The organism is Erwinia aphidicola (assembly GCF_024169515.1).
Taxonomy (GTDB): domain Bacteria; phylum Pseudomonadota; class Gammaproteobacteria; order Enterobacterales; family Enterobacteriaceae; genus Erwinia; species Erwinia aphidicola.
On sequence record NZ_JAMKCQ010000001.1, the window covers coordinates 4,583,279 to 4,640,949 of the forward strand.

General features: G+C 57.4%; 36 protein-coding genes, 2 tRNA genes and 7 pseudogenes (1 of these 45 cut by a window edge). 21 read left to right on the forward strand and 24 right to left on the reverse strand.

The window, feature by feature from the left end; all coding sequences use genetic code 11:
• Positions 1-82: 82 nt before the first annotated feature.
• The 18 genes from gabT to J2Y91_RS21490 all read right to left on the reverse strand — a co-directional run bounded on the left by gabT (position 83) and on the right by J2Y91_RS21490 (position 23,398).
• A complete protein-coding gene (gene gabT / locus J2Y91_RS21405; protein WP_099754917.1) occupies positions 83-1,399 on the reverse strand; it encodes a 4-aminobutyrate--2-oxoglutarate transaminase in 1,317 nt (438 codons plus the stop codon).
• A 136-nt stretch (positions 1,400-1,535) separates the two neighbouring features.
• Positions 1,536-2,663: a M20 aminoacylase family protein gene (locus tag J2Y91_RS21410; RefSeq protein ID WP_253539569.1), complete on the reverse strand. Its 1,128-nt coding sequence runs from the start codon at positions 2,661-2,663 to the stop codon at positions 1,536-1,538.
• 7 nt (positions 2,664-2,670) lie between these two features.
• Complete coding sequence (locus J2Y91_RS21415; protein WP_133623375.1) at positions 2,671-3,597, reverse strand: 2-hydroxyacid dehydrogenase; 927 nt, start codon at positions 3,595-3,597, stop codon at positions 2,671-2,673.
• Positions 3,597-4,445 carry a GNAT family N-acetyltransferase gene (locus J2Y91_RS21420; protein ID WP_048915658.1) on the reverse strand — a complete coding sequence of 283 codons (849 nt, stop codon included), beginning with the start codon at positions 4,443-4,445 and terminating at the stop codon, positions 3,597-3,599. Before J2Y91_RS21420 ends, J2Y91_RS21415 begins: the two co-directional genes overlap by 1 nt.
• 9 nt (positions 4,446-4,454) lie before the next feature.
• Complete coding sequence (locus tag J2Y91_RS21425; protein WP_133623374.1) at positions 4,455-5,786, reverse strand: NAD(P)/FAD-dependent oxidoreductase; 1,332 nt, start codon at positions 5,784-5,786, stop codon at positions 4,455-4,457.
• A gap of 98 nt (positions 5,787-5,884) precedes the next feature.
• Positions 5,885-7,549 carry an ABC transporter ATP-binding protein gene (locus tag J2Y91_RS21430; protein WP_133623373.1) on the reverse strand — a complete coding sequence of 555 codons (1,665 nt, stop codon included), beginning with the start codon at positions 7,547-7,549 and terminating at the stop codon, positions 5,885-5,887.
• Positions 7,546-8,400, reverse strand: coding sequence for an ABC transporter permease (locus J2Y91_RS21435; RefSeq protein ID WP_048915655.1), 855 nt, complete (start codon positions 8,398-8,400; stop codon positions 7,546-7,548). The genes J2Y91_RS21430 and J2Y91_RS21435 overlap by 4 nt, the downstream gene beginning before the upstream one ends.
• Positions 8,400-9,353 carry an ABC transporter permease gene (locus J2Y91_RS21440; RefSeq protein WP_048915654.1) on the reverse strand — a complete coding sequence of 318 codons (954 nt, stop codon included), beginning with the start codon at positions 9,351-9,353 and terminating at the stop codon, positions 8,400-8,402. The genes J2Y91_RS21435 and J2Y91_RS21440 overlap by 1 nt, the downstream gene beginning before the upstream one ends.
• A gap of 28 nt (positions 9,354-9,381) precedes the next feature.
• Complete coding sequence (locus tag J2Y91_RS21445; protein ID WP_133623372.1) at positions 9,382-10,986, reverse strand: ABC transporter substrate-binding protein; 1,605 nt, start codon at positions 10,984-10,986, stop codon at positions 9,382-9,384.
• A gap of 33 nt (positions 10,987-11,019) precedes the next feature.
• Entirely contained in the window at positions 11,020-12,297 is a 1,278-nt protein-coding gene (locus tag J2Y91_RS21450) for an NAD(P)/FAD-dependent oxidoreductase (RefSeq protein WP_133623371.1), read from the reverse strand.
• 19 nt (positions 12,298-12,316) lie between these two features.
• Entirely contained in the window at positions 12,317-12,985 is a 669-nt protein-coding gene (locus tag J2Y91_RS21455; RefSeq protein WP_133623370.1) for a haloacid dehalogenase type II, read from the reverse strand.
• 43 nt (positions 12,986-13,028) lie between these two features.
• A complete protein-coding gene (locus J2Y91_RS21460) occupies positions 13,029-14,498 on the reverse strand; it encodes an aldehyde dehydrogenase family protein (RefSeq protein WP_133623369.1) in 1,470 nt (489 codons plus the stop codon).
• Between the two features lie 358 nt (positions 14,499-14,856).
• Complete coding sequence (locus J2Y91_RS21465; protein WP_133623368.1) at positions 14,857-16,314, reverse strand: NAD-dependent succinate-semialdehyde dehydrogenase; 1,458 nt, start codon at positions 16,312-16,314, stop codon at positions 14,857-14,859.
• An 835-nt stretch (positions 16,315-17,149) separates the two neighbouring features.
• Positions 17,150-18,106 carry an HTH-type transcriptional regulator Cbl gene (gene cbl / locus J2Y91_RS21470; RefSeq protein ID WP_048915649.1) on the reverse strand — a complete coding sequence of 319 codons (957 nt, stop codon included), beginning with the start codon at positions 18,104-18,106 and terminating at the stop codon, positions 17,150-17,152.
• Between the two features lie 147 nt (positions 18,107-18,253).
• The gene (gene nac / locus J2Y91_RS21475) at positions 18,254-19,171 is read right to left on the reverse strand and encodes a nitrogen assimilation transcriptional regulator NAC (protein ID WP_133623367.1); all 918 of its coding nucleotides are present in this window, start codon (positions 19,169-19,171) and stop codon (positions 18,254-18,256) included.
• 736 nt (positions 19,172-19,907) lie between these two features.
• Positions 19,908-20,939, reverse strand: a complete 1,032-nt coding sequence (locus J2Y91_RS21480) for an ABC transporter permease (protein ID WP_133623366.1) — start codon at positions 20,937-20,939, stop codon at positions 19,908-19,910.
• 18 nt (positions 20,940-20,957) lie between these two features.
• Positions 20,958-22,442, reverse strand: a complete 1,485-nt coding sequence (locus J2Y91_RS21485; protein WP_253539303.1) for a sugar ABC transporter ATP-binding protein — start codon at positions 22,440-22,442, stop codon at positions 20,958-20,960.
• Between the two features lie 32 nt (positions 22,443-22,474).
• A complete protein-coding gene (locus J2Y91_RS21490; RefSeq protein ID WP_048915643.1) occupies positions 22,475-23,398 on the reverse strand; it encodes a sugar ABC transporter substrate-binding protein in 924 nt (307 codons plus the stop codon).
• A gap of 512 nt (positions 23,399-23,910) precedes the next feature.
• On the opposite strand from J2Y91_RS21490, the gene J2Y91_RS21495 reads away from it, so the two are divergent.
• The 7 genes and pseudogenes from J2Y91_RS21495 to J2Y91_RS21525 all read left to right on the forward strand — a co-directional run bounded on the left by J2Y91_RS21495 (position 23,911) and on the right by J2Y91_RS21525 (position 30,353).
• A tRNA-Asn gene (locus J2Y91_RS21495) sits at positions 23,911-23,986 on the forward strand.
• A gap of 161 nt (positions 23,987-24,147) precedes the next feature.
• On the forward strand, positions 24,148-25,416 hold the full coding sequence (locus J2Y91_RS21500; RefSeq protein ID WP_253539305.1) for a tyrosine-type recombinase/integrase: 1,269 nt from the start codon (positions 24,148-24,150) through the stop codon (positions 25,414-25,416).
• Positions 25,417-25,662: 246 nt separating this feature from the next.
• Positions 25,663-26,586, forward strand: coding sequence for an IS5 family transposase (locus J2Y91_RS21505; protein WP_133623364.1), 924 nt, complete (start codon positions 25,663-25,665; stop codon positions 26,584-26,586).
• Positions 26,587-26,637: 51 nt separating this feature from the next.
• Positions 26,638-27,573, forward strand: a pseudogene (locus J2Y91_RS21510) (type IV secretory system conjugative DNA transfer family protein); the annotation flags it as partial.
• A gap of 8 nt (positions 27,574-27,581) precedes the next feature.
• Positions 27,582-28,385, forward strand: coding sequence for a MobC family replication-relaxation protein (gene mobC, locus J2Y91_RS21515; RefSeq protein ID WP_133623363.1), 804 nt, complete (start codon positions 27,582-27,584; stop codon positions 28,383-28,385).
• Between the two features lie 181 nt (positions 28,386-28,566).
• Positions 28,567-29,223 (forward strand): DNA methyltransferase, encoded by a 657-nt coding sequence (locus J2Y91_RS21520; protein ID WP_413449804.1) that lies wholly within the window; start codon positions 28,567-28,569, stop codon positions 29,221-29,223.
• A gap of 506 nt (positions 29,224-29,729) precedes the next feature.
• On the forward strand, positions 29,730-30,353 hold the full coding sequence (locus J2Y91_RS21525) for a hypothetical protein (protein WP_133623362.1): 624 nt from the start codon (positions 29,730-29,732) through the stop codon (positions 30,351-30,353).
• 196 nt (positions 30,354-30,549) lie between these two features.
• On the opposite strand, the pseudogene J2Y91_RS21530 reads toward J2Y91_RS21525, so the two are convergent.
• Positions 30,550-31,185: pseudogene (locus tag J2Y91_RS21530) on the reverse strand (YecA family protein); the annotation flags it as partial.
• A 38-nt stretch (positions 31,186-31,223) separates the two neighbouring features.
• Here J2Y91_RS21530 and J2Y91_RS21535 point away from each other — a divergent pair.
• From J2Y91_RS21535 to J2Y91_RS21555, 5 genes and pseudogenes are all read left to right on the forward strand, one after another.
• Positions 31,224-32,371, forward strand: a protein-coding gene (locus tag J2Y91_RS21535) for an IS3 family transposase (protein WP_133623360.1) whose coding sequence is annotated in 2 segments (ribosomal slippage) — positions 31,224-31,461 and positions 31,461-32,371 — 1,149 coding nt in all. Because the reading frame shifts where the segments join, the coding sequence is not laid out codon by codon here.
• Positions 32,372-32,761: 390 nt separating this feature from the next.
• A pseudogene (locus J2Y91_RS23075) lies at positions 32,762-32,962 on the forward strand (hypothetical protein).
• 119 nt (positions 32,963-33,081) lie between these two features.
• Positions 33,082-34,812 carry a ShlB/FhaC/HecB family hemolysin secretion/activation protein gene (locus tag J2Y91_RS21545; RefSeq protein ID WP_133623353.1) on the forward strand — a complete coding sequence of 577 codons (1,731 nt, stop codon included), beginning with the start codon at positions 33,082-33,084 and terminating at the stop codon, positions 34,810-34,812.
• A 76-nt stretch (positions 34,813-34,888) separates the two neighbouring features.
• Positions 34,889-45,109 carry a hemagglutinin repeat-containing protein gene (locus tag J2Y91_RS21550; protein ID WP_253539310.1) on the forward strand — a complete coding sequence of 3,407 codons (10,221 nt, stop codon included), beginning with the start codon at positions 34,889-34,891 and terminating at the stop codon, positions 45,107-45,109.
• Entirely contained in the window at positions 45,081-45,365 is a 285-nt protein-coding gene (locus J2Y91_RS21555; RefSeq protein ID WP_133623352.1) for a hypothetical protein, read from the forward strand. Before J2Y91_RS21550 ends, J2Y91_RS21555 begins: the two co-directional genes overlap by 29 nt.
• 46 nt (positions 45,366-45,411) lie before the next feature.
• On the opposite strand, the gene J2Y91_RS21560 is transcribed toward J2Y91_RS21555, so the two are convergent.
• Complete coding sequence (locus J2Y91_RS21560; protein ID WP_133623351.1) at positions 45,412-45,741, reverse strand: SymE family type I addiction module toxin; 330 nt, start codon at positions 45,739-45,741, stop codon at positions 45,412-45,414.
• Between J2Y91_RS21560 and J2Y91_RS21565 the strand changes: the two are divergent.
• Together J2Y91_RS21565 and J2Y91_RS21570 are read left to right on the forward strand one after the other, a co-directional pair.
• Positions 45,734-48,313: pseudogene (locus J2Y91_RS21565) on the forward strand (hemagglutinin repeat-containing protein); the annotation flags it as partial. The gene J2Y91_RS21560 and the pseudogene J2Y91_RS21565 overlap by 8 nt on opposite strands.
• The gene (locus J2Y91_RS21570; RefSeq protein WP_133623350.1) at positions 48,310-48,642 is read left to right on the forward strand and encodes a hypothetical protein; all 333 of its coding nucleotides are present in this window, start codon (positions 48,310-48,312) and stop codon (positions 48,640-48,642) included. The pseudogene J2Y91_RS21565 and the gene J2Y91_RS21570, both read left to right, overlap by 4 nt.
• A gap of 45 nt (positions 48,643-48,687) precedes the next feature.
• Here J2Y91_RS21570 and J2Y91_RS23200 read toward each other — a convergent pair whose 3' ends face one another.
• On the reverse strand, positions 48,688-48,846 hold the full coding sequence (locus tag J2Y91_RS23200) for a SymE family type I addiction module toxin (RefSeq protein WP_494773785.1): 159 nt from the start codon (positions 48,844-48,846) through the stop codon (positions 48,688-48,690).
• A gap of 163 nt (positions 48,847-49,009) precedes the next feature.
• Between J2Y91_RS23200 and J2Y91_RS23135 the strand changes: the two are divergent.
• The 5 genes and pseudogenes from J2Y91_RS23135 to J2Y91_RS21590 form a co-directional block, all read left to right on the forward strand.
• Positions 49,010-50,686: pseudogene (locus tag J2Y91_RS23135) on the forward strand (hemagglutinin repeat-containing protein); the annotation flags it as partial.
• A 66-nt stretch (positions 50,687-50,752) separates the two neighbouring features.
• Positions 50,753-51,691, forward strand: a complete 939-nt coding sequence (locus tag J2Y91_RS23140) for a DUF6862 domain-containing protein (RefSeq protein WP_432759792.1) — start codon at positions 50,753-50,755, stop codon at positions 51,689-51,691.
• Positions 51,688-52,149: an immunity 42 family protein gene (locus J2Y91_RS21580; protein ID WP_133623349.1), complete on the forward strand. Its 462-nt coding sequence runs from the start codon at positions 51,688-51,690 to the stop codon at positions 52,147-52,149. The genes J2Y91_RS23140 and J2Y91_RS21580 overlap by 4 nt, the downstream gene beginning before the upstream one ends.
• 407 nt (positions 52,150-52,556) lie before the next feature.
• Positions 52,557-53,885 (forward strand): VENN motif pre-toxin domain-containing protein, encoded by a 1,329-nt coding sequence (locus tag J2Y91_RS21585; RefSeq protein WP_366521321.1) that lies wholly within the window; start codon positions 52,557-52,559, stop codon positions 53,883-53,885.
• Positions 53,878-54,231: a hypothetical protein gene (locus tag J2Y91_RS21590; RefSeq protein ID WP_133623348.1), complete on the forward strand. Its 354-nt coding sequence runs from the start codon at positions 53,878-53,880 to the stop codon at positions 54,229-54,231. The genes J2Y91_RS21585 and J2Y91_RS21590 overlap by 8 nt, the downstream gene beginning before the upstream one ends.
• Positions 54,232-54,365: 134 nt before the next feature.
• Here J2Y91_RS21590 and J2Y91_RS21595 read toward each other — a convergent pair.
• Positions 54,366-54,633, reverse strand: a pseudogene (locus J2Y91_RS21595) (SymE family type I addiction module toxin); the annotation flags it as partial.
• Between the two features lie 439 nt (positions 54,634-55,072).
• Between J2Y91_RS21595 and J2Y91_RS21605 the strand changes: the two are divergent.
• Positions 55,073-55,148: transfer RNA gene (locus J2Y91_RS21605), tRNA-Asn, on the forward strand.
• Between the two features lie 60 nt (positions 55,149-55,208).
• Here J2Y91_RS21605 and proR read toward each other — a convergent pair.
• Both proR and J2Y91_RS21615 read right to left on the reverse strand, forming a co-directional pair.
• Positions 55,209-55,301, reverse strand: a pseudogene (proR, locus tag J2Y91_RS21610) (transcriptional regulator ProR); the annotation flags it as partial.
• Positions 55,302-55,398: 97 nt separating this feature from the next.
• Positions 55,399-56,439, reverse strand: coding sequence for a LacI family DNA-binding transcriptional regulator (locus J2Y91_RS21615; RefSeq protein WP_133623347.1), 1,041 nt, complete (start codon positions 56,437-56,439; stop codon positions 55,399-55,401).
• Between the two features lie 233 nt (positions 56,440-56,672).
• Between J2Y91_RS21615 and J2Y91_RS21620 the strand changes: the two genes are divergently transcribed.
• On the forward strand, positions 56,673-57,671 hold the 5' portion of the coding sequence (locus J2Y91_RS21620; RefSeq protein ID WP_048918276.1) for an ABC transporter substrate-binding protein. The gene runs 30 nt beyond the window's last position; 999 of the gene's 1,029 nt are visible here — the first part of the coding sequence; its start codon is at positions 56,673-56,675; its stop codon lies off the right edge, out of view.

Consider the following 57,671-nt stretch of genomic DNA (forward strand, 5'->3'; position numbering starts at 1 on the left):
ACTGCTACGCCAGTGATTTAACATCGCGTGCTATCCGGGCGTAATTATCAATAAAAGCAATAATATCAATGAGGAAGAGTGGTCAACCCAGGCGTCCGGTGGCGCGTGCCAGAGCGATATCAAAGATATGCAGCGCCTCTTCCAGCTGTGAGTCGCTGGTCACCAGCGGGGCAAGGAAGCGCACGGTATTACGCTGCAGGCCACACTTGATCAGCAGCAGCCCCTCCTGGCAGGCGCAGTCGAGGATCTTCTGCGTCAGCGCCGCATCGGGCTGCTTGCTTTCGAAGTCGATAATCTCCACCGCCTGCATAAAGCCAATGCCGCGCACCTCGCCGATGCAGGCATATTTATCCGCCAGCTGCTGCAGGCGCGCACTCATCTGCTCGCCGAGCTGGTTCGCACGCTCCAGCAGGTTGTCGTGCTCAAACAGATCGAGCACCGCCAGCGCAGCCGCGCAGCCCAGCGCGTTACCGCCGTAGGTGCCGCCGAGGCCGCCAGGGGTTGGCGCATCCATAATTGCCGCTTTACCCACCACACCGGAGATCGGCAGCCCGCCGCCGAGGCTTTTCGCCACGGTCACCAGGTCCGGCACCATCCCGGTGTGCTGGAAGCCAAACATCTTGCCGGTACGACCAAAGCCGGTCTGCACTTCGTCACAGATCAGCAGAATGCCGTGGCGGGTGGTGATCTCGCGCAGCGCCTGCATAAACGCCGGGGAAGCCGGCAGGAAGCCGCCATCGCCCTGCACCGGCTCGATGATGATTGCCGCTACGCGCTCCGGCAGGATCTGCACCGCAAACAGGGTATCCAGCGCTTTTAAGCAGTCCGCTTCGGAAACGCCGTGGAACGCGTTCGGGAACGGCACGCGGTAAATATCGCCGGGGAACGGGCCGAAGTTCTGCTTATACGGCTGGCTCATGCCGGTTAAGGTCACCCCCAATAAGGTACGGCCGTGGAATGCACCGTCAAAGGCAATAATGCCGGGGCGATTGGTGTGCGCTCGGGCAATTTTCACCGCGTTCTCTACCGCTTCCGCGCCGCTGGTAAAGAACACGCTTTTGAACTCTTCACCGCCGCCAATCAGCTTATTCAGGCGTTTTGCCAGCTCGATATAGCCCGGGTACGCAGCCACCTGGAAACAGGCGTGGGAAACCAACTGCAGCTGCCGGGTGACGGCATTAATCACTGCCGGATGGCTGTGGCCGACGTTTAATACGCCGATGCCGCCAACGAAATCTAAATAGCGATTACCTTCCACATCCCACACTTCGGAACCTTTGCCTTTGGCAATCACAATCGGGTGCGCGGTGACCACGCCGCGCGGCACGTTTTCGGCACGGGCGTCCAGTAACAGGGCGTTATCAGAAAATGTCTGCTGCTCAGCCAGTAAATTATGCATTGTATGCCTCATTGACGTGAAAATGATGAATTGCCCCAGCGGGCATCTGCCAAGTATCGCAATAAGCCGGACCATTAAGCTGCCGTTCCGGGAGCGGCAGCAGCATTAACTTTCGTAATTCGGGCTAATCTTTCGGTTAAATTTCTGGCCCGAGCGTTTCCTGCACCAGCGCGCAATACCAGCGGATGCCGAACGGGATCAGCGCATCGTTAAAATCATATTCGGAGTGGTGCAGCGGGCGGCTGTCGGCACTGCCCAGCCACAGATAGGCACCGGGTTTTGCCTGCAACATAAACGAGAAATCTTCCGAGGTCAGCGCCGGTTTAGGCGCCTCGGCGTGCGCCAGCCCGGCACGCGCCGCCGCACGTAATGCGGTGGCCGCCTGTTCAGCGCCGTTAATGGTTGCCGGATAGTAACGGTCATATTGCACCGCAGCCGTCAGGCCGTGGGCGGCGGTGACGTGCTGCGCCAGCTCGCGCATGCGCTGCTCAATGCGGTCCTGCACGGCGCTGTCAAAGCTGCGCACCGTGCCGCTCAGCGTGGCCTGCGCCGGGATCATATTGTGCGAGAAGCCGCCGTTGATGCGCGTGACCGTCAGCACCGCCGGGTCGCACGGGTCGAGATCGCGGCTGACGATGGTGTGCAGGGCCACCACCAGCTCGCTGGTCGCCAGCAGCGTGTCCGGCGTCAACTGCGGCTGCGCGGCATGCCCGCCGCCGCCCTCAACGCGGATAGAAAACGCATCGCCCGCGCCCATGATAGGCCCCGGGCGCGTCTGCACCACGCCGAGCGGCAGCTGCGGCCAGTTGTGAATGGCGTAAACCTCGTCGCAGGGGAAGCGCTCGAACAGGCCGTCGTCGATCATTGCCTGCGCGCCTGCCAGCCCCTCTTCTGCCGGTTGGAAGATGAAATTCACCGTGCCGTCGAACTGCGCATCGGCGGCGAGCGCCTGCGCCGCGCCGAGCAGCATCACCGTGTGGCCGTCATGGCCGCAGGCGTGGCAGACGTTCGGCTGCTGGCTTTTCCACGGCTGGGTGCCGTTATCGGCCATCGGCAGCGCATCCATATCGGCGCGCAGGCCGACGGCACGCGGGCTGGTGCCGCGCTTCAGCACCCCGACTACACCGGTTTTACCGATGCCCTGATAGACTTCCAGCCCCAGCCGGGCCAGGAATTCCGCCACCAGCCCGCTGGTGCGGTGCTCCTGATAGCCCAGCTCCGGGTGCTGGTGCAGATCGCGCCGCAGCGCCACTAATGCCGCAATATCCATCTCAATATCCCTGTTCGCGGTCGACCACGCCGACCATGGATTCACCGCGTTCATAGCGGCGAATATTGTCCAGCAGCGCTTTTACCGCGCTCTCCGGCTGGGTCTGGCTGGCAATGTGCGGCGTCAGCCAGATGGCCGGATGCTGCCAGAAGGCGTGCCCGGCGGGCAGCGGTTCCGGGGCGGTAACATCAACCACCGCCGCGCTCAGCTGCTGACGGTCGAGGGCAGCCACTAAGTCGTCATGATTGAGCTGCGCCCCGCGCCCGACCTGCACCAGCGCCGCGCCGGGCGGCAGCTGACTGAAAAGGTCGGCGTTTAACATCCCTTCGGTGCTGGCGGTGAGCGGCAGCAGGCAGATCAGGATATCGCTGCGCGCAAGAAACTCAGCCAGCCGCTGGTTACCGGCAAAGCACTGCACGCCGGGCAGATCGCGTGGGGTGCGGCTCCAGCCTGCGCAGTCAAACCCGAGCGCCACCAGCGGTTTCAGCACCGCCTCGCCCAGCGCGCCGAGGCCCATCACGCCAACGCGCCGCTTGCCGGCGGTCTGTACCGGGTGCGTCTGCCAGATGCCCGCGCGCTGCTGTTGCAAATAGCGCGGCATATCGCGATGCAGGCCAAGCACGGCAAAGGTCACATACTCCACCATGCCGCTGGTCAGGCCCGGCTCGATCATGCGCACCACCGGCAGCTGCGGCGGCAGGCTGGCGTAATCGAACTGGTCTGCACCCGCCCCTACGGAAAACAGCACCTTCAGGTTGGGAAACTGCTGCATGATATTGTCCGGCGGCACCCACGCGACCAGGTACTCCACCTCATGCGGGTTGCCAAACTCCGGCCACAGCCGGAAGCTGGCCGCCGGGGCCATTTCCGCCACCAGCGCGGCCCACTTCTGCCCGCGCTCGGGCTCTGATTTGTAGACAATATTCATCAGGCCATCGCCTGGCTCATTAGCCCGAATGCCTGCATGCCACCGCTCTCCGGCTGCCAGGGTTGCCCTTTGACCATGGTGGTTGGCGCATCCACTTCTACCAGCCCCAGCGTATTCAGCCACGGGCCAAGCCCGGCCGAACGGTCGCTATCAATGCGCACAAACTGCCCCGCTACGCCGCTTAGCAGCTCGCTGACCAGCAGTTTAGCGTTAGCGAGATTGCGCGCCACAATCGGCCCGATGGCATAGCCGTGGCCGAAGCGGCGCAGGCTGGCGAACCCGGCAGCGGTACCGTTCTCCTCCAGCACCAGGAAGCGTTCGGCGCGCTCAAGCAGGTGAGTGATCAACAGCGGGCGCTGCTGGCCGTGCGCCTGGCGGTCGAGCGCGGTCAGCAGCGCGGCATCCTGGAGGCCCGCGCTGCGCATCCGCTGCTGCGGCCCGCAGGCGATGGCCGCTACCGGAGCCAGTTCGCGACACTGGTGCTGCTCAACGTGGCCGGTGGCGACAAATCCGAGTTTTTCATACAGCGGCTGTCCGGCAGCGGTGGCGTGCAGGCGCACGTTGCTGCCTTCAAGCCTGGCCAGCGCCGCCTGCATCAGCTGTTTGCCAATGCCGCGCCCCTGCTGTGCATCATCGACAATCACCAGGCCAAGGGTGGCGTAATCCTTGCCCCAGCGCCAGAACAGGAGGGTACCGACCAGCGTCCCGTGCTCTTCCGCCGCCAGCCCTTCCCCCAGCAGCAGAGCCTGCTGCCAGTCCGCGCGCCGGTGCGGCCACTTAAGCTGCTGAGTAAGCGCATAAGCCGCATCCAGATGGGTTTCGTTCATTGCTTTGATTTCAAGAGTCATCACTGTTCCTTACATCATGCCCGGCGCATCAAGGCCGGAACCGTCAATCAGGCGTTCATAGCGGAACGGCTTCGCATCAACAATCGGGCTATCGTGGGTGGCGAGATCGGCGGCAAGGCGCCCGGCACCGGGACCGATGCCAAAGCCGTGCGCGCTGTAACCCGCCGAAATAATCAGGCCCGGCAGCTTGCCAACGGGGGAGATCACCGGCACCGCGTCCGGCGTGCTGTCGATCATCCCGCCCCACGCCTGCTCAAGGCGCACGCCCGCCATCGACGGGAACTCGCTGCGCATCGCCGCCAGCCCCTCCTCCACCATCGCCATATCGGGATGCGGGTCGAGGATGCGGACTTTCTCGAACGGCGACACGCCATCCAGCTGCCAGCGCGCCAGCGCTTCCGGGCCGCGGATAAACGGGCTGATACCGAAGTTAATCGTCAGGTTTTTACGCCGCGCCTTAAAGGTCGGGTAGAACTGGCGGGCGTAACGCAGCCCCTGCGCGCCAGGCTCAAGGCGGCCACGGCCGGAAACAGAGACGGTATAACTGCCGTCGAGCTGCGGGCGGCAGGCAAAGCCCGGCGTATACAGCGGCAGGGCAATTTTTTGTTCAATCGGCGCGGTGCGAAAAGCGGTGCCGATCACGTTGCCGAGCGGCAGATCGATACCGTGACGACGGCAGAACATAGATGTCCACGCCCCGCCCGCGCAGATCACGCTGCTGGTTTTGATCAGGCCGCGTTCGGTCACCACGCCGCTAACCTTACCGTTAGTGATATCCAGACCGCGCACCGCGCACTGCTGAAACACCAGCCCGCCAAGGCGCTGCGCCGCTATCGCCAGGCCCGGTGCCGCCAGTGAGGGTTCGGCATGACCATCGGTTGGCGATGACACCCCGCCCAGCCAGCGGCTGGAGCTGCCCGGCGTCATCTCTTTAGCGCGCGCGGCGGTGAGGATTTCGCTGTGAAAATCATAGCCTTTCGCCATGGTGTTCCACGCTTCCCAGGCGTTGATGTCAGCCTGGTTTTGGGTGGCGTACACCAGCCCGCTGCGGCGGAAGCCCAGCTCTTCGCCGGTCTCTTCGCCCAGTTCGGCCCAGCGCTGCAGGGCGTACTTGATCAGCGGCAGTTCGCGCTCGTCGCGGTTCTGCTGGCGGCACCAGCCCCAGTTGCGGCTCGACTGCTCACCGCCGACCAGGCCCTTTTCAATCAGCACCACGCTGACGCCTTTTTTTGCCAGTTCATAGGCCGCAGCCGCCCCGGCGATCCCGGCACCAATCACCACCACATCCGCTGCCGGTGGGAAATGCGGGCTGTCCTGTACGTATCGAATCGGTGCTGGCATGTTGTTCCTTACCTGAAAATTTTTTTATTGCGGGCGAGGCATGCCTCGCCCCTACAGAGTGTGGCGTAGGGGTCAGGCATGCCTGACCCGCTCCGGGTCTACAACGCGATATCGCTCTCCTGGTGCTCGTCGAGCCAGCCCTGGCGCAGCTCCGGTACCGCGCGCTTCAGGCGCTCATAGTACAGCTCGCTTGACGGCTTGTCGTAATCGGCGCGCGCCACCTGGGTGACCATGCGGCCATTTTTTACCACGATAATTTCGTCGCACACCGAGCGCACCGCGTGCAGGTCGTGACTGATAAAAAGCACCGACAGGCCCAGCTCGCGGCGCAGCTCGGTAATCAGATCCAGCACCGCCGCCGCTACCACGGTATCCAGCGCCGAGGTCACCTCATCACAGAGGATCAGGTCCGGCTCGGCGGCCAGCGCGCGCGCCAGATTGACGCGCTGCTTCTGCCCACCGGACAGCGACCACGGCTTGCGCCACAGCACGTTGCGCGGCAGGCGTACCAGGTCGAGCAGCTGGAACATCCGCCGCTCCAGCGCTGCACCGCGCAGCCCGTGGAACAGCTTCAGCGGGCGCTTGAGAATGGTCTCGATAGTGTGCGCCGGGTTGAGCGCGGTATCCGCCATCTGGAACACGTACTGAATGCGGCGCAGCTCGTTTTCCGGGCGCTGGTGCATATCCCCGGCAATATAGTGGCCGTTAAACAGAATATGGCCGCCGCTCGGCTTGTTCATTCCGGCTATCGCGTGCGCCAGCGTGGTTTTGCCGGAGCCGGACTCGCCGATAATGCCAATCGCCTGGCCGCGATAGAGCTTGAAGTTAATCTCTTCGAGGATCTTAATCTTCGGCTGCCCTTCACCGTCGAGCGGGCCGTACCCGGCGCTGAGGTCGCGCACCTGCAGCAGCGGCTGCACGTTCTCATCCTGCTCCTGCCACGGGCTGGGGCGCGTTTTCTGCTTCGCCGCCTCCAGCAGCAGATGGCTGTACTCCGCCACCGGGGCGCGCAGCAGCTGCTCGGTGGTGCCGTATTCGGCGATATTGCCCTTTAGCAGCACCAGGATTTTATCCGCCATCTGCGCCACTACCGCCAGGTCGTGGCTGACGTAAATGGCGGTGGTGCCACGCTGGCGCACCACGCGGCGGAAGGCCTTCAGCACCTCCACCTGGGTTGTCACGTCGAGCGCGGTGGTCGGTTCATCGAGGATCACCACCTCCGGGTCGCTAATCAGCGCCATCGCCGTCATCAGGCGCTGTAGCTGCCCGCCGGAGACCTGATGCGGATAGCGGTCACCGATGGTTTCCGGGTTGGGCAGCGCCAGTTCGCGGAACAGCTCAATCGCTTTGGTTTCGGCTGCGGCGCGGCTCATCACCCCGTGGGTCACCACCGGCTCGACCACCTGGTCCATGATCTTCATCGCCGGGTTAAACGAGGCGGCGGCACTCTGGGCGATGTAGGCTACCTTGTTGCCGCGAAACTGGCACAGCTGCGCGGGGGTTAATGAGGTGACATCGGTTCCGGCCACGTGCACGGTGCCGCCCGCAATTTTGCAGCCGTGGCGGGCATAGCCCATCAGCGCCAGCGCAATAGTGGTTTTGCCCGAGCCGGACTCGCCGATCAGCGCCAGCACTTCACCCTTCTGTACGGTAAAACGAATATCGGAAACCAGGCTTATTTCATGACCATCGTCGGCGCTGGCGGTGACGCGCAGGTTCTCGACCGACACCATCGGCGTGGAGGCGTGTGGCGTAATATTCATGCAACCCCCTTAGCGACCACGGTTAATGAACGCATGGACTGTAAGCTGTCGATAAACAGGTTGGCGCCGATAGTCAGGCTGGCAATCGCCACCGCCGGCATCAGCACCGCCGGGGAGCCGTCAAACAGCCCCTGCAGGTTTTCGCGCACCAGCGTGCCCCAGTCGGCATAAGGCGGCTGAACCCCAAGGCCAAGGAAGCTCAGGCCGCTGAGCAGCAGCACGATATAGACGAAACGCAGGCCGAAGTCGGTGAGCATCGGGTGCAGCATATTCGGCAGGATGTCGTGGATAGCAACGTACAGGCGGCTTTCACCGCGCAGGCGCGAGGCCTGCACGTAGTCCATTGAACGCAGGTTCGAGGCCATGGCATAGGCGATACGGTAGGCGCCCGGCCAGTAGGTAAACACCGCGGTGATAATCAGCATCGGCAGCGACGAGCCAAACACCGCAACGATCATCAGCGCCAGAATTTTGCCCGGCAGCACCAGCATCGCGTCGTTGATGCGCCCCAGCACCTCCTCCAGCCAGCGCCCGGCGACCGCCGCCAGCAGCGCCAGCAGCGTACCGACCAGGCTCGCCAGCAGCGCGGCACTGAGCGCCAGGCCGATAGAGTAGCGCGCGCCGAAGAGAATACGGCTGAAGATGTCGCGCCCGAGGTAATCGGTGCCGAACCAGAACTCGCGGCTGAAGTCGCCGAACAGCGGACCGCCGCCGATATCCTCAAGATTGTGCGGCGCCAGCGCGGTGCCGAATACCGCCATCACGATCCAGAACAGGGTGATCAGCAGGCCAATACGCCCGCTGACGGAGAGAGATTGAAAAAAGCGCCACGGCAGCGTGAGTGTGTTCATCAGCCCCTCCACTTAGGATTGAATGCAATAGTCAGGACGTCAGCAATCATCAGCAGTACCAGGTAGCAGACGGCGAAGAACATCACGCACAGCTGCACCACCGGCAGGTCGCGGTTACTCACCGCATCAACCATCTGGCTGGCCAGCCCCGGATAACTGAAAATACTTTCGATAATTATCACCCCGCCAAACAGGTAGGAGAGGCTGAGGGAGATGGCGTTAGCAATCGGTCCGACCGCGTTGGGCAGCGCATGGCGCAGCATGGCACGCAGTGGGGAGACGCCTTTCAGCAACGTCATCTCCAGGTACGGGCTGTCCATCTGGTTGACGATCGCGGCACGCGTCATGCGCGCCATCTGCGCCACCACCACGCAGCACAGGGTCATCACCGGCAGCGCGAAGGTGCGCAGGAAGCCGAGAAAATCCTGATGCGTGGAGCCGAGCGACATCGCCGGCACCCAGTGCAGCTTAACGGCGAAGATGATCACCGCCACGGTCGCCACCAGGAACTCCGGCACCGCGACCACCGCCATGGTGCTGACCACCAGCGCCCGGTCCAGCAGCGAGCCGCGCTTCATTGCGGCAGTGATGCCGATGATCAGTGCGACCGGCACCGAGACCAGGGTGGTGGTCGCCGCCAGCTGGAAGGTGGCAGGAATACGCTGCGCCACCAGCTGGGTCACCGGCAGGTTACTGGCAAACGATGTACCGAAATCACCATGAAGCATTCCGAATAGCCAGCTGAAATAGCGCATCAGCAGCGGCTGGTCGAGCCCGAGCTGCTGGCGCAGCGCCGCCACCGTTTCTGCGGTCGCCGACTGGCCAAGGATCATCTGCGCCGCATCGCCCGGCAGCATGCTGGTAATGAAAAATACCAGCGCTGAGACGATAAAGAGCGTAAGTAAACCCGACCCTATTCGCCGGAGTATCAGTGTGAGAATGTACCGGTTCATCGCCGTTCTCCTGCTCAGTGTTTAGAGATTAAGCCGACAGCCACGCGAACTCATGGAAGCGGTAACCCATCATCATGCCCGATGGCCAGGCCTCCACCCCTTTCACCTTATTGCTACAGCCATCCATGGTGCTGATAAAGGCCGGGATCAGGGTGCCGCAGTTGTCGTACACCAGCTGCTGCATGTCGCCATACATCTGCTTGCGCTTCGCCTGGTCGCTTTCACCGCGGGCGGCGCTCAGCAGCTGATCGAACTGGGCGTTTTTCCAGCCGGATTCGTTCCAGGGCGCCGAGGACTGGTAAAACTGCGAGAACAGCATATCCAGCGTCGGGCGCGGGTTAATTGAGCCGTAGCCAATTGGATCTTTCATCCAGTGCGCAGACCAGTAGCCGTCATACGGTACGCGGCGCACCGCAACGTTGAGACCTGTATTGCGGGCAATCTGCTGCAGCAGCTGGCCCCCTTCCACTGCCCCTTCAATATTTGGCGTGGTGATCACTTCCACCTTCGCGCCGACCATATTGGCTTTTTTCAGGTGGAATTTCGCTTTGTCGAGATCCAGCGGGCGCTGCGGGATATCCTTATTGAACATCGGGTGCCACGGCGGAACCGGGGTATCGTTACCGACGGTACCAAAGCCCTGCAGCACGGTTTTCACAATCATTTCACGCGGCTGCAGATACTTCATTGCCAGCACGAAATCTGGGTTGCTGCCCGGCGCTTTATCGGTGCGAATAATCAGGTCGCTGTACATGCCGGACTTGCTCTCCATGATGGTGAACTGCCCGTTCTGCTTCAGGCGTTTCACATCGTTAGCGGAGAGCGTAGAGACGATATGCAGGTCGCCGGACATCAGCGCATTGACGCGCGCCGCCGGATCGGTGACGCCCATCAGCTCCACTTCGTCAAGGTGCGGCAGGCCCGGCTTCCAGTAATTTTTGTTCTTCGTGCCCAGGGTACGCACACCCGGCTGGAACGCCTTCAGGACGAACGGCCCGGTGCCGATGGCTTTGCTGAAGTCTTTGGTGCCGTCCTGCACAATCAGGAACGAGCTGGTGGCGAGAATTGACGGCAGGTCAACGTTGGCCTGCTCCAGCACGATCGAGACCTCGGTCGGGCTGACCGCTTTAATCTCTTTCATCTGGCTGGCGAGGGTGATCACCGTCGAGGCCACCGCCGGATCTTTATGGCGGCTGAGCGAGTAAACCACATCGGCGGCGGTCAGGGCCTTGCCATCGTGGAAGGTGACGCCCGGGCGCAGTTTGATGTTCCAGCTGATGCCGTCGGTGCTGTCAAAAGATTCCGCCAGCGCGGGCTGCGCCTTGAGGTTTTTATCCAGCTCGGTCAGGCCGCTGTAGAACATAAACTGGCGGCAGTAGTCGCCGCTGTTGCTGCCTTTGGCCGGGTCGAGGGTATCGCTGGCTGAGGCATTCGCCACCGCCGCACGCAGCTTGCCGCCCATTACCGGGGTTTCCGCCGCGAAGCTGAACTCCGGGAAGCCGATCAGGCCGGTACTCATCACCGCGCCGGCGGACAGCAGCTTCATCATGCCGCGTCGTGAAATGGCAACATCCGTTATCGCCTGGGTCAAATTCGGGTTAACGCGGCTAAATTCTTTGCGAAATTTACTCATCTGCACACCCTCAAATCGTTATGGTTGAAATCGTTAAGAGAAGCGATCCTTCGCCTTATAGTAGAGACCCGCGACAGGCAGGAACCACGGTTTGCCAAAGTAGCCGGGAACCGCAGGCCAGGTGCTGCGCTGCCAGGGATTGTTATTGGCTTTTTCTGCAACCAGGTCCGCCATGACCCGGCCCATCCACACTGACATCTGGGTACCATGCCCGCTGTAGCCGAGCGAATAGAACACCCCTTCGTGCTCACCCGCGTGCGGCAGGCGGTCGGCAGTCATATCCACCAGCCCGCCCCAGCAGTAATCAATCGGTACATCACCTAACGCCGGGAACATCTTCTGCATGCCGGCTTTCAGCACATCGCCGCTTTTGGCGTCGGAGGTCGGGCTGCTGACGGCGAAGCGCGCCCGTCCGCCAAACACCAGACGCCGATCGGCGGTGGTGCGGATATAGTTGCCGAGATTGAGCGACGTGACGTAGGTACGGTCACCCGGCAGGATCTGCTGTAATAAAGAGTCGGGCAGCGGTGCGGTGACGGTGACAAAGCTGCCGACCGGAATAATCCGGCGCTGGAACCAGTCAAACGGACCGATGTTGGAGCAGCCGGTGGCCATCAGCACTTTTTCAGCGACGATATCGCCCTGCGCGGTGCTGACGCGGTGACGGTAGCCGTTGAGGCGCGTCAGGCCGGTAACGGCACGCTGCGGATAGATGGCGGCGCCGGCGCGGGCAGCGGCTTCGGCCAGCCCCACGCCGAATTTGCCCATGTGCATCTGCCCGCCGTGGCGCTGTAACAGCCCGCCGTGGAAGGCGGGCGAGTCGATCTCCCGCTTCACATCGTCGGCACTGAGGATTTCAACATCCGGGTCGACGTGGCGTTTCATCATCTCGCACGCCGCCACCAGCGACGGCAGGTGTGAGGCCTTGCTGGCCAGCTTCAGTTTGCCGCAGCGGCGGAAGTCGCAGTCGATCTGCTCGTCAGCCACCACGCTCTGCACGTAGTCGACCGCATCGGCAAACGCCCGGTAGTAGCGCGTCGCCTGCTCCACGCCCTGGCTCTCCACCAGCGCCGAAAAGTTCTGCGCCACCCCGGTGTTACAGTGGCCGCCGTTGCGGCCGGATGCCTGGCTCATCACCTCGCCCGCTTCCAGCACCACCACGTTCACTCCGCTGCGCGCCAGGTTCAGCGCCGCCGAGATGCCGGTAAACCCCCCGCCAATGACCACCACATCGGCGGTGGCAGGCAGGTCGCCTGTCGCTGCACCGGTGAATGCGGGTGCCGTTGCCTGCCAGAATGATTCCAGTTTCATCGCTCCGCTCCTCTGAGGCTTACAGCCCGACGACGCCAGGAAGTCCGCCAATATCTTTAATCTCGGTGTACTCGTAGGCCGGGTTGCCCGGGCCGTGACCGCGATTAACATAGACTTTATTTTTGATGCCGAGGTCATACGCGGTCATCAGGTCATAACGCAGGCTGCTGGAGACGTGCAGGATCTCTTCCGGCCCGCAGTTCAGCTTGTTAAGCATGTACTCGAAGCCCTTCATCTGCGGCTTGTAGGCGCCCACTTCTTCGGCGGTGATAGTCATGTGGATCGGGGCACCGAGGCGCGGTATATGGTTTTTGATCAGCTCATCGGTGGAGTTGGTCAGCAGCACCAGCGGAAACTCTTTGGCAACCTCCGCCAGCCCAGCCGGAACGTCGGGATGCGGTCCCCAGGTTGCGCAGGCGGTCATCACTGCAGCACAATCCTGGTCAGTACACTCCACGCCCCATTTGTTGCAGGTGCGGTACAGCGCGTTAGCCACCACCAGCGGATAGAGTTTGAATGCCCCCAGCACTTCGTCCAGACGGTAGTTTGAGAAGTCGGTGGTGAAGGCCGCCATACGGTCCGGGCTGACGCGATCGGCGAACACGGCAGCGGCGGCACCGGCCATATCGAAGTTGATCAACGTGCCATAACAGTCGAAGGTGATGTATTTCGGTTTAAACACAGCCATTACGCTACCTCTTTAGAGTTCGGTTTAAGGATGAAATCAGTGATTAGAAGTCGATCAGTACGCTTTTATATCGCTGGCAAGCTTCGAACGCCTGGCGGCCCAGATCCTTGCCGATGCCTGAGCCGTGGAAGCCGCCGGTCGGAATAATAAAGTCGCCGGAGCGGCCGTAACGGTTGATCCACACGGTGCCAGCGGCAATGCCGCGCATCGCCCGCAGGGCACGATCAATATTTTTGGTGTGTACCCCGGCGCACAGGCCGTAGGTGGGGTGGGAAGCCAGCGCAAGGCCTTCGGCTTCCTCATCGAAAATCTGTACGGTGAGCACCGGGCCGAAGATCTCCTCCTGCACCGCCGGATTATCGTTGGTCACCCCCGCCAGCAGCGTCGGCTGCCAGAAATAGCCCTCTCCGGTATCGGCAAAGCGCTGCCCGCCCACCAGCACTTCCGCACCCTGCTGGCGTGCACTGCTGACCAACGATTCGACCTTCGCCGCCTGGCGCTGGTCAATCATCGGCGCATAGCGGCTGCTTTCGTCCCAGGTCACCCCGGCGCGGAAGTCCTGGCACAGCGCAATCAGCTGGCTAATCAGCGCGTCGTGCACGCCGCGCTGCACAATCAGGCGGGTGCCGGCCACGCAGGCCTGGCCGCCGTTGGCGGTGAAGCCGCGCAGGATGCGCCCGGCCACTTCGCCAATGTCGCCGCAGTCGTCAAACACCAGCTGCGGGCTTTTGCCGCCCAGCTCCAGCGTGACCGGCTTCATCCCGTTAAACGCCGCGTCGCTCATAATGCGTGCACCGGTGGCGGTTGAACCGGTAAAGGAGACTTTGCGCACCAGCGGATGCGCCACCAGCGCGCTGCCGGTAACCGACCCGCCGCCCTGGATAATATTCAGCACCCCGGCAGGCAGGCCCGCCTGCACCGCCAGCTCCGCCATGCGCACGGTGGAGAACGGCGTCAGCTCGGAAGGTTTCAGCACCACGGCATTTCCTGCTGCCAGCGCCGGACCGCATTTCCATGAGGCCATCGACAGCGGGAAGTTCCATGGCGTAATCGCCCCAATCACCCCGTAAGGCTCCGGCACCAGCATGCCAAGACTGGCATCGCGCGTCGGCAGCACGTCACCGCTGTATTTGTCGGCACACTCGGCGTAGAAGCGAATCGCTTCGGCAGTAAAGGGGATCTCGTGATTAACCACGTCATGGATCGGGCGGGTCGAGCCAAGCGACTCCAGCTGTGCCAGCAGCGGATCGGACTCAATCAGGTCCGCCCAGCGCGACAGTACTGCAGCGCGCTGGCGCGGCGGGCAGCTGGCCCAGCCGCTGGCGCGTGCGGCGCTATCCGCCACGCTGACCGCTTCATCAACCAGCGCCGCATCCGCCTGGTACAGCTCCCCCGCCAGCAGGCCATCGGAAGGACGCTTGACCGCCAGCTGCTCACCCTGCCCGCGAATATGCTGACCATTAATGAAATGTCCTGCGGGAAGTGCAATGTTATCCGGGTTAAAACTGAGCATGGTGTGTTCCTTATTTAGCCTGCTAACTAATGCTTTCTGGTACTAAGTAATATTGCATTTGTATTAAGCAATGCAGAAAGTATGCCAGCCCTGGGAAAAAATAATAATGCGTAAAAGCGGGGTGAAAAAAATTTTGTGCCGTAATGACGGTGGTTTTTTTCCAGTTAAGCCGACTATTTAAATAGATGATTTTCATCACAAAACGAATGCACCAGCGCGGTGAATCCGGTACTAAACTTGCACCAATTCAGCGCGGACGTTTTGTCAGGCTTTCATTAAGCCACGGGTTTATTTATAAAAAAGGCCCGCACCTTTTCGGGGTGCAGGCCTTTTTTAACGCTTAAACTTTATTTAGCTTTTAAAGACTGCCGAAATGAAACGCTTTTGATTCGAGATATTCTTCAATGCCGTAGCGCGAGCCTTCGCGCCCGACGCCGGAGAGTTTAATTCCACCAAACGGCGCCACTTCTAAAGAAACAGAGCCGGTATTAAAACCGACCATACCAAATTCCAGCGACTCTCCTACACGCCATGCGCGGCGAATATCTTCGGTGAAGAAATAAGCCCCAAGACCGTAAGGGGTATCATTCGCCATATTTATCGCTTCTTCTTCTGTGTCAAAAATAAACAGCGGTGCGACCGGGCCAAAGGTCTCTTCATGGGCAATGCGCATGGCGCGGGTAACGCCGCCAAGTACCGTCGGCGCCACGAAGGTGCCGTTACCGTTGCTGATGCCGCCGGTTAACAGCTCGGCGCCGTGGCTGAGCGCATCTTCAATATGGCCATTCACTTTGCTTACCGCCGCCGCGTTGATCAGCGGGCCGATGGTGCTGCCGTCGGCAAAACCATCGCCCACTTTCAGCTTCGCCACCTCTTCCAGCAGGCGGGCGGCAAAGCGCGGGTAGATAGTACGCTGAACCAGAATGCGGTTGGCGCAGACGCAGGTTTGCCCGGCGTTGCGGAATTTACTCATCATCACCCCGCTGATAGCAATCTCGAGGTCGGCATCGTCAAAGACGATCAGCGGCGCGTTACCGCCCAGTTCGAGGCTCAGGCGCTTAATGCTGTCGGCGCTCTGCTGCATCAGCAGCTGGCCGATGCGCGTCGAGCCGGTGAAGGAGATTTTCCGCACCGTGCGGCTGCCGGTCAGGGTTTCGCCAATCTCTTTGGGTAAGCCGGTGACAATCTGCAATACCCCAGCCGGGATGCCTGCGCGCTGCGCCAGTGCGATCAGCGCCAGCGCCGACAGCGGGGTCAGCTCCGACGGCTTAACGATGATCGGGCAGCCTGCGGCCAGCGCCGGGGCAACCTTGCGGGTGATCATCGCAATCGGGAAGTTCCACGGGGTAATAGCGGCGGCGACGCCAACCGGCTGCTTCAGCACCAGGATACGGCGGTCATCGCTCGGTGCCGGAATGGTGTCGCCATAAATGCGGCGAGCTTCTTCGGCAAACCACTTCACAAAACCCGCGCCGTACAGCACTTCGCCCCTGGCTTCCGCCAGCGGTTTGCCCTGCTCGGCGGTCATGATGGTGGCCAGGTCGTCAGCATTGTCGAGGATCAGCTGATGCCATTTCTCCAGCAGCAGCGCACGCTGCGCGTTCGGCGTCTTCGCCCAGCTTTTACGTGCCGCATCGGCAAAGGCTATCGCCTGCTCGGTTTCCTGAGCGCCGAGCGCCGGAATAGTACAGAGCACTTCGCCGGTTGACGGGTTGGTGACCGGCAGCGTTTCGCCGTTGAGCGCGCCCTGCCATTCACCGTTAAAAAAAGCCTGCTGGCGCAGCAGAGTAGCGTCATGTAAACGTTGTGCGAGCATAGCGTCTCCTTAATAAGTTCATTTCACTTTAACGGAGGCGCGGCAATCAATGCTGCGTTATCACAGTGTGGGGAGCGCGCGGAAAGGGGTTTTCGCCGGGGAAACGAAATTTTATGCCGTGGCCGGTGTCATCGCCATGACCTGTAGGGGTTGACCTTCTTTTTCGGTCAACCCGCTGTGTGAAAGGACTGTCTGTTAACACCGTATTTTTTGTAGGGGTTGACCTTCTTTTCCGGTCAACCCGCTGTGTGAAAGGACTGTCTGTGAACACCGTATTTTTGTAGGGGTTGACCTTCTTTTCCGGTCAACCCGCTGTGTGAAAGGGCCGACCGAAAAAGAGGATCGGCCCCTACTGTCTGTGCACCGTATTTTTGTAGGGGTTGACCTTCTTTTCCGGTCAACCCGCTGTGTGAAAGGGCCGATCGAAAAAGAGGATCGGCCCCTACTGTCTGTGCACCGTATTTTTGTAGGGGTTGACCTTCTTTTCCGGTCAACCCGCTGTGTGAAAGGGCCGATCGAAAAAGAAGATCGGCCCCTACTGTCTGTGCACCGTATTTTTGTAGGGGTTGACCTTCTTTTTCGGTCAACCCGCTGTGTGAAAGGGCCAATCGAAAAAGCGGATCGGCCCCTACTGTCTGTGCACCGTATTTTTGTAGGGGTTGACCTTCTTTTCCGGTCAACCCGCTGTGTGAAAGGGCCGATCGAAAAAGAAGATCGGCCCCTACTGTCTGTGCACCGTATTTTTGTAGGGGTTGACCCTCTTTTTCGGTCAACCCGCTGTGTGAAACGGCCAATCGAAAAAGCGTATTGGCCCCTGCTGTTCTGCGATTTGCCGTTAAATCTGGAAATCGATCACCGTTTCCTCTTCGTTCAGCGACAGTGCCTGGCGCTTGATCTCTTCCAGTGACAGATTGGCGTTGCACAGCTCGAGGAACTGCCAGACAAAATTACGCTGCAGCTGGCCGCGCTTCAGGCCCAGCCACACGGTGTTTGACTCAAACAGATGGCGCGCTTCCAGCCGGGTGAGCTGCGAATGCTCATCCAGCTGGCAGGCCTGATCGGCCAGAATCCCCACGCCTAATCCCAGTTCAACATAGGTTTTCACCACGTCGGAGTCCTGGGCGCTCAGCACAATATCCGGCTTCAGGCTGGCACTGTGGAAGGCGCGATCCACGCGGGAGCGCCCGGTGATCCCCTGGCGGTAGGTGATCAGCGGATAACGGCTGAGCGCCGCCAGGGAAACCGGCTGCTGCTGCTCGAGCTCGTGCCCTTTCGGCACCAGCAGCGCGTGATGCCAGCTGAACCACGGGAAAGCCGCCAGCGCCGGGTTGTTGACCACCTGCTCACTGGCGATGCCGATATCCGCCTCCCCCGCCACCAGCATTGAGACGATCTCCTGCGGAGAACCCTGGTTGAGTTCGAGACGGACATTCGGATAGAGCGCGCGGAAGGCCTTGATCACTTTCGGCAGGCTATAACGTGCCTGGGTGTGGGTGGTGGCGATGGTGAGGACGCCGCTCGATTCGTTAGTAAAGACATCGGCGAGGCGACGCACTTTTCCAGCTTCATCCAGAATGCGTTCGGCAATGGTTAGCAGCGCTTTACCCGGTTCGGTCATGCCGAGCAGACGTTTGCCGCGCCGGATAAAAATCTCTACGCCCAGTTCATCTTCTAAATCACGTATATGGCGGCTGACTCCAGACTGGGAGGTGAACAGCGCATTAGCCACTTCGGTGAGATTAAACTCGCAGCGTGCCGCTTCCTTAATGATTTTAAGTTGCTGAAAATTCACGTGCGTTCCTCTCTCGGTTATCTGCTGGTTTACATCATGTTAAGGATGCAAATTGATAGCAACAAATAATAAAAAGAGGTTTTATATGCTTTTTAGCGATAAGGCGGGCGGTGAGGCGCGCGACTGCGCGCCCGGCACAAAGGGGAGTTAACTGACCAGCATCAGCTCGCGATCTTCCACCACCGGCTTATTAAGCAGCGACAGCAGAATGTTTTTCACCGCCTGCGCCGACGGCGACAGGGGTTCACGGGCAGAGACGTTAAGAGAGAGCGGCAGGTTCAGCGTCGGGCTGGTAATCCGCGCCATCCAGGCATTGGTCGAGCTGACCAGCGCGCGCGCCGCGGACTCTGGCAATACCGTCGCCCCCATACCGCTGGAAACTGCCGAGGTCAGCGTGGCGATGGACTCTATCTCACCGATAATACGCGCGCTGAGGCGGCGCAGGGAGAACGCTTCATCAACCCGTTTGCGCACGGCGCTGTAGTCACGCGGCAGGAACAGGTTCATCTCGGCAACGTCGGCGAGATCGATGCTTTGCCCCGGACAGGCGCTGGCGCCCACCAGATATAATTCCTCTTTCATCAGCGCAATGCTGGTGATGCCGGCCGTCGGCGCACGATCGTACAGCACCGCCATGTCAAGCTGCCCATTCATCACTTTTTCGTTTAGTGAAGCCCCGCTGTTTTCGTGTAAGTACACCAGCACGTCCGGGAACTGTTCACGCACGGTTTGCAGCAGCGGCATGGTCAGTGAGGAGGCGGCCGTACCCGGCGCGAGGCCAATCGAGACCTGCCCGCTTAGCGCCTGCCCGGCATTAATTACCGCAGTCTGTGCCTGCTCGCACTGGCGTAAAATCGTGCGAGCGTGGGAATAGAGGATTTTACCCGCTTCGGTAGGCGTCACGCCGCGCTTGGTGCGGATCAGCAGCTGCTGGTCCAGTTCATTTTCCAGCGTGGCCACCTGCTGGCTCAGCGCAGGCTGTGCAATATGCAGGACTTCTGCAGCCTGAGTCAGGCTGCCGATGTCGACGATTTTTACGAAATACTTCAGTCGTCTTAAGTTCATAATGCCTCCGTCGCGTATCCCCGAATGCCAGCAGCGCTGGCGGTTTATAATAAGTTTTCACTCTGACCCAATCAGGATTGCAAGCGGCGTGCCAGAATTTTCCTAACGGCTTCGCGCTCAGGTAAAGGGGGCGCTAACAGGCGGTAAAATAAGAGAATCTGATTACCGCTGGCGCAGAGATTAATGAGATTGATATCTGGCAGGTCAGAGCAGTTGACGGGATTGCACGCCGATGGTGCAGAAAATGCGTTGAGGATGTGCAGGTCTCTGGCGTATGTGTAGAGAGGTCGTATCCATCTTAAGGGTCGACCGGACCAAAAGGTCGACCCCTGAGGTATCCCCATAAATCACTTCCATCGCTAAACGTCCGCAAACCGGCCTGAGCCCGGCCTGAGCACGCCGGAACGGCAAAAGACGCTCCCTGCGGGCCTCGGCACGCGGCATCCCTGCCGCGTGACGTCCGGCTTACCTCAGGCCGGGCTCATCCCCCACTATCATCGTGCTCGCTGTGGGTTTAAACCGCGACGCTGGGGCTTTGGGTGCAAGGAGGGAGGGCTGATTGCAGCAGGCCCACGGCCAGGGATGGCCGTGAGCCAGGCTACAGGGACGTATTCATGCCGGTGCGGAAAGCAGCCCTCCCTCCTGAAACCGGGCACCTGTTATCCCGCAACACTATTCAAATCAATTTTTGTGGGGGACCTCAGCGGTCGCCCCCCCCCTGCAATTTTGTAGCGGGTTAGCGTTTTTTACGGTTGCGGTACATATCAATCGATACCGCGGCGACAATAATCATCCCTTTGATAATGTCCTGCACGTAGGCATCGACACCGACGAAGGTAAAGCCGCTCTTGATCAGGCCTAGGATCACCGCACCGATCAGCGTGCCGGTAATGCGCCCGACGCCACCCATCAGACTTGAGCCACCAATAACCGCCGCAGCGATGGCATCCAGCTCGTAGCCCAGGCCCATACTTGACTGCCCGCTGCTGACGCGCGCCGCCAGCACGACCCCGGCCAGGCCGGACAGCCCACCGGCAATGGTGTAGACAATAATCAGATACTTATTGACGTTAATACCGGAAACTTTGGCGGAAACCATATTGCCGCCGATGGCGTAGACATATTTACCGTAGCGGGTGTGTTTCAGGGCGATATGGAAGATAACCGCGACAACCAGGAAGATAATCACCGGCATTGCACCCTGACCGATGGAGGTAAAGCCGTCGGACAGGAAGCTGATAGGGTTACCCTGGGTGTAATACTGTGCCAGACCGCGAGCGGAAACCATCATCCCCAGCGTGGCGATAAACGGCGGGATGCCGGTTTTGGTGATCAGCACGCCGTTAACGATACCGCACAGAATGCCCACCCCGATCCCCGCCCCTATCGGCAGTACCGCCGGCATATCCACCAGTGACGGGAACATGGGCGAGAGGCTTTCCGAGGTTTGTGCCAGGCTGGCCGCAACCACCGCCGTCAGCGCAATGACCGAGCCGGAGGATAAATCGATACCGGTAGTAATAATGACCTGCGTTACCCCCACCGCGATAATCCCGATAATGGCTACCTGCAGCACAATCAGCACCAGGCGGTTCGGGTTCATCAGAAATGACTGATCGCGTACATACCAGCCGAAGGCTTCAAAAATCAGCGCGATACCCACCATCACCACAAAAATACCGGTATCTTTGGGCAGCTTGCTTTTAACATTATCAAAAAACGATGGCGCTTCAGCCGACTGTTGCGTTGTCATTTTCATCTCACTCATGTTGTTTACCTCACGCCCTTATTCGGACGCCAATGACAAAATGGTTTCCTGGTCGGCGTCTTCTTTATCGAGGATGCCGGTAATACGTCCACCGTGCATCACCATCACGCGGTCACTCATACCGATGATTTCCGGCAGTTCAGAGGAGACCATAATGATGGCGACGCCCCGGCTCGCCAGTTCGCTGATCAGGCGGTAGATCTCCGCCTTCGCACCGACGTCAATGCCACGGGTAGGTTCGTCAAGGATAAGGATTTTCGGCTGTGCCAGCAGCCAGCGGGCGATTAACACCTTCTGCTGATTACCGCCGCTGAGGTTGTTAATAATCTGGTCCATGGTCGGCGTCTTGATATTCAGGCGCTTAATCTGTTCCAGGCAGTCTTTCGCCATATTGCCATGATTGACGAAGCCGCCTTTGGCGCTGTAGTCAGTCATTTTGACGATGCTCATGTTCTCCATCACCGACAGCACAAGGAACAGGCCCGACTTCTTACGGTCTTCCGTCAGGAAGGCGAGGCCTTTTTCAATCGCGCTGGCCGGGGAATCGATGGTGGTCGGTACGCCATCGATCAGGATCTCACCGCTGTCTGTCGAGGTCATACCAAACAGGCTTTCCATCACTTCACTGCGGCCGGCACCCACCAGCCCGGCGACGCCGAGGATCTCACCGCGGCGCACGCTGAAGCTGATGTCCTGGAATACGCTGTTGCGCGTCAGATTGCGCACCGTCAGCACATCTTCACCGATATTGCTGTCAGTTTTCGGGAACAGCTGAGTGAGCTCACGCCCGACCATCTGGGTAATCAGCGACTGACGCGTGTAGTTGGCCGTCTCGTTACTGCCGACCCATGCGCCGTCACGGAACACGCTGACTTCATCGGTAATGGCAAAAATTTCATCCATTTTGTGGCTGATATAGATGATGGCTTTTCCCTGCGAACGCAGGTCACGAATAATGGTGAACAGATGCGCCACTTCGGTTTCCGTCAGTGCCGATGTCGGTTCATCCATGATGACGATGTCTGAGTTCCACGACACCGCTTTGGCGATTTCCACCATCTGCTGGGAGGCGATACTGAGATCGCCCACCATCTGCTCGGGACGCAGGCGAATATTCAGCTTAACCAGCAGATCTTTGGTTAGGCGGTTGAGCTTGCCGTGGTCAACGAAGCCGAATTTCATCGGCTCGCGACCCAGCCAGATATTTTCGGCGACCGTCATATGCGGTACCAGATTCAGCTCCTGGTGGATCATGGAAATTCCCGAACGCAGCGCATCCAGCGTGTCGGTAAACTGCACGGGTTCACCCTTAATGCGGATCAGCCCCTCATCGGGACGGTAGATCCCAATGAGGCACTTCATTAAGGTGGATTTCCCCGCACCATTCTCCCCCATCAGAGCATGCACCGTTCCCGGCTTGATTCGAAACGAGACGTTACTTAACGCCTTAACGCCCGGGAAAAATTTGCTGATGCCTTCGGCTTCTAGCGCATATGCGGTCATTTACTACCTCCGTACAACCGGTTCAGAGAACGTTATTTCTGGTTTTTACTGGTGAACTTCTCGTAGTTCTCTTTGGTGATCAGCTGGAAGGGAATATCAACAATCGGCTGCACTTTCTCACCTTTCACCAGCTTCACAGCGGTCTGTACGGCACCTTCGCCCTGACCTTTAGCGTCCTGGAATACGCTGGCAACCATCTTGCCGTTCTTAATCATCTGCAACGCATCCGGTGTGCCATCGACGCCCGCCACCAGGATGTTATTAGGGTTTTTACCTAATGCCTGCAGCGCACCAATCGCCATTTCGTCGTTGTTTGACGCAATCGCCTGGATATCATCACCCGCGGTCAGCCAGTTACTGGTGACGTCTACCGCATCGTTACGGGTGAATTTCGCGGTTTGTTTCTGTACCACTTTCAGGCCAGGATATTTCGCCACAATGGCTTCCACGCCTTTGGTACGCTCGCGCGTGGCTTCGTTGGCGAGGTCACCTAACAGAATGGCGACGTTACCCTTGTAGTTCATGCGTTTTGCCAGCGCTTCCATCTGCAGGCGGCCTGCCAGCTCGGAGTCAGAACCGACGAAGGCCATTTTGCCGGTCAGGGTAGTGGCGGGTTTGCGGTTGACGAACACCAGCGGGATGCCGGCTTTAGTGGTGAGATCAACAATGGGTTTAACGGCGTTGGTATCTACCGGGTTAACGATGATGGCATCGACGCCCTGGCCGATGAAGTTTTGAACCTGTTGCAGCTGCTGTGCGACATCGCCTTTAGCGTCTTCTACCTGGCCTTTAACATTCTCTGCCTTCATCTCATTGTTGATTGAGTTGCGCACGATAGTTAAAAAGTTGTCATCAAACAGTGCCATAGAGACGCCAATCTGGAGATCTTTGGCAAAGCTGGTGACAGGTAACATACACACTAACAGTGACGCTAAAATTGTTTTTTTCACGTTCATGGCAAAGCCCTTATTATCGTTAGCATGCGAAGGTTCGCTGATACGGCGAATGAAAAATTTCTTTTACATTCACTCAACTTCACCGACGGCTTTATTAAAATGTAGGGGGTGACTATTTCGGGTAATACTCTCTTTCAGGGTACGGCTAATCGGGTCTGTCTTTTATTTATATAAACAACGGGTTAGTTAAAACTCACACCACCTTCTTTGCGCATCCCCGCTGGCGTCATCGCAAAACAGTTTTTTTGTTTCATAATCACACCAACTGAAACTTTCACTATGAAAGCATCGAAACGCATGTTTTAAAATCAGCAAATAACAAAAATTTGACACACCTCTAACATCGGCAAGGGAAAGGCGGGAAAGTGAGATCTGGCGCAGAGATTGAGGAACGAGCAGAAATAAAGGAAAAGTATCAGAACGCTGCTTTTGTCAGCAAACGCACTCAGGTTGTCGATTGGTACTTTGACATTTCGCAGGCACGCCGTTAACATGCGCCCCGTTCACACGATTCCTCTGTAGTTCAGTCGGTAGAACGGCGGACTGTTAATCCGTATGTCACTGGTTCGAGTCCAGTCAGAGGAGCCAAATTCTTGTTTTCATGCCGCTTTGCGAATCCTTATGTGATTCCGATTCAATGAGTTAGCGTGAAAAGTCTTCCCGATGCATTTTCAGTTTTCCCTCCGCATCGGGAGAATTTGGTGGTCAGATTTGGGGTCAAGTTGGTTCGATGACGGAGTGACCCCCAAATGTCTCTTAACGACTCAAAAATCCGCAACTTAAAATCATCCGCTAAACCCTTCAAAGTTTCCGATTCTCATGGTCTATATCTGCTTGTTAATCCAGGCGGTTCACGTCTCTGGTATCTCAAATACCGCATCAATAGAAAAGAATCCCGCCTCGGCTTAGGTGCTTATCCTGATGTCTCTCTGGCTGATGCTCGTCAACAGCGTGGCGGTATCCGTAAGCTACTGGTGCAGAATATCAATCCAGCACAACAACGCTCCGCTGAAAGAACCACTGCGTTGCCAGAAGAAACCTTCAAGTCTGTTGCACTGAGCTGGCATAAAAGCAACAGAGCATGGTCTGAGAATCATGCCGTCCGTCTGCTCGCCAGCATGAATAACCATATTTTTCCGATCATTGGGCATCTACCTATCTCTGAACTAAAACCACGTCATTTTATCGACCTGCTGAAAGGGATTGAGAAAAAGGGCCTACTGGAAGTGGCGGCACGTTCCCGGCAGCATATGTGCAACATCATGCGCCATGCCGTGCATCAGGAGTTGATAGATAACAATCCGGCGGCAAATCTGGACGGTATCATCACCCCTCCCGTTAAACGCCACTACCCTGCCCTTCCACTGGAACGACTATCGGAGCTGTTGGCTCGCATAGAGGACTATCAGCAAGGACGAGAACTAACCCGCCTGGCAGTATCACTCACCCTGCACCTGTTCATACGTTCCAGCGAACTGCGTTTCGCCCGTTGGTCTGAGATCGATTTCAGGAACAGAATCTGGACCATTCCTGCCACTCGCGAGGCAATCCCCGGTGTCCGCTATTCCGGGCGTGGAGCGAAAATGCGCACACCGCATATCGTTCCTCTCTCCAGCCAGTCCATCACTATTCTGAAACAAATACGGGAAATATCCGGGCATCAGGAGCTGGTATTTCCGGGTGATCATAATCCGTATAAACCGATGTGCGAAAACACGGTCAACAAGGCACTGCGGCTGATGGGTTATGACACGAAAGATGAAATCTGCGGCCACGGATTCCGGGCAATGGCCTGTAGTGCCCTGATGGAGTCTGGCCTATGGGCACAGGATGCGGTTGAACGGCAGATGAGTCACCAGGAGCGTAACAGCGTTCGAGCGGCTTACCTCCATAAAGCAGAATATCTCGAAGCCCGTAAAGCGATGATGCAATGGTGGTCGGATTATCTGGATATGTGCCGGAAAGCGTATGCTCCACCTTATATTTGTGGGAAGGAAATCAGTTGCGCAATGGGATAACCCCTCTGACAAAATAAACCACAGAAATAGCCGTATCAGTCTGTACTGGTACGGCATTTTTCTGGCTTCAACTCGGAGAAATTGTTAAGCCGTTTATGAGCATCTTCAACCGAATTGACCTGCGTGAATCGAAAGTGTGAGGTCCGCTTATCATTTAGATCTATCCACGGGCTTTGTTGAATAAATCGAACTTTTTGCCGTAATCAGGATCAGATCACCACATTCTCGATCCTGTAGCGGTATCCCGTGGCAAAACAAACGTTCAAAATCACCAACTGGAACGTCTACAACAAAGCCCTCGTCAATCGGGGCTCACTGACATTCTGGCTTGATGAGTCGGCCATTCAGGCCTGGTATGACGAACCCAAAACCTCTTCACGTGGTCGTCCGCAACATTATTCCGAGCTGGCCATTTCCACCGTTCTGATGCTCAAACGCGTCTTTCGCCTCACGCTGCGCGCTGTGCAGGGATTCATCGATTCCATTTTTATCCTGATGAAGCTCCCGCTCCGTTGCCCGGATTATTCCTGCGTCAGCAGGGGGGCTAAGTCCGTCAGCATCCCTTTCAAAAGCCCCACACGCGGTGAAATTGCCCACCTGGTTATCGACTCCACCGGCTTAAAAGTTTTCGGTGAGGGTGAGTGGAAGGTGAAAAAACACGGTAAGGAAAAGCGCCGTGTCTGGCGGAAGCTGCACCTGGCTGTGGACGCCGGTACGCATGAGGTTATCTGTGCTGACCTGTCCCTGAACAACGTGACTGATGCTGAAGCATTCCCGGGACTTATCCACCAGACACACCGGAAAATCAGGGTCGCTTCAGCCGACGGGGCTTATGACACCAGACGGTGCCACGACGAACTGCGGCGTAAGAAAATCAAAGCACTTATCCCGCCGCGAACCCGGGCGGGTTACTGGCCGGCTGAATATGCCGAAAGAAATCAGGCGGTTGCCCGGCAACGGCTCACGGGAAGCAATGCGTACTGGAAATGGCACACGGCTTACAACCGACGTTCGGTGGCTGAAACTGCAATGTATCGTGTCAAACAGCTGTTTGGTGGGCATCTTACGTTGCGGGATTATGATGCTCAGGTTGGGGAGGCTATGGCCATGATCCGTGCATTAAACAAAATGACGCGTGCAGGCATGCCAGAAAGTGTAAGGATTGCCTGAGAAAGTCAGCGACGAGGGGAGCATTTATCTAAATCCGATTTATTCAACAAAGCCCTGGAGGAACTGTTTAATGCCGGTTTCAGCCTGGGTAAAAAAGGCGAAGGTGCTGACTTTTACCGTATCGCCGACCGTCGCGCAGCCAGAAATACGGCAGCTATTTACGAAAAGGGAATGACGTTACGCGACTTATTTAACACTGACTTTGTGAAATCCCTCAGTGAAGATGTGCCTGCTTTTTATGGCGAGCTTGAGGAAATAGCTTTAGTGAATTCCATTAATGCGCGTAACGGATTTTCCTTAAAGACCATTTTTGATGAAGGCGGATGCTGCTACATCATCGGCTCGATGCGTAACCAGAAAATCATATCGGCTCAGCGAATGATTTTAACTCGCCTGATACAGGTAGCTGAAACGCGTGATCGAATAAAAGGCAAACCTCGTCCGGTCGCTATTTTCCTTGATGAACTCAAGTATCACCTATCACGCCCTGCGCTTGAGGGACTTGGCGCAGCGCGGGATAAAGGTGTGCATATCATCATGGCCCACCAGTCGGTAAAAGATTTATATGACTGCCCGGCAGATCTGGAGGGTGATGCCGTTGCAGGTTCGGTGATTGAGAACTGCAAGTTTATGCTGGTTTATCGCCTTCGCGATCCGGACACTGCCGACTGGGTGGCAAGGATGACCGGCTCTATTCTGGTTGACGATGAAATGAGGAAAGTGAAAACAGATATATCCCTGACGGAGAAGATGGAAACGGACAGGATGATCCGCCAGGCGGAACGCTATTATATAGACAGCAATATGCTGCTCAATTTGCCGAAATTTGTCGGTTTTGTTTTTACCCAGAATGATCTGGCGAAGGCAACCAAACTTTTCCACATTCCAGCGAAAAAACAATATATCGACCTGCTCTCATTTGAGCATAAAAAACCTCCGCATACCGAAAAAGAAAATCCGATTCGCAAACCCTCCATTAACCTGTGAGGCTATCAATGCTTATTCATAACGTTGCTAAAAGAAATGAAGCCGCAAAACGGAGAATGCGGACATTGCTGTATTTTCTCAAGGAGGAAACGTTCTCTGATTTCCAGACCTTAAAAAGAGTTGTCGGCTATAAAGGGAAACATAACCATGCGATGTATAAACTGCTCAATAAAGTGGCTGCGATGGGCTTCCTGATTAAACATGAATACCCAGTATTGACCGGGAGAAAATCATTGTGGGGGATCACCATGCAGGGACTGGCAATGGTGGTTAGCGCTAATGACAAGGTTTTCCCTGCCTATTTTGAGCCGGGCAAACTCAAAAACTCGACGCTGGAACATCGACTGTTAAACCAGTGGGTAAGGATCGCCCTTGAGGAAAAAGGTGGCACAGGCTGGCTGAACGGCGACCGGGGAGAGTTTATGTCGCGATACCCGGGCGTCCGGCACAGACCGGACGGCATTATTACCTTAAGCAGCGGTGCCATCGTTGCAGTGGAAACAGAGCGGTCGATGAAAACCCGCGTCCGTTACATCAGCATCATTAACAGTCATCTGGCAGCCAGCGACGCCGGACGCTGGCACTATGCCATGTATGTGATGCCGGATGATAAAACTAAGGAGTCGCTGGTCAGGCTGTTTGGCAGCATCAGAACGGTGATTAGAAACGGTGTTCCCGTTCCGTTTGATGCGAAGCACCGCGAGATGTTTCTGTTCCGCACAATTGATGAACTGGAAGGGAGTATCAGTTATAAGCAGGAAGCTCTTTCTTCATCAGCTCATGGAGATGACGGGAGGGAATATCATGCATGACGTTCTGAGCCATGGCGACTGCTTTGACGTTCTGCGCAGTATGCCGGACAACTCTGTGGACAGCATTGTGACCGACCCGCCATATGGTATTAAATTCATGGGGAAGACATGGGACTACGATGTCCCTTCACCGGCCATCTGGTAAGAATGTCTGCGCGTACTCAAACCCGGTGGTCATCTGCTGTCCTTCGCGGGATCCCGCACTCAACACCGTATGGCAGCGCGTATTGAGGATGCGGCATTTGGAAATGGCGGAATGCTGGGCTGGATATACGGTTCGGGTTTTCCTAAATCTCACCACGCGTTAAAGCCCGCACTGGAGCCGATTACCCTTGCCCGTAAGCTATTCAGGAGGTCTATAGAATCGAATCTGTGCGCGCATGGCACCGGCGCTCTGAACATTAGCGAATGCAGGATCCCGCTGGCAGAGGGGGAATCCCCCTATAATTATCCAAATGGACCGGGAGGTTCCGAACCTAACCACATGTGGCGAGGCAGAAATAATGGTGATGGGAGTGTCGCCAGGCAAGGAAACCCCGATGGCCGATGGCCTGCCAATCTTATCCATGATGGCAGCGGTGAAATACTTGCTATGTTCCGGGATACCCCTCAACAGTTAAAAATTAGTAGCGCAAGTAGGTTCTTTTATTGTGCGAAAGCCAGCAGAAAGGACCGTGGTGAGGGTAATAATCATCCATGTGTAAAGCCCACCGAACTGATGCGTTACCTTTGCCGCCTAGTTACGCCCCCGAGAGGCACTGTACTTGATCCCTTCATGGGCAGCGGAAGCACCGGCAAAGCCGCTGCGATGGAAGGTTTCTGTTTTCATCGGTATTGAGCGCGAAGCGGATTATGTGGAAATCGCTTGAGGCGTATTGCGGCAGCACGTAGCACCATGGCTCGTTCTGGCGATGCAGAAAGGCACGTTGATAACTGAAATTAGTCTGAATGCCCATAAAAGGGTGTTAGTTCAGATTTGAGCTAACATTTTTATGGCTCAGGTCCATAATCTAATCTGACAGGCAGCTCTGTGCCGACTGCAGACCGTGAACTGAGGACTGAGGACTGAGGACTGAGGACTGAGGACTGAGGACTCAAAAATTGTGTTACTATACTAATTCATCAGGTAGATTACGGGTGAAAATTTAGTATGTCATTAGCGTTTTCATGCAAAAAAACTTTGATTGATTGTGTGATTACCTTATAAATAGGTAGTTTGTCGAGGTAAAAATGCTTAAAAATCACAAATCTATGATTAAATTGAAGCTTTATTAACCCATAATGTTAGTTAATGATAATTCCATTTTACACCCTCTGAAATAAATTATTTGTTACGGAGTTTAAATGACTTACATTAAAGATTTAGAAAATGAAATCCCCACAATAAAAAAATTATCCATTGGAGTTGGGGTTAATTCTTTTTACGCACAAGAGGTTTTGCGATTTTATTCTATTGCGGGAACACTATCAAATCAGTTCGACTTAAATAATTTATCTTTAGTAGAAGAACGATACATTAGCCACATTTTATCTCGTTCTTTACTTGAGAATTTTTTTTGGATTCTTTATATATTTGATGATAAAAATGAAAAGATAATTCGATATGAATCACTACTAGACTCCTTTAGAAAAGATTATTATAAACTCATGAATGAACCAATGATAAATAATCAGCCTGGGTTAGAGCCTGCTGATCCGTCATGGTCTAGTATTTCTCGTGGGCTAGATGTTAATAGTATGCTCGCGCAGATAAAAAATGATTACGGTGATCGCCTGAATTACTTATATTTTACTTATCGTATATCTAGTTTTGATACTCACGGAAAAAATCTTAGCACGGTGTTGGAAAGCGTTTTCGGGAAGCGAGTTAATTTCCCATACCTAAAATTGGAATATGCATTTGAATTGATATCAAATCAATATCTTATAATACTAGGGGAATTACGCAGTAACGGAGAGATACAGTGAATTATTATCTATGTCTAAGTAATTTGCTGTAGTTATGGGAAGAAGAGTAAAGTCTGCTCCTCTTTCAAAGCTGCCCTTGGGCCTTACCTATCATAGCTTCGTATCAGAAGCAGAAATAACTAACATAAGGGCGTACTAGTCAATGGGGAGTAGGTCAGAGCATCTTCCCAAAAAATCGCGTTTTAATGCTCTACTCTCAAGCACCATGACATTTTTTATATTTTCTACCTGACCCACATGGGCAGGTGTCATTTCGGCCAACTTTGCCAAAAATATTAATCATTCTGGCCCCGTTTTCTTGCTGATAGAGATGCTCAATGTAAGCTGCCTGTCTAGCAACCTCAAAGCACTGATCATCCGTGAGACCATTCATATACGGTGTTAGACGTTGAATTTCGGCATGAGCTTGCCGATGTTGTCCTGCCAGTGCCAAGATTACAGCATACTGGCTCCTGACCTGAACCAGTCGATGTATCAGTCCGGCATTATTGACCACAGGTAGTACATGCTGCTCCATGACCTCTCTTGCACCTTCGAAATCTTTAAACTCGACGAAATCATCCGCCAGGTCCTGTCCTACCCGGACCATAGATTCAGGGGCCATGGCTAGATTGTAGAATTTCATTGCATGGATACGCAGAAACGGATCTAGTTTTCCCTGTCTGCTTTTAATTATGGCTAATAGCTCAAGTGCATCAGCTAGATGTTTAAAATGTTCATGGTTGTTCTCGTCATAATTGATAATTTTCAGCAATGCCTCAGCGTTTTTCCCCATGACATCTTTTGGGCTGATTCCAAAAAAGGAGTTGAATCGCCACGGGTTTAACAGACACCTCAGAGTCATTTAAGATGGCTTAAAGAGAGGTGCCCATGAGCGGTAAGCGTTATCCCGAAGAGTTTAAAATTGAAGCAGTCAAACAGGTTGTTGATCGCGGTTATTCTGTTGCCAGCGTTGCAACACGTCTCGATATCACCACCCACAGCCTTTACGCCTGGATAAAGAAGTACGGTCCGGATTCTTCCACTAATAAAGAAGAGTCAGATGCTCAGGCCGAGATCCGCCGTCTCCAGAAAGAGCTGAAGCGGGTTACCGACGAACGGGACATATTAAAAAAAGCCGCGGCGTACTTCGCAAAGCTGTCCGACTGAGGTACGCCTTTATCCGTGACAACACCTGTTGCTGGCCTGTTCGCCTGCTCTGTCGGGTGCTGGATGTTCATCCCAGTGGTTTTTACGCCTGGCTTCAGCAGCCGCATTCACAACGCCATCAGGCAGACCTGAGACTGACAGGACAGATTAAACAGTTCTGGCTGGAATCGGGATGCGTCTATGGTTATCGCAAAATCCATCTGGATCTGCGGGACAGCGGGCAACAGTGCGGAGTGAACAGAGTCTGGCGACTGATGAAACGTGTCGGGATAAAGGCTCAGGTCGGATACCGGAGCCCGCGGGCACGTAAAGGCGAGGCCAGTATCGTGTCGCCCAACAGGCTCCAGCGACAGTTCAGCCCGGATGCTCCGGATGAGCGTTGGGTAACGGACATAACCTACATCAGGACCCACGAAGGCTGGCTGTATCTTGCCGTGGTTGTTGATCTGTTCTCACGCAAAATTATCGGCTGGTCCATGCAATCCCGGATGACAAAGGATATTGTCCTGAACGCACTGCTGATGGCTGTATGGCGGCGTAATCCCCAAAAACAGGTGCTGGTTCATTCGGATCAGGGCAGTCAGTACACAAGCCATGAGTGGCAGTCGTTCCTGAAATCACACGGCCTGGAGGGCAGCATGAGCCGTCGCGGTAACTGCCATGATAATGCGGTTGCAGAAAGCTTTTTCCAGTTGTTGAAACGCGAACGGATAAAGAAAAAGATCTACGGAACGCGGGAAGAAGCCCGCAGCGATATTTTTGATTACATCGAAATGTTTTATAACAGTAAGCGTCGGCATGGTTCTAGCGATCAGATGTCACCGACAGAATATGAAAACCAGTATTATCAACGGCTCGGAAGTGTCTAGATTATCCGTGGCGATTCAACCTGGTGAATCCAGAGTAGCTTCCAGTCCTTTTAGCAATGCGTAGCGACACTGATACAGATAGCCAGTGGCCGACGCGCTGGCCTCATGCGCGTTACTCATCCCGTCACTCCGTTAATTTATCGATAATATTTTCTAACTGAAATCCAATCAATTTACTACTGTCAACATCCAAGATTCTGAAAAATACTTTATGAGGGGGGCCCTAGATAGCCTAATCAGTCCAAGTACAACATCCGCCCCCCAAGTAAGCAACGTCCACTCTTGGTATGTGCAGACTGTTAGACCTCGTTGCACTCTTAGTGATAGATTCTTCGATGCTCTCGTTAGTTATGCTAACGTTAAGGGTTAAGCCATAGTAACGATCACCACATTCCGAGGATTGCTCAATCTGATTTGTTTAATCCGCAACTATTGGTGGTCATTTTGGTGGTCTTGACAGGATGAAGATTCAAGTTTAGCTTGCTTATTAGCCAGTTACTGGCAAAGGTGATCCCAGTCAGAGGAGCCAAATTCTATTCTCATCGCACTGTATGGATCCTGTTGCTATCCAGGTTCAACAAGCCCGCGTGAAAAACCTCCCGATGTTTCTTTAGTCTCCCCTCTCGCCAAAAAATTGCTTGCTTTTCCCGCTGCCTGCTAAGTAACCTGTCGAGGTTCATACACCTTTAAACTTTATGAAACGGATTTTCATGAAACGGACTTTTCTTGCGGACGCCCGTCCACAAAAGACGCTGGGACGCATTCTCGCCGGGCTGCTCTTCGCTGGCGCTTCCCCGTTACTGGCTGCCACGCCATCCGACGCGCCCGACCGGGCTGCTTCCGCTATTGACGCGCGCGAACAGCAGCGCCAGCAAGAGCGCGAGCGCGCCCTGCAAAGCCAAAATAACCCGCAGTCCGATGTGCGCCTTGCCCGCCCTGAGCTTGAGCGAACCCCATATCCCGCTGATGAGCAACCCTGTTTTACCCTCAACCGCATCGCCCTGGTCGGTGAGTCTGCCGGGCGTTTTCAGTGGGCGCTGAAAGCCGCCGCTGACGCCAAAGGGCGCTGCCTGGGCGGCCAGGGCATTGTGCTGGTGATGAATCAGGTGCAAAACGCCATACTGGCTAAAGGCTGGGTCACCACCCGCGTGATGGCGCAGGAGCAGGACCTGACCACCGGCGTGCTGACCCTGACCCTGCAGCCCGGGCGCATCGGGGAGATACGCTTTGAGCAACCCGTTTCGTGGCGCGGGCGACTGTGGAACGCCCTCCCCGCCTCATCGGGCGACATGTTGAATCTACGCGACATTGAGCAGGGGCTGGAGAATTTCCGGCGGGTGCCCAGCGCCGCGGCCGATATCAAAATCGTCCCCGGCAGGCAAGATGCCACCAGCGACCTGCTGGTCAACTGGCAGGAAGCCCGGCCGGTGCGGCTTAGCCTGGGGCTGCATGACAGCGGCTCTAAAAGTACCGGACGGTATCTCGGTTCCGCCACGTTAGCCCTTGATGCCCCCTTTGCGCAGAACGACCTCTTTTACGCCAACGTGGGTAAAGATCTGTTCCAGCACGGGCCGTTTGGCAACCGCTCGCACACCCTGAACTACTTTTTCCCGCTGGGCTACTGGGGTGTTGCCGCCAATTACAACGACTACACCTACCACCAGAATATTCCCAACGCCAACGAAGTGCTGCGCTACAGCGGTAAAAGCAACAATGCTCAGCTGACGCTCTCCCGGCTGCTGTACCGCGACCAGTCGCACAAAATCACGCTCAACCTGCGCGGTTACCGCAGGCACTCGACTAACGCCGTAAACGACATCGATATCGAACAGCAGAAGCGGCGCACCGCCGGCTGGGAGCTGGGGCTTAACCAGCGCAGCTACCTTGGGACCACCACTCTGGACGCCAATATCACCTGGCGGCGCGGGACCGGCGCGTTCAACGCCCTTCCCGCCCCGGAAGAGTCGCGTCATGAAGGCAGCGCTCGCACGGGAATGGTGCTCGGGGACCTGGGGATCAATCAGCCCTTTACCCTGGGTGGGCAACCCTGGCGGATTTACACCAGCCTGCGCGGGCAGTGGAGCCCGAACGCGCTGACGCCCCAGGAGCGCATGGCGATTGCCGGACGTTACACGGTGCGTGGCTTTGACGGCGAACAGGTGCTGTCCGGGGAAAAAGGCCTGCTCTGGCGTAACGATATCGCCTGGAACGTATTCGCACGCGGCCACGAGCTCTACCTTGCGGCCGACTATGGGCGGGTAGGCGGCCCGGGTACCCGATACCTGGTCGGTCACCAGCTTGCGGGCAGCGCGGTTGGCGTACGCGGCGCGCTGTGGGGCCGGTTCAGTTATGACCTGTTTGCTGGCCTGCCGATCTACAAGCCAGCAGGCTTCCACACCTCGGGTGCCACGGCAGGCTTTAGCGTTAATCTGGAAATCTGAAACCCGGCAGGGCGTGATTACGCCCCCTTTTTTGACAATGGACGAAACGGACTGACTTTACTCAGGGAAGAACCTCATGAACAAACATTGCTATCGCCTGATATTTAGCCGCACCCACGGAGAGCTGCGGGTCGTATCCGAACTGGCCCGCAGCTGCAGCAGCGAACCCGGACAGCATCGCGGTGCCGGCATCGCGGCGGAGAACCGTTTATGGGTGACCCTGCGGCGTGCGGTATGGCTGCTGGGGCTGGCAATGTTTGCCGCGCCGGTGATGGCCAGCGGCATTGTGGCCGACGGCAGCGCCGCGCCCGGCCAGCGGCCGGAGGTGATCGCCACCCAGAACGGCCTGCCGCAGGTCAATATCACCGCCCCTAACCAGGCCGGGGTGTCGCATAACCAGTATCAGCAGTTCGACGTCGATCACAAAGGCGCCATCCTCAACAACTCGGCGGTCATGACCTCCACCCAGATGGCCGGCATGATCCAGGGCAACCCCAATCTCAATCCCAATAGCGCGCCGGCGCGGGTGATCCTCAACGAAGTGAACAGCAATAATCCCAGCCAGCTGCGTGGCTTTCTGGAAGTCGCCGGCGGCAAGGCGCAGGTGATTGTGGCTAACCCTGCCGGGATTGTGTGCAACGGCTGTGGCACCATTAACGCCGGGCGCATGACGCTGACCACCGGCAAGCCGCAGATGAACGCAGACGGCAGCCTGGCGGGATACCAGGTTGAGCGCGGCGTGATAAGCGTTGAAGGGGGCGGCCTCAACGGTGACGCCCGTCATGATACCGGGTACGTCGACCTCCTCGCCCGTGCGGTAAAGGTTAACGCCGGGGTCTGGGCCAAAGAGGAAGTCTCGGTGGTCGCCGGCCGCAACCGTATCAGCGCGGATGGAAAAAGCGTGGCGCCGCTCTCAGATAACGGCAGCGCTAAGCCCCAGCTGGCGATAGACATGGGCCAGATGGGCGGCATGTACAGCGGCAGTATCCGCATGATAGGCACCGAAGCCGGGGTGGGCGTGCGCAATCAGAACGCGCAGGTTCAGGCAGGCAAAACGCTGACCGTCAGCAGTGAGGGCAGGCTCAGCTGGCAATCAGATGCGCAAAATGCGGCCACGCAGGCCGGTGGCGATATCAGGATGGCGGCCAGAGACGCCGTCGACTATCAGGGTAAGTTACACGGCGGCGGCCAACTCTCCGTACAGAGCCGCGAGGGTAAGCTGACGCAGTCAGGCACCCTCGCCGCGGCGGGTGATGTGCAGCTCAACGCCGCTCGCAGCATAGCGAGCAGCGGGCACCTTCTGGCGGGCAGCGATGCCAATAGCCAGATCAACCGCGATGCCAGCCTGCGCCTGGAAAGCCAGGGCGATATTCGCGCCAGCGGCAGCCTGCTCAGTAAAAAAGAGATTGATGTGAGCGGACGCCGGGTCGACATCAGCGGCGCGCACGTCGCGGCCAGCCGCGCCCGGCTAAACGCCCGGGAAGGCGGCGCGGCGCTGCGAGATTCAGCGATAGACAGCAAACAGTTGGTCATCAACACCGCCGCTGATATTGATGCGCGCCAGGCTCAGGTGAAGGCCGGCCGCTGGGACGTCACTGCGAACAACCTGTTCAATCAGCAGGCTACCTGGTCCCAGACGGGAACTGGTGAAAGTCGCTTCGCGCTGACGGGGCGGCTGGACAACAGTGACGGCACCATAGAAAGCCGCCAGCTCAGTTTCAGCGCGGCGGCGCTGACCAACTCGCGCGGCAGCCTGCTGGCACTCGATAATGCGGCGCAGCAGTGGCAAGTCAGTGGCCTGCTCGACAATGCGGGCGGCGAGATCGGCAGCAACGGCGACCTGCGGCTTGACGCCGGCAGTCTGGACAATCAGAACGGCACGGTAAAAACCCAGGCCGCGCTGGCGGTGAACACCTCCGGCGCGGTCAACAACGCAGGTGGTAACCTGCTGGCCGGAAACGCCCTGACGCTCAGCGCGGGCGGTGACGTCAGCAACGAGTCCGGCACCCTGAGCGGCGGCCAGCTCACCCTCAGCGCGGCGGGGCTGCTCGCGAATGGCAAGGGTGAAATCAGCGGTCAGTCGCTGACGCTGACGACCGGCAGTCTGGATAACGCCCTGGGTAAGATCGTCGCCCAAAACGATGTCACCCTGACGTCGCAGCAGGGGCTGAACAATGCCGGCGGCTGGCTTGAAGCCGGAAATGGCCTCGCGTTAAACGCCGGGGGCGACTGGGATAACCGTGGCGGTATCGCCCAGGGCGGCCATCAGGTCAACGCCAGTGCGCTGTCGCTCGACAATACTGGCGGCAGGCTGCAGTCCGGTGGTGACCTTAGCCTGAATAGTTCAGGCGATATTGTTAACCGCACCGGCAAGCTGACCGCGCAGCAGGCACTCAGTGTCAACGCAGGCGCGGCCAGCCTGTTTGACAACGACGACGGTTCGCTGCAGAGCGGCGGCGCCCTGACCCTGCAGGGCGGACGGCTGAACAACCGTCAGTCGGGGCGGATTTACAGCCAGAACGCGCTGTCACTCAGCCTTGACGGGGAATGGAACAACCAGGGCGGCACCTTGACCGGCAGCGGCAGCAGCTGGGTGCGCGCTGCAAACCTGCTGAATGCTCAGGGGGCTATCAACGCCCTCGACAGCCTGGACATGCAGTTCAGCGGAAAGCTGGATAATGGCCAGGGACGTATTTTCAGTCAGCTGTCGCAAACGCTCAACGCGCAGGACATTGTCAATGTTGGTGGCTGGATGGGCAGCCAGGGTAGCTGGCACGCCGTCAGCGGCAGCTTTGACAACGCGCAGGGCAGCGTGCAAAGCCAGCAGGATGTGCAGCTTGCAGCGAACTGGCTGGGCAATGCGCAAGGCGCCCTGCAGTCGGCGGCGGACCTGGTGCTGCACGTTGCGCAGGATATCGATAACCACGGCGGCAAGGTTTCCGCGCAGGGGCTGCTTGCCGTGCAGGGCTCGACTGCGGATGCCCACGCCGGGGCAATCAACAATGCGGGCGGCCAGTGGCTGGCGGGAGAGGCGCTGAACATTGCCGCCCTGAGCCTGAACAACAGCCAAAACGGTCAGCTGTACAGCCAGAAGCTGCTGCGCCTGAAACTGAACGGCGAACTGGACAACCGTGGCGGCAGGCTGCAGAGCGGCGACGCGCTGTCGCTTGACGCACAGGCACTGAACAATGCCGGCGGCACGACAGACGCCCGGCAGGCGCTAACGCTGCGCATCCTCAGCCTGCTTGATAATACTGGCGGGACAATACGCAGCAACGGTGACCAGCGGGTCACGGCGGGCGATATCAATAACCGACAGGGCGTATTCAGCAGCCGCGGTGACATTGACCTGGCCACGGCACAGCTGGACAACGCCGGCGGCACGCTGATCGGTCAGGGTGCAGGCACCTATCACATTGCGCGGCTTGACAACCAGCAGGGCAAGGTTCACAGCGCTGCATCGCTGACGCTTGACGCCACGCGGGTGAATAACCAGGGCGGCCAGCTCGTCGCCATGCAGGCGCTGAGGCTCAGGGCGGACGCGCTGGACAACAGCGCTCAGGGGACGCTCAGCAGCCAGGCGTCGCTTGACCTGCAAGCTGACAGCCTGAACAACCGCGACGGCGGCCTGATCCTCGGCACCACCCACGCCGGCATCCGCGCGCGCGACATCGACAACGCAGCGGGACGGCTGCAAAGTGCGGGCACCCTCACCTTCACGGATGTCGCCACACTGGATAACCGCCAGGGACGACTCCTTGCCAACGGTAATATCGCCATTAATGCCGGACTGTCGCCGGGCGCCTCACCGCTCGCCCTGCGCAATCAGGGCGGACGGGTAGAGAGTGCCGGTGACCTGACTCTGCATACGCGCACCCTGGAAAATCAGCGCGGCACCCTGCTCGGTCTGCAGTCGCTCACGCTGAGCGCGCAGCAGGATTACATCCGCACCGCGGGCGAAACCGTCAGCAGCAACGGTAAGGTGACGTTCTCTCTGAGCGGTGCCTTTACCAACCTGGCGGACTGGCTGTTGCCGGGCGAACTTATCCTTAATGCGGCCAGCATCACCAATCCGGCTGTCCTGGTGGGCAAAACACTTCAACTGACGACCGGGACCCTGCAAAACAGCGGGCGCATTGAAGCGGACACCATGACGATGAACGTCGATACCCTGGACAACGCCGCGGCGCTGATGGGCGACGATATCACCGTGCGTGCGCGCACGATTGACAACCACGGCCAGCCTGCGGTCATCGCAGCGGCCCACCGCCTGACGTTGCAGGCCGGCGAGCGCCTGAGCAACCGGGATGGCGCCCTGCTCTACAGCGGCGACAGCCTGTCGCTTCACAGCGATGACCTGATTGAGAACCGGGCGAGCTTTATCGAAGCGGACGGCGACCTGGCCGTCGAGGCCCGCCGGCTGGACAATCTGCGCGAAGGGCTGGAGATCCAGCGCGATGCAGAAAAGAGCGACTACAAGTGGCATCGCTATAACTACTACTGGCGCACCTATGGTTCGGCGGTCAACCCCGATAAAAGCACCATGGCACCGACCACCCAGCAGCTGACCTTCCAGGATGACGCGGCGGCGCAGAGCAACCGCTACGGCACCCTGCTGGCCATTGATGCGGCGGGCAAGCGCGCGCAGGTGCGCGTCAAAGACAACAAAGGCCAGCTGACCGACCTGTGGGTTAACTACCTGGCGCTTAAGCCGAATGCCGACGGCAGCTACGCGATGACGTTCTATGAAACGCGTGGGGGAAACCAGCTGGCAACCATCCCGACGCCCTATCAAAACGGCTTCCACTGGGAGCACGACTGGACGCAGGTGCTAACCTGGGACCCCGAAAAGCACATTGATATCGACAGCGCACCGTTTATTACCGATTACAACAATTTCCGCGAACGCTCAGAGAGCGGCACGGTGACCCGCGACAGGCTGGTTTCCGAAGGCATCGGCGCGCGCATTCTGGCAGGCGGCAATATGCTGCTGCGCATTACCGGGCAGTTGCTCAATGACGCCAGCGTCATCACCGCCGGTGGCAACCTGACGCAGGATGGCGGTGGCAGCGTGGACAACCGCGGTTACTCGGTCAATGAACGGCGGCAGGCAGTGATTGTCGACCATTACGACAAGGACACCCATCACTGGTATCCGACGTTCAACCGCGATGAAACCACGGCGCTAACCACCGTTGACGGCATTATTACCGGCAACGGCACGGTGACCATCAACGGCGCCAGCATTACCAACACTACGGTAAACCAGGCGCAAATCAGCCGGCTTGAGTCGGCATTAAACGCCGTAGACGCCGAACGTGCCGAACTGGAGCGCAACCCGCTGGCCTTTACGGTTGAAGGTGCTACCCCCGTGGTCGGCGACACCACGCTTGCGCCGCTGGGGCGCCCGCTGCTGCCGGCCGAGCTGGCGCTTACCCAGTTACAGCATCTGGGCAATGTGGCGACCGCCATTCCCAATAACGCCCTTTTTGCCCAGCATACGGCACCCGCCAGCCCGTTCCTGGTGGTCACCGACGAACGCTTTACCAACCGCGATAAGTTTATCAGCAGCGATTACCTGCTCGGCCGGGTGGGCTATGACCCGGCGCAGGTGCATAAACGCCTGGGCGACGGTTTTTACGAGCAGCGCCTGGTGCGTGAGCAGGTGCTGGCACTCACCGGTAAACCGTCCGTCAGGGGGGAAGATGCGATGGCGCAGTACCAGCAGCTGATGAACAACGGTAGCCAGGTCGCACAGGACTTCCACCTGGTGCCCGGCGTGGCCCTGACGCCGGAGCAGATAGCCGCGCTGCAGCAGGACATCGTCTGGCTGGTGAGCGAGACGGTGCAAACGGCCGACGGTCCGCAAACGGTGTGGGTACCGAAAGTCTACCTGGCGCAGAGCACGCTGCGCCTGACCGGGGATGGCGCGGTGATTGGCGGCGGCAGTCTGCAGCTCTCGGCCGGCAGCATCACCAACGCCGGCAACCTGTTTGCCGACAAGGCCCTGACGGTCGACGCCGGGCAGTTCCTGCATCAGGGTGGTGACATCAAGGCCGGCAGCATTGACGTGCAGGCCGACACCCTGTCGATGAGCAGCAACCTGCAGGACGCGCTGCGCCAGGCGACGATGAGTGCCGATGACATTAGCCTGCGCGGCACTGATATCGGTCTTGCGGGCGCCAAGCTGACTGCAACAGATACCCTCAGCCTGAGCGCGCGCAACAATCTGACCATTACCACCGCCAGAAGCAGCCACACGGCTGACCTCGGGGTTATCTCCGGCTCGATGGGCAACCGTACACGCGGCGGCACGGAGGCGGCCGGCTCCCGGATGGCGCAGGTCAGCGGCGAATGGCAGCAGGTGCTGGGGAGCGAGCTTAACGCCGGCGGCAATCTCACGCTCAATGCCGGGCGTGACGTGACGCTGACGGGCAGCCAGCTCCAGGCAGGCGGCCAGCTGGGCGTGCAGGCCGGGGGTAATATCAACCTCCTTGCCGATAAGACCACCAATAGCACGCACCTGGACGCCAACAGCCGGACTTCGTCAGTCAGCAACAGCCGCGAGGAACAGCGCCTGGCATTAAGCGCACTCGGCGGAGACCAGGGCGTCACCCTGGTGGCAGGTAACCAGCTGCTGGCCGAAGGCGCACAGGTTGCCAGCAAAGAGGGCCGCATCGGCGTCAGCGCGCAGGACGTGACGATTAAGGACGCACGGACCCACTCGCAGGACCAGGACAGCGAAAACAAACGCGAGGGCAAGACCAAAAGCCATCGCATCGAGCAAAACACACGCGAGACCAGCAGCGGCAGCACCTTCAGCGGTCAGCAAGGGGTCACGGTTATCGGGCGTGAAGGCGATGTCACCGTCACCGGCAGCGCCCTGCACAGTGACCAGGGCGCCATCGCCCTGCAGGCGAAAAAGGATGTGACCCTCAGTACCGCCACCGAACGCGAGTCAAGCTTCAGTGAAGAACGGTCTCAGAAAAAGGGCTTCCTGAAAAAAAGCAGCAGCCACAGCGTGGCGCATGACGCCACCACGCGCGAGAAAGGTACCCTGCTCAGCGGGGAGAGCGTCAGCGTCAGCGCCGGCAATGACCTGACGGTCACCGGGTCGGCGATTGCTGCCGACCGTGATGTGAACCTGCAGGCCGGACATAACGTTGATATCGGTGCGGCCACCGAGACCGACACCCACTACCGGTTGGATGAGAAGAAAAAGAGCGGCCTGCTGGGCAGCGGCGGCATCGGCTTTACGATTGGTAAGCAGTCGAGCAAACACGAAGTCGACGAGAAAGGCAGAACCCAGAGCCAGAGCGTCAGCACCGTCGGCAGCAGCCAGGGCAATGTCAGCATCACCGCAGGCAACCAGCTGCACATCGGCGGCGCCGACCTGGTGGCGGCCGGAGATCTGGCGCTGACCGGTGACAGCGTGGCTATCGACCCGGGCTACGACCAGCGCACCCGCCGGGAAACCTTCGAGCAGAAGCAGAGCGGGCTTAACCTGGCGCTGTCGGGCAGCGTGGGCAGCGCGCTCAACACCGCCGTCAGCACGGCTCAGCAGGCAAGAAAGGAAGGCGACGGACGCCTGAACGCGCTGCAAAACACCAAAGCGGCGCTGTCCGGCGTGCAGGCTGCACAGGCCTGGGCGCGTGACGACGCCCTGACCGGGGCGGCGGATGCGAAAAATGCCGCAGCCGGCCTGCAGTCGGGTGATGAAGGTGCCGCGCAGGGGGCCACCAACACCGTTGGCGTTACCGCCTCCTGGGGCAGCCAGTCGTCGAAGAGCGAAACCCGCACCGACAGCCGCCAGTCGCAGGGCAGCACGCTCAACGCCGGGCAAAACCTGTCGATAACGGCAGCCGGTAAGAATAACGCCGCGCAAAGCGGCGATATCGCGATATCCGGCAGTCAGCTGAAGGCGGGCAAAAACCTGACGCTCGACGCCGCGCGGGATATTACCCTGCACTCCGCGCAAAACAGCGAATCCACAACGGGCACTAACAGCAGTAAAGGCGGTAGCGTCGGCGTGGGTATCGGCGCCGGTACGGGCGGCTACGGCATCAGCGTCTCTGCCGGGGTGAACGCCGGTAAGGGGCATGAGAACGGCAGCGGCCTGACCCACAGCGAAACCACGCTCGACGCGGGCAGCCATCTCAGCCTGACCAGCGGCCGCGACACCACCCTGAAAGGGGCGCAGGCCAGCGGGGAAAAAATCACCGTTGACGCCGGGCGCAACCTGACGCTGGAAAGCGAGCGGGACAGCGACCGCTATAACGCAAAGCAGCAGAACGCCGGCGCGGGCGGCAGCTTCACCTTCGGCTCAGCCGGTTCCGCCAGCGTCAGCGCCAGCCGGGACAGGCTCAAAAGCAACTTTGACAGCGTCAAAGAGCAGACCGGGCTGTTTGCGGGCAAAGGCGGCTATGACGTCACCGTCAAAGAGCACACCCAGCTCGACGGCGCGGTAATAGCCAGCACGGCGGAGAGCGACAAGAACCGCCTCGATACCGGCACGCTGGGCTGGAGCGACATCCACAACCAGGCAGATTACCGCGCCACGCACAGCGGCGGCAGCCTCAGCACCGGCGGCCCGGTCGGCAAGGACCTGCTGGCCAATATGGCCGGAAGCATGCTGTCGGGCGCCAACAACAGCGGCCATGCAGAGGGCACGACGAAGGCCGGGGTCAGTGAAGGCGCCCTGCTCATCCGTGACCAGGACGGGCAGCAGCAGGATGTCACCACCCTGAACCGGGATACCGACCACGCCAACGACGGCAGCATCAGCCCGATATTTAACAGGGAGAAGGAGCAGAACCGGCTCAGGCAGGCGCAGCTTATCGGCGAAATCGCCGGTCAGGCGATGGACGTTATCCGCACCCAGGGCGACATCGCCGGGCTGAAGGCCCAGACCGACCCGGCGGCGCTGGCGCAGGCGCGGGAGCAGCTGAAGAAGGACGACAAACCGTTCCGCGAGTCGGACGTGCTGCAGCGCGCCTACGACAACGCGATGCGGCAGTACGGCACCGGCAGCGACCTGCAGAAGGCGGCGCAGGCGGTAACGGGCGCGCTGACGGCGCTGGCGGGCAACAACCTGGCCGGGGCGCTGGCGAGCGGCGCATCGCCGTATCTGGCGACGGAAATTAAGAAGCTGACCACTAATCCGCTGACCGGCAAGGTGGACGTGGCCAGCAACGCGATGGCGCACGCAGTGCTGGGCGCGGTCACGGCACAGCTGAACCACCAGTCGGCCGTGGCCGGCGGGCTGGGCGCCGGCGGCGGCGAACTGGCGGCGCGCTACATCGCCGGTCAGCTGTTCCCGGGCAAAACCGCAGAGCAGCTGAGCGAAAGCGAGAAACAGCAGGTCAGCGCGCTGAGCCAGCTGGCCTCAGGGCTTGCAGGCGGCCTGGCGACGGGCGATACTGGCGGTGCTGTGGCGGCCGCCCAGGCGGGTAAGAATGCGGTGGAGAATAACTTCCTGAGCAGTACCTCCTCGGAAAAACGTGATGCTTTGGCAGAGAAAGTCTTAAAAGGCGATAAATCCCTGCAAACCGCGCAAGAGTTTTTGCAACTGGAGAATGCTGATACACGCAGTGATGCATTAGTTGCTAAATTCAATAAAGAACCAGCCAGCATGAGCAGTGCAGAGCGTACAGAACTAGCCAGTTATTTGAGAGTTTATGCTGCCGAAATGCAGACTCAATATGATGAGGCCGTAACTAAGGAACTGATTACAGGGATGCTGACAGGGCAGAACTATCAACAATCAGCCCCGCAAACGAAAGCTCAACAAGAGGCCCAAAAAATCATGAATACCTGGGGCTACCATAAATCGAATGCCAGCATTGGTGACCCTGCCCTGTTGTTCGGCGGTAATATGTTGGGCACCACGATAAAAGAGGGCATGGCGCTGAATGCGGCAATTGGCGCGGGAGTTAATACGGTATCTCAGTTGTCTGGAAAAGATCCGTTCAGCTATGTTGATGCCATTATGGCCGGAGTGACCGCTGCAGCGACAACAGGAAAAGGTATCGGGGCATCGGCTGCAATTAATATGGGCGGTGCTGCTGTTGGCAGCGGGATTAAAGGTGAAGACCCGACTAATTCAGTTATCAGTACCGGATTAGGTTCCGTGATTGGTGGCAGTACTGGAAAGGCTATATCTGGATCTTTAGGAACTTCTGTAAAAGAGGGAACGGCAGATATTATTAGCAATATCGGTGGGTCCGTTACTAGTGAAGCTGTTGGAAATACTGTAAAAGGAACGCTTGATGAAGCCGATAAATCCGTTAAAAATTAATCAGAGTGTCAATTTAAATACTCTTGTTAAATTGGTGGTTCGTTGTATTTTGTGTGTTTTTTTTATAGCAATGATGGGCTGTCTTCTCGGCAGATTAATAGTATTTTTTAAAGCCAATTTTTTACTATTTGATTGGAAAAAGGATGTTTTTTATTCTTTAAAAGTAGGCGCTTCCGCTGGTACATTAGCTGGGATCGGCATCTGGATAAAAGCCAAACTGCAAGAGCGAAAAGATAGCAAATCCCGATCTGAATAACTTTATAATCCCGGCCACTGAGCCGGGATTTTACTTTATACACCAGTCAGTTACCGTTCTGTCTTTGTGGCTTACTGATCACCTCGATCAGCTCCGTCATCTGTCGCTGCTTGCGGGCCGATAGCTTACAGACCTTCCTCAGCGTCTGCATAATCTCCGGTTCCGGCTCTGCCTGCCGGGCCGTAATCACCAGGCAGCCCGCCATCACCCGCACGTCAATCTTCACCCCGGTATCAAACCCCGCCTGTTCCAACCAGTCGCCCTTCAGGTTCATGCTGGAGCTGTAGGTGTAGCGTGCCGCGCTGCTTCTGGTTTTGGGGTGGCGCGTGCCGGTACAGCTGACGGTATACTGCCGCTGCACTTTGGGCACGCTCAACGCCGGGCAAAACCTGTCGATAACGGCAACCGGTAAGAATAACGCCGCGCAAAGCGGCGATATCGCGATATCCGGCAGTCAGCTGAAGGCGGGCAAAAACCTGACGCTCGACGCCGCGCGGGATATTACCCTGCACTCCGCGCAAAACAGCGAATCCACAACGGGCACTAACAGCAGTAAAGGCGGTAGCGTCGGCGTGGGTATCGGCGCCGGTACGGGCGGCTACGGCATCAGCGTCTCTGCCGGGGTGAACGCCGGTAAGGGGCATGAGAACGGCAGCGGCCTGACCCACAGCGAAACCACGCTCGACGCGGGCAGCCATCTCAGCCTGACCAGCGGCCGCGACACCACCCTGAAAGGGGCGCAGGCCAGCGGGGAAAAAATCACCGTTGACGCCGGGCGCAACCTGACGCTGGAAAGCGAGCGGGACAGCGACCGCTATAACGCAAAGCAGCAGAACGCCAGCGCGGGCGGCAGCTTCACCTTCGGCTCAGCCGGTTCCGCCAGCGTCAGCGCCAGCCGGGACAGGCTCAAAAGCAACTTTGACAGCGTCAAAGAGCAGACCGGGCTGTTTGCGGGCAAAGGCGGCTATGACGTCACCGTCAAAGAGCACACCCGGCTCGACGGCGCGGTAATAGCCAGCACGGCGGAGAGCGACAAGAACCGCCTCGATACCGGCACGCTGGGCTGGAGCGACATCCACAACCAGGCAGATTACCGCGCCACGCACAGCGGCGGCAGCCTCAGCACCGGCGGCCCGGTGGGCAAGGACCTGCTGACCAATATGGCCGGCGGCATGCTGTCGGGCGCCAACAACAGCGGCCATGCAGAGGGCACGACGAAGGCCGGGGTCAGTGAAGGCGCCCTGCTCATCCGTGACCAGGACGGGCAGCAGCAGGATGTCACCACCCTGAACCGGGATACCGACCACGCCAACGACGGCAGCATCAGCCCGATATTTAACAGGGAGAAGGAGCAGAACCGACTCAGGCAGGCCCAGCTTATCGGCGAAATCGCCGGTCAGGCGATGGACGTTATCCGCACCCAGGGCGACATCGCCGGGCTGAAGGCGCAGACCGACCCGGCGGCGCTGGCGCAGGCGCGCGAGCAGCTGGCCAAAGACGGTAAAGCAACCGGCAGCGCGGCGGTGATGCAGCGCGCCTACGACAACGCGATGCGGCAGTACGGCACCGGCAGCGACCTGCAGAAGGCGGCGCAGGCGGTAACGGGCGCGCTGACGGCGCTGGCGGGCAACAACCTGGCCGGGGCGCTGGCGAGCGGCGCATCGCCGTATCTGGCGACGGAAATTAAGAAGCTGACCACCAACCCGCTGACCGGCAAGGTGGACGTGGCCAGCAACGCGATGGCGCACGCGGTGCTGGGCGCGGTGACGGCGCAGCTGAACAACCAGTCGGCCGTGGCCGGCGGGCTGGGCGCCGGCGGCGGCGAACTGGCGGCGCGGGTTATCGCCGGGCAGCTGTTCCCGGGCAAAACCGCAGACCAGCTGAGCGAAAGTGAGAAACAGCAGGTCAGCGCGCTGAGCCAGCTGGCCTCAGGGCTTGCAGGCGGCCTGGCATCGGGCGATACTGGCGGTGCTGTGGCGGCCGCCCAGGCGGGTAAGAATGCGGTGGAGAATAATGCGCTGCATGCCGATCAGATAGATGCATTTGCAGCGAAAGCGAAAGGGTGTGAGGTTCGTGGCGACTGTCAGCAGGTCGTGAAAGAGATGGAGGATCTGAGCCTTAAGCAGCAGAAAGAAATGATTGCTGTGTGTGCTTCGGACCCTAAAGCCTGTAAAGCGACTTATGGTGATATACCGGCTAACGGCATGCTGGTTCGTGAAGCAATAGATCGCGTACTTGGTGATGATGTACCATCAAAAATGAAGAACGATATGTCTTCATTGCTGGCACAGCAGATCGAAGCTGAGGGAGTTGTCTCCAGTACCGAGTTCGCAAATCAGTTGCAGAGCCGCTACGATATAGACCCACAGCAGGCAGAGATTTATGCGGCGGCAGCGCTGGGTGCTGTAACCGGTGGGATGGGTAAAGGCGGTAAACCTGCTGCCGGAACGGAAGGTAAGAACATCGTTCTTGTGGACTCCGGCAAGAAAGGAGCCTGGAACAAGGCGATGAACAAGCCAGAACCGAATACGGTTTATAAGGTTGATGGGAACAAAACATTCCAGACGGATGAACAAGGCAGAACCAGCTTTGCCGAAGGTACATTGTCTTGGGGTAAAAATGACAGAAATACTTATCAGCAATGTAAAGCTGGTCAATGTGGTAATCCTGGTGATGAAGGTGGACATTTAATTGCCAGCATTTTTAATGGTCCAGGTGAGAAACTCAACCTCGTTCCGATGGATGGAAATCTGAATAAAGGTGTGTGGAAGCAGATGGAAAATACTTGGGCCAGTGCTTTGAGAAATGGTCAGCAAGTCAATGTAAAAATAGCGCCAGTTTATATCGGGGATAGCAAACGTCCCGATAGTTTTAGTGTAATATATTCCATTGATGGTGCTCGTCCAGTTATCAAAGATATTAGCAATACTCCGGGAGGGCTAAAATGAAAGAATTAGATGATCTACATAATAAAATTGGTCACCTTTTAGTAGGTGCTGGCCCAGAGAATGCTAAGAAGATCATTGCTCGAGCCAAATTACCACTTGATGGTGAGTCATGTGAGTATGAATATGATTACATTGATCAGACAGACAGTGAAGACTGGTTTGTGCCTGATAAGTTAGCCAGCCATGACCTTAGGTTGCTATTAGTTAAAATGCGGAATTTTTATATTAAAAATAACATGACTAATGGAAAACCAGCATGGACATCATGTGAAATAACCGTTGATATACCAGAAGAAAAAATAAGCATAAATCTTCAATACGATGATTAACTGTAATCCCAGCCCTCGCAGCTGGGATTTTACCTTATATACCAGTCAGTTACCGCCATTTCTCTGCGGCCTGCTGATCACCTCGATCCGCTCAGTCACCTGCCGCTGCTTGCGGGCTGACAGCCTACAGACCTTCCTCAGCGTCTGCATAATCTCCGGTTCCGGCTCCGGCTGCTGTGCCGTAATTACCAGGCAGCCCGCCATCACCCGCACGTTAATCTTCACCACGTTATCAAACCCCGCCTGCTACAGCCAGTCGCCCTTCAGGTTCATGCTGGAGCTGTAGGTGAAGCGTGCCGCGCTGCTTCTGGTTTTGGGGTGGCGCGTGCCGGTACAGCTGACGGTATACTGCCGCTGCGCTTTGGGCACGCTCAGCGCCGGGCAAAACCTGTCGATAACGGCAACCGGTAAGAATAACGCCGCGCAAAGCGGCGATATCGCGATATCCGGCAGTCAGCTGAAGGCGGGCAAAGCGCTGACCCTTGACGCGGCGCGGGATATTATTACCCTGCACTCCGCGCAAAACAGCGAATCCACAACGGGCACTAACAGCAGTAAAGGCGGCAGCGTCGGCGTGGGTATCGGCGCCGGTACGGGCGGCTACGGCATCAGCGTCTCTGCCGGGGTCAACGCCGGTAAAGGGCATGAGAACGGCAGCGGCCTGACCCACAGCGAAACCACGCTCGACGCGGGCAGCCATCTCAGCCTGACCAGCGGCCGCGACACCACCCTGAAAGGGGCGCAGGCCAGCGGGGGAAAAATCACCGTTGACGCCGGGCGCAACCTGACGCTGGAAAGCGAGCGGGACAGCGACCGCTATAACGCAAAGCAGCAGAACGCCAGCGCGGGCGGCAGCTTCACCTTCGGCTCAGCCGGTTCCGCCAGCGTCAGCGCCAGCCGGGACAGGCTCAAAAGCAACTTTGACAGCGTCAAAGAGCAGACCGGGCTGTTTGCGGGCAAAGGCGGCTATGACGTCAGGGTTGGCGAGCATACTCAACTGGATGGTGCCGTCATTGCAAGCACCGCGGACGCGGACAGCAACCGCCTTGATACCGGCACGCTGGGCTGGAGCGACATCCACAACCAGGCAGATTACCGCGCCACGCACAGCGGCGGCAGCCTCAGCACCGGCGGGCCGGTGGGCAGGGACCTGCTGACCAATATGGCCGGCGGCATGCTGTCGGGCGCCAACAACAGCGGCCATGCAGAGGGCACGACGAAGGCCGGGGTCAGTGAAGGCGCCCTGCTCATCCGTGACAAGGACAGGCAGCAGCAGGATATCACCACCCTGAACCGGGATACCGACCACGCCAACGACGGCAGCATCAGCCCGATATTTAACAGGGAGAAGGAGCAGAACCGGCTCAGGCAGGCGCAGCTTATCGGCGAAATCGCCGGTCAGGCGATGGACGTTATCCGCACCCAGGGCGACATCGCCGGGCTGAAGGCGCAGACCGACCCGGCGGCGCTGGCGCAGGCGCGGGAGCAGCTGAAGAAGGACGACAAACCGTTCCGCGAGTCGGACGTGATGCAGCGCGCCTATAACAACGCGATGCAGCAGTACGGCACCGGCAGCGACCTGCAGAAGGCGGCGCAGGCGGTAACGGGCGCGCTGACGGCGCTGGCGGGCAACAACCTGGCCGGGGCGCTGGCGAGCGGCGCATCGCCGTATCTGGCGACGGAAATTAAGAAGCTGACCACCAACCCGCTGACCGGCAAGGTGGACGTAACCAGCAACGCGATGGCGCACGCGGTGCTGGGCGCGGTAACGGCGCAGCTGAACAACCAGTCGGCCGTGGCCAGCGGGCTGGGCGCCGGCGGCGGCGAACTGGCGGCGCGGGTTATCGCCGGGCAGCTGTTCCCGGGCAAGACGACAGACCAGCTGAGCGAAAGCGAGAAACAGCAGGTCAGCGCGCTGAGCCAGCTGGCCTCAGGACTTGCAGGCGGCCTGGCGACGGGCGATACTGGCGGTGCTGTGACGGCCGCTCAGGCGGGCAAGAATGCGGTTGAGAATAATGCGCTGAGCGGCAAAGATGCCCAGGAGAAAAACAGCATTGAGCTTGCACTGTCAGAAACCGGACTGGCCCTGCACCCAAGAACGCCTGAAGAAGTGGCTGCACTGGAAGAGCGACACGACCAGCTAACCAAACTTGACGCCGAAGTTGATCAGTATGTGCAGGATGCGTGTTCCCAGGGGCGGGCATCGCCCGCCTGTCAGGATGCGAATGCTCTGGCACAGGGTCTACAGGACAGTTACAACGATTATCTGGGCAGGCTGACGTATAAAGAGCTGAATCGCGAAGATTACGCTCAAGTCAGCCAGATAGTGGCGAATACCTCAGCTGATAAATGGGATTACGCAATAGAGGGTTACGCGAAATCACAGAACATCAGCTACCAGGAAGCGAAAGACCGTTTTGCGCTGGCAATAAATATCAATCAGGCAGCTGATATTGCTGGAATATTTTATGGGCTGAAAGGCAACGAGGGCGGCAAAACAGGAATCAGCAGCGCAGCGGCATCAACGCTAAAGCAGCTGATGACGAAGTATGACGAATTCAAGCAGAACATTGCCAGTAGCACCAAGGGGAATAATGACGGGCTGATAACGGCCACTCCCGGAGCGGGATATGCGGGCAGTGAAGGCTCTGAAGTGTCATCCAGTGCACATCTGTCTGTGGGCGCAGGCGGTAAAGGGAATAGCACAGGAAAAAGCAGCGCAATTCCGGTGTCAGAACCTATTAAGGTTAGCAATGGGTTAGTATATAAATCTAACCCTAAGCATACATTAGGTCAGCAGGGTAACAGGCCAAATGCAGGAATCGAGCCTAAAGATTCCCTTAGCCTATTTGAGCATTCAATCCCCAGCCCGAAACAATACCCTAATAAAGAGGTTCGTTTTGCCGTCGATAGTCAAGGCAATGTTCATCGATTTGAAGGTACAAATGGGCAGTATCACTGGAATGGGAGTACCGGGGATAAGAATGCGTTAACAAGCGGTCAAATACCGAATGCTGTTCAGAAACAGTTGGGAGTAAGAATAAAATGATTTACGGCGATCCTTTTTGTTTATCTCTACAATTTGATGTGGTTGATGAATGGAGTACACCCAATGACATTTGGAAAAATGGACTTTTTTCACTGTGTATTGATGGGCGTGTGATTTTTAATGTCGTGGATGTTTTTGAATTAACGACAACATTTAGTTTCTACTCTAAAGCACCAATTGAAAGTTTAAATGTTAATGATGCTTCTATTGATGCAAGAATTCTTTATAGCAACGCCACAGATTACTTCTTAGGTGATAGTGAAGAGTTAATTGATGGGCTGTTTGATATGACATGCACTCCAATGGGGGATAATGGCTTCTATCTTTACTTTCTAAAAACAAGCATTGGTGACAAATTAATATGGAGCACTAATTATGGGGATGAAATTAATGAAACAATGTTGCCTGCGGGAACTGTACTTAGTGTAATCAATCAGTTAAGACAGACATCTTTATAAAATTAATCCCGGACTTCGATCCGGGAATGTTAGGCGGTTCTCTGTGAGTCGTGTTGTTCACTGTGCGGCAGAGCGCCGCGTCCCTGCGTCGATCTGCCTTAATCGTGTCCCGTATACGCGGGGGTAAACGGCCGCCCGTCCAGCGCTAAGCGGTGGCGTTCTCTGCGTTCATGCTGCTGGTCGAACGTCCGTTCAACATAATGTACGGGTATTATGCGCAACCGTCCCGCAAATCTTTACAGCGAAGTCCCGCTTCAACGCGCGAACCTTCTTCGCACAATACATAAGCAGGACGAGTGTACGTTGAGCCGGGATATGGCGCATGCGGCGAAAAGCCTGAATACGATATTTGACAAAAAGAAGGAGCAGAACAGGCGCAGCTTATCGGCGAAATCGCCGGTCAGGCGATGGACGTTATCCGCACCCAGGGCGACATCGCCGGGCTGAAGGCGCAGACCGACCCGGCGGCGCTGGCGCAGGCGCGGGAGCAGCTGGAGAAGGACGACAAACCGTTCCGCGAGTCGGACGTGCTGCAGCGCGCCTATAACAACGCGATGCGGCAGTACGGCACCGGCAGCGACCTGCAGAAGGCGGCGCAGGCGGTAACGGGCGCGCTGACGGCGCTGGCGGGCAACAACCTGGCCGGGGCGCTGGCGAGCGGCGCATCGCCGTATCTGGCGACGGAAATCAAGAAGCTGACCACCAACCCGCTGACCGGCAAGGTGGACGTGGCCAGCAACGCGATGGCGCACGCGGTGCTGGGCGCGGTCACGGCGCAGCTGAACCACCAGTCGGCCGTGGCCGGCGGGCTGGGCGCCGGCGGCGGCGAGCTGGCGGCGCGCTACATCGCCGGGCAGCTGTTCCCGGGCAAGACGACAGACCAGCTGAGCGAAAGCGAGAAACAGCAGGTCAGCGCGCTGAGCCAGCTGGCCGCAGGGCTTGCAGGCGGCCTGGCAACGGGCGATACTGGCGGTGCTGTGACGGCCGCTCAGGCGGGCAAGAATGCGGTGGAGAATAACTCACTGAGCGGGGATAAAGCCCGCGAATCGGTTAAGCAGAGCGCTGAACACTGGAAAGATCAGGTCCGGGATAAGCTGGGCAACGGTACAACCTCCTCCATCGCGAACGGGATTATCAATGCCCTGGCTGATACGGGTGATGCGGCACTGGGTGGGGCGGATTACGCTGCTGATGCAGCGATGGCGCTGGCGTCATGTGCAGCCGGTGACAGTTACTGTGGTACAGCTCTTAATGATCTGGCCGGGAAGAATCAGGCGGTAGCAGACAGCGTTAAGGCGCTGATGCAAAGCGAAACCTGGTCAGCAGTCGCCGACACCATCAAACAAGCGTCTGAAGGGAATCAGGCGGCGCTGGAAGCCACAGGCGGGATGGTGGCAAGTATTATCCTGCCAAGTAAGAAAGTTCCACACGTCCCTAATGCCGGGGCTGTTGGGAATATGAGCGAACTTCTGAAAAAGTCAGGATTTGGTAGTGATATTAAAGATGTCACAAGGAAAACCGCGAAGCAATATCAAGGACAGAGCATTTACCAAGCTCAAAATAAAACTGGTGATACGATAAAGAAAGGCGACCAGTTATACCTTGATGCTAAACATAAAGATCATTTAGAAGTGTTTGATAAAAATGGTAATTTCAAGGCTGTTCTTAACTTGGATGGCTCGGTTAATTTTGATAAAACCAAAGCTGGGCAAGGGAGGAAACTGAAAATTGACTAAATTAAATTACATTAAAGAGGCGTTATCTGATGTGGCAAAAGTTTGCAACATTCGTGAAGACGAACTTTCTGTTGATTACTCATTAAACTTAGATGAAGAATTATGTAGTGAGTTGGAAAAATTAGAAAAAATATCATTGGTGCTAAGAAAAGCATTAGATGAGAAAGATATGATTGCTGTTCAGGCAGCATTGATTATGTCTAGAATTCATTCAATGAATTTGCGGAATTTTTTCAACGATATATATGATGATATTGAAATGATTGGTTGGACTGAACGTTTTAACTGGCCAGAAATTCCAGAGGATTATCGAATACCTGAACATTACAATCATCCGATTAAGTAATAATAAATCCCGGCCATCAGACCGGGATTTTACTTTATACTCAGTCAGTTACCCTTTAGCCGCCCGCTTCTTCGGCCGGACAATCTTGCGGATAAACTCTGCTATTTGCAGCTGCTATCAGGCGGGATATCCCACTATTTCAGCTCCCGACAATGATACCCGCTGTTACGTTTAAACTTCGGCACGTCACAGGTGTTGTGTAACGCCCCCGGGAATTCCTTCAGCCACTGCGCCACCTTCCTGCGGTTAATCGGCACCACGCTCAGGCCCTCGATGCAGCCCCACAGTTCGCGGGTGTCCTGGGTGGTGATCACGATACAGTCGGGCATCACCCGGATCTTAATCGGCATCCCCGGTATCAAACCCCGCCTGTTCCAGCCAGTCGCCCTTGAGGTTAATGCTGGGGCTGTAGGTGTAGCGTGCCGCGCTGCTTCTGGTTTTGGGGTGGCGCGTGCTGGTGCAGCTGATGCTGTACCCTGCCCTTCCCTGGTAATGACTGTTTAACTCTTTGATTTATGAAACCCGCTAAAAAATCAGAAAACTGTGGAGGCTCTTAACATTTTTTATCAACGTTTACGCCTCTTTTTTTTCCATTGTTGAATACTTATCGGATACCAGAAGCTACCCGCAGGACAGCGACCGCAATAATGCGAAACAGTAAATAGTTTGGAATAGACGTCGAAAAATCTACCTATAGCCAGGCACAGCGATTGCTCGCTGAGCTCCAGTGGTACGGCGGATAATAATCTTCTGACCAGCATGGCCGGCAGCATGCTCCTGGAGAATATTTAACGTTGACACACCTCCCTGCCATGATTATTATGCGCCCCGTTCAAACGATTCCTCTGTAGTTCAGTCGGTAGAACGGCGGACTGTTAATCCGTATGTCACTGGTTCGAGTCCAGTCAGAGGAGCCATATTTAGAGAAGCCCGCTCGGGGAAACCTGAGCGGGCTTTTTGTTTTCAGCAGGAATTGTTTATAACGCAAAGCCAAAATGGGAGCCGTCCGGCAGTTCTACATCAAGCCGCAGCTTGCCACCCGCTGCCTCAACATCGCGTTTGAGAGAAGTTGGAGGCGTGTTCGGGGGTTTCGAGGTAACAGACATTTGTTTGCATGACTTTGCGAGCATGAGCGCAAAGTGGTTAAAAATAAGCGTCGCCATCACCCTAGCCCCCACGCACCGTCCCTCTCCAGATAAAATCGGCATGATAGAGCCGCGTTTCGCCGGGCATCTCCAGCCCAGGGGGGGGAGGTAACTCCCCTTCCTTCTGCTCTTCAGCAATCAGCCACTGCACCGCGTCACGGGCGAACTGCTCGACCGGCTGTGCGAAGGTGGTGAGATGATAGGAGGACCAGGCAGCCTGCGGAATATCGTCGTAGCCCGCCACGCAGAGATCCTTGGGGATGCGCAGGGAAAAGCGGTGACGCGCCTCATCCATAAAGCCGCAGGCCAGCAGATCGGTAACGCAGAACACCGCATCCGGACGCTCGCGTCGGGTCAACAGGCGATGTGCGAGGATCTGCCCGCTCTCATAGGAGGTAGTGCCGAAGCGCTCAACGCTGACGCTCAGCCCGGCCGCTTGCGCCGCCTGTAAAAATCCGCGCTCGCGCGCCATCAGGCTTGGGGTGCCCGCCAGCGAGTTGGCAAAGGCCAGCTTCTTGCAGCCCGCCCGGGCAAACGCCATCACCACCCGGCTGGCGGCCTCTTCATTATCCAGATTGATACTGAGCGATCCGGGCAGCGCGTCGTTGCGGTTGATCAGCACCAGCCGCTGGCCGTGCTTGTGGCACAGGCGGGCAATGGCGCTCTCCGGCATTCCGGAGAGGACAAAAGACGCATCGGCGCGGTAATTGATCGCCTGCTGCAGCGCCTGGGAGACGCTGTCATCGGAACGATCGGTGTTGATCAGCATGGCGATTTTGCCCGCTTCCTGCAGGTGCTGCGTCACCAGCCGCACCAGGCTGGCGCGATATGGCGTGGCCAGTTCGGAGACAATCAGGCAGACAATGCCGCTGCGGTTGCGCACCAGCCCGCGCGCCAGATGATTGACGTGATAACCCAGCGCTTCCGCCGCTGCCATCACCCGCTTGCGCGTTGCCGCCGACACGCTGGCCCCCGGCGTAAAGGTGCGCGACACCGCCGAACGGGATACCCCGGCCAGCTCCGCCACGTCCTGCGCACTGACTACCGTTTTCTCCACCGCCATATCTCTTCCGCCTGATCACTGTACGCCAGAGAGTCTGTCGCACTTTGCAAGGCTGTGCAAATAAATTTGTTAGACAATTGTTTCATTTTTGTGACATGGCCGTGGAGTTGCGTATCAGCGCGATTGACAGCGCAATTATTAATCATTATTCCTTTGCACACACGTGCAAAAAACCGCGTGCATAAAAACCTGGCGACAACGTATCGCTACCCTACACAACCAAGGAGAACACCATGCATCGCGTCACTCTGATGGCCGCTATTGCTGCCGCTACCACGCTCTCTGCCCTGCCCGCCTGTGCCGCCGGAAAGCTGAATATGATCTGCTCCGCGGATGTCGTGGTTTGTGAGCAAATGACCAACCTGTTTGAAAAACAGCACCCGGATATCAAGGTCAGCATGGTGCGCCTCTCCGCTGGCGAAGCCTATGCCCGCATTCGCACTGAAGCCCGCAACCCGCGTACCGATATCTGGTGGGCAGGCACCGGCGACCCGCACATGCAGGCGGCGGATGAGGGCTTAACCCAGGTGTACAAATCTCCGCTGCTTGACCAGCAGCAGGACTGGGCACGCAAGCAGGCCGAAAGCGCCGGATATCGCACCATCGGCGTGTATGCCGGAGCGCTTGGCTGGGGCTACAACACGAAACTGGTCGCGGATAAGAAATTAAAAGCCCCGGCCTGCTGGGCCGATCTGCTCGACCCGTCGTACAAGGGCGAAATCCAGATGGCAAACCCGAACTCGTCCGGCACCGCCTATAACACCCTCGCCACCCTGGTGCAGATCATGGGCGAAGAGAAAGCCTTCGACTACCTGAAAAAGCTTAACGCCAATATCTCCCAGTACACCAAATCCGGCTCGGCCCCGGTGAAAGCCGCGGCGCGTGGCGAAACCACCATCGGCATCGTGTTTATGCATGACGCGGTGGCGATGCAGGTCGATGGCTTCCCGATCAAGGCCGTGGCACCGTGCGAAGGCACCGGCTATGAGATTGGCTCGATGTCGATTGTGAAAGGCGCCCGCAACCTCGCCAGTGCCAAAGTGTGGTACGACTGGGCGCTGAGCGCGGAAGCGCAGTCGCATATGAAAGATGCCAAATCCTTCCAGCTGCCATCGAATAAAAACGCCGCCATCTCCGAATATGCGCCGCGCTTTGAGAACATCAAGCTGATCGATTACGACTTTAAAACCTACGGCGACTCGGCAAAACGCAAAGCGCTGCTCAGCCGCTGG

Bases quoted from the DNA above. Each gene is read 5' to 3' on its own strand.
- J2Y91_RS21580 (WP_133623349.1), top strand. From the start codon at position 51,688: ATGATTTACGGCGATCCTTTTTGTTTATCTCTACAATTTGATGTGGTT.
- mobC (WP_133623363.1), top strand. From the start codon at position 27,582: ATGCTTATTCATAACGTTGCTAAAAGAAATGAAGCCGCAAAACGGAGA.
- J2Y91_RS21430 (WP_133623373.1), bottom strand. From the start codon at position 7,549: ATGAATATTACGCCACACGCCTCCACGCCGATGGTGTCGGTCGAGAAC.
- J2Y91_RS21500 (WP_253539305.1), top strand. From the start codon at position 24,148: ATGTCTCTTAACGACTCAAAAATCCGCAACTTAAAATCATCCGCTAAA.
- J2Y91_RS21450 (WP_133623371.1), bottom strand. From the start codon at position 12,297: ATGAAACTGGAATCATTCTGGCAGGCAACGGCACCCGCATTCACCGGT.
- J2Y91_RS21445 (WP_133623372.1), bottom strand. From the start codon at position 10,986: ATGAGTAAATTTCGCAAAGAATTTAGCCGCGTTAACCCGAATTTGACC.
- J2Y91_RS21465 (WP_133623368.1), bottom strand. From the start codon at position 16,314: ATGCTCGCACAACGTTTACATGACGCTACTCTGCTGCGCCAGCAGGCT.
- gabT (WP_099754917.1), bottom strand. From the start codon at position 1,399: ATGCATAATTTACTGGCTGAGCAGCAGACATTTTCTGATAACGCCCTG.
- J2Y91_RS21420 (WP_048915658.1), bottom strand. From the start codon at position 4,445: ATGACTCTTGAAATCAAAGCAATGAACGAAACCCATCTGGATGCGGCT.
- J2Y91_RS21555 (WP_133623352.1), top strand. From the start codon at position 45,081: ATGAAGCCGATAAATCCGTTAAAAATTAATCAGAGTGTCAATTTAAAT.
- J2Y91_RS21585 (WP_366521321.1), top strand. From the start codon at position 52,557: ATGGACGTTATCCGCACCCAGGGCGACATCGCCGGGCTGAAGGCGCAG.
- J2Y91_RS21480 (WP_133623366.1), bottom strand. From the start codon at position 20,939: ATGAGTGAGATGAAAATGACAACGCAACAGTCGGCTGAAGCGCCATCG.
- J2Y91_RS21570 (WP_133623350.1), top strand. From the start codon at position 48,310: ATGAAAGAATTAGATGATCTACATAATAAAATTGGTCACCTTTTAGTA.
- J2Y91_RS21460 (WP_133623369.1), bottom strand. From the start codon at position 14,498: ATGCTCAGTTTTAACCCGGATAACATTGCACTTCCCGCAGGACATTTC.
- J2Y91_RS21615 (WP_133623347.1), bottom strand. From the start codon at position 56,439: ATGGCGGTGGAGAAAACGGTAGTCAGTGCGCAGGACGTGGCGGAGCTG.
- J2Y91_RS21490 (WP_048915643.1), bottom strand. From the start codon at position 23,398: ATGAACGTGAAAAAAACAATTTTAGCGTCACTGTTAGTGTGTATGTTA.
- J2Y91_RS21525 (WP_133623362.1), top strand. From the start codon at position 29,730: ATGACTTACATTAAAGATTTAGAAAATGAAATCCCCACAATAAAAAAA.
- J2Y91_RS21440 (WP_048915654.1), bottom strand. From the start codon at position 9,353: ATGAACCGGTACATTCTCACACTGATACTCCGGCGAATAGGGTCGGGT.
- J2Y91_RS21485 (WP_253539303.1), bottom strand. From the start codon at position 22,442: ATGACCGCATATGCGCTAGAAGCCGAAGGCATCAGCAAATTTTTCCCG.
- J2Y91_RS21550 (WP_253539310.1), top strand. From the start codon at position 34,889: ATGAACAAACATTGCTATCGCCTGATATTTAGCCGCACCCACGGAGAG.
- J2Y91_RS21435 (WP_048915655.1), bottom strand. From the start codon at position 8,400: ATGAACACACTCACGCTGCCGTGGCGCTTTTTTCAATCTCTCTCCGTC.
- J2Y91_RS21545 (WP_133623353.1), top strand. From the start codon at position 33,082: ATGAAACGGACTTTTCTTGCGGACGCCCGTCCACAAAAGACGCTGGGA.
- nac (WP_133623367.1), bottom strand. From the start codon at position 19,171: ATGAACTTAAGACGACTGAAGTATTTCGTAAAAATCGTCGACATCGGC.
- J2Y91_RS21425 (WP_133623374.1), bottom strand. From the start codon at position 5,786: ATGCCAGCACCGATTCGATACGTACAGGACAGCCCGCATTTCCCACCG.
- J2Y91_RS23200 (WP_494773785.1), bottom strand. From the start codon at position 48,846: ATGGCGGGCTGCCTGGTAATTACGGCACAGCAGCCGGAGCCGGAACCG.
- J2Y91_RS21455 (WP_133623370.1), bottom strand. From the start codon at position 12,985: ATGGCTGTGTTTAAACCGAAATACATCACCTTCGACTGTTATGGCACG.
- J2Y91_RS21415 (WP_133623375.1), bottom strand. From the start codon at position 3,597: ATGAATATTGTCTACAAATCAGAGCCCGAGCGCGGGCAGAAGTGGGCC.